The following is a 57671-nucleotide window of genomic DNA, read 5'->3' on the forward strand; positions in this document are numbered from 1 at the left end:
GTGTGATCCATCTGCTGCCGGGCAGTTTTCGCTATGTCCCGCGGCAGAACTGGGACGCGTTGGCCGGTGAACCGCCCCAGGTTCTGTGCCGCGTCCTTCTGAGTTAGAAGGATGAAACGTATGCCGAAGAGGATCGATCCGGAGTTGCGCGCCCGCTCGGTCCGGTTGGTGGTGGTGCACCGGGAGCCGTACGCAATGGAGACCGCTACGGTGGTCGCGGTGGCAAAGCAGATCGGGGTGTCGCAGGAATCGGTACGTCGTTGGTTGACGCAGGCGCAGGGCGGCGAGGCGGCCGGGGGTGACCACCCCGGAGCATGCCGAGATCACGAGGGTCCGCACCGAGAACCGCATGTTGCAGGAGAGAGTCGAGATCGTGCGTTCCGCAGCGGTTTTCTTCGCGGGGAACTCGACCCCTAGGGCCGCTGATCAGGGGTTCATGGACGCGATGGAGGCGAAGGCCGCACAGTCGAGTTGGTCTGCGCAGTCTTGACCGAACAGGTCTGCCGGATCGCTGCACGGACCTACCGGGCCCTCAAGGCCGGTTGCAGAGGGCACGTCGGCCCACACGGTCACCGACGCCGCTCTGCTGGATGCAGTGCGTACGGTGGCGTTCACCCTGGACCGTCACAGCCGGCGCACACGCAACCCGGGAGGGCTCTACGGTCGCCGCAGATGACCGCATACGTGCGGTCGGGCCCGACGCGAGGTCGTGAGGTAGCCGAAAGATCTTGCTACTTTATTTGCTACTTTATGACAGAAGTCAGCCACGCAGCCCAACAGGTGTCGCAAGAGCCTATCGCGCCTGACCTGCGGATATCTTCCAGTGATGCCCGTCCGCCACCAGGTTTGCTCGAATGAGAAGGTCTACGGTTCGATTCCGTAAAGGGGCTCGTTTCCGCAGGTCGGAGGCCCGCCACCAGCACGAGCGGTGGCGGGCCTCCGGCGTTTTCATCTTTTTCGGCTACTTTTCGACGGCACAGACCCCCCGGCCGTGGCGGCCACGGGGGCGCGGGACCGGGCGATCGCCTCGCGGTCCTAGGCTCGATGCATGGCTGAGCAACCACTGGCAGGGCGTCGGGCGATGGTCACCGGCGCGGGATCCGGCATCGGCGCGGCGATCGCCGCCCGTCTCGTCGCCGACGGCGCCGAGGTGACCTGCGTCGATGTCAACGCCGACGCGGTGCGGGCGGTCGCGGACCAGGTCGGCGGCACCCCGCTGGTGGTCGATCTGTCCGACCAGGCGGCGGTCGCGGACATGGCGATCGACACCGACATCCTGGTCAGCAACGCCGGCATCCAGCACGTCGCGCCGATCGACGAGTTCCCGCTGGACCGTTTCGACCTGATCATGCGGCTGATGGTGCACACGCCGTTCCAGCTGGTGCGTTCCGCACTACCGGGCATGTACGAGCGCGGGTTCGGTCGCGTCGTGCACATCTCGTCCGCGCACGGACTGCGGGCCTCGCTGCACAAGAGCGCCTACGTCATGGCCAAGCACGCCACCGAGGGGCTCTCCAAGGTCACCGCGCTCGAGGGCGCCGGCAGGGGCGTGACCAGCAACTGCGTCAACCCCGGCTACGTACGCACCCCGCTGGTGCAGAAGCAGGTGGTCGACCAGGCCGCGGCGCACGGGATGTCGGAGACCGAGGCCCTGGAGAAGGTCATTCTTGCCCGCGCCGCCATCAAGGAACTGATCGACCCGGAGGACATCGCCGCCGCGGTCGCCTTCGTCGTGTCGCCGAGCGCGTCGATGATGACCGGCGCCTCGCTCTCGCTGGACGGCGGCTGGACCGCGACCTGACCCGGCCGAGGGGTCCGGCGGGACCGTCGGTCAGCGGCTGTCGTAGGCCTTGCGCGCCGCGCAGACGGACGCCTTGTCGCAGACCTGCTTGGTCCCGTCGGCGGCGAGCTTGAGGACGACCTTGCCCCCCGGCACGGAGTGGCCGACGACCACACCGTCGCCCAACGGCGACTCGACCTTCTCCCCGATGGCCGGGGTGGTGGCCTTGAAGTCCTGGTAGAGCGGGTGCTCGTACTTCAGGCAGCACATCAGGCGGCCGCACGCGCCGGAGATGCGCATCGGGTTGGCCGGCAGGTCCTGGTCGCGCGCCATGGCCAGGGTGATCGGGTCGTAGTCCTTGAGGAACGTCGAGCAGCAGGTGTCCCGGCCGCAGGAGCCGATCGCCCCGGTGACCCGCACCGCGTCCCGGGCCCCCAGCTGCAGCAGCTCGACCCGGGTGTCGAGGGTGGCCGACAGGTCGCGCAGCAGCGATCGGAAGTCCACCGGCTCGGGCGACGTGTAGTAGATGACGGTCTTGCGCTCGGTCGGCTGCGGATCGACGGACAAGACCTTCATCGGCAGGTCGTGCTCGCGGATCAGCCGCCGGGTCGCGACCAGCGTCCGCGCCTTGAGCTTGCGGGTGTCCGCGACCGCCTGCAGATCGGCGTCGCCGGCCATACCGACCAACTTCGGGAACCCCTCGGTGTCCTCGGACGACCATTCCGCCGCCCACAGCACCCTCGCCGCGAGCGGACCCCGGGAGGACTCGACCAGCACGTGGTCGCCGACCTCCGGGCGAAGTTCACCCGGGTCCGCGTAGTGCAGCTGGCCGTTCTTGCTGAACGTCACCGCGCAGAGCATCCCCATCGCGCCACCCTACGACCCACTCGCCCGGGTTGCAGTCCCGCGGCCGGCTGGCCGCTGCGGATTCTGAACATCCGGTGGCCCTGAGCGGCAGTGGATGTTCAGAATCCGAGGGCTCCGGCCGCCGAGTACCCGTCACCGGGCCGGCAGTGCCGTAATGACGGTGTGAAGTCGGCACGCTACGGTGTGTCGGTCTGGCACAGCGCGCTCGCGCCGATCTAACGATTCCGATGGACGTCTGGACTCCCGAACTCGCCGCCACCGGTGTCCCGGTCGGCACGCTGATCGTGCTGTCCGTGCTGCTGGTCGCCGCCGGCGCCACCGCACTGCTGCTGATCCGCAACCGGAGAGCCGGGATCGCGACCCTGCTGCCGATCGTCGTCGCCCTCGTCGGTGCCTGGCTGATCCTCGGACCGCAGCCTGCGGCGTCGGCGGGTGGTGGTGGCGGCATCGACTGCCCGCCGGCCACCACCGCACCCGTGACGCCGACGTCCAGCAGCACCGATTCCACCGATTCGGACGTCGAGGGGGTCGGCTCGTCCGTGAGCAGCACCACCGAGAGCACCACGGAGGCGCCGACCTCGATGACGACCAGCACCACCGTCGCACCGACCACCAGCAGCAGCACCACGGAGTCGACCAGCACCAGCGAGACCCCGAGCACCACGACGCCGACCACCACGGAATCCACCACCACGTCGGTGACCTCGACGACGACGGAGACCACGAGCACGGTCACCACGTCCACGACGAGCGAGACCAGCAACACGGTCACCACGTCGACGACCACCGAGACGACCGAGACGACCACCACCGACACGGTGACCACGACCGAGACGTCGTTCATCCCGACCTGACGCACGGAGCCCAGCGCCGAAGGTCGATGACCGCAGGAATCCCCGGCAGCCGGAAGGCAGCCGGGGATCTGTGCGTGTGCGGTCGGATCAGCCGCGGTAGAGGGTCATCATCATCGCCTCGACGGCGATCAGCGGCTTGACGTTGAGCTCGATGGCCTCGCGACAGGCGAGCACGGCGTCGAGCCGGCGCAGCGCACCGACGGCGCCGAACCGGGAAGCGGCCACAGCCACCTCATCGGCGAGATCCGGGTTGGTGAGCGGCACCTCGGCGCCGAAGGCGACGGCGATGACGTCCCGGTAGAAGCCGGACAGGTCGATCAGCGCCCGGTCCAGGACGTCGCGTTCGGTGCGAGTGGCGCGGGACTTCTGCCGCCGTTCCAGCTCTTTCACCACCCCGGCGGTGCCGCGCGCGGCGCCGACCGCGCCCTTGCCGGTCCCGCCCGCGCCGAGGGCCGTCTTGAGCTCCTCGAGCTCTGCAGCGTCGCGTTTCTCCGACACCGTCTTCGCGGTGCCCTTCGCAAGCCCGATCAGTTCCTCGGCCTCGGCGAACACCGCCGACATGCTGCGGAGCGACCCGGGCAACGCCAGGATCCGGGCCCGCTCGTCACGCGCCTGCTCGTCCCGGGCCAGCCGGCGGGCCCGCCCGACGTGACCGCCGGACACCGCCGCCGCCCAGTCCGCCTGCTCCGAGTCGATGCCGTCGCGGCGCACCAACACGTCGGCGATGGCCTCGGCGGCGGGGGTGCGCAGGGCCAGCACCCGGCAGCGGGAACGGATGGTCACCGACACGTCGTCGGGGTGGGTCGACGGCGCACAGAGCAGGAAGACGGTGTGCGGCGGCGGCTCCTCGACAGCCTTGAGCAGCGCGTTGGACGCGCCTTCGGTGAGCCGGTCGGCGTCCTCGATGAGCACGATCTGCCAGCGGCCGGTGGCAGGGCGGCGGGCCGCCTGCTGCACCACTGCACGCATCTCCTTGACCGAGATGGTCAGGCCTTCCGGCACGACGGCCTTCAGGTCGGCGTGCGTGCCGTGCAAGACGGTCCGGCAATGGCTGCAGTGACCGCAGCCGCGGTCCGGGCACTCCAGCGCCGCGGCGAACGCCCGCGCCGCGACCGACCGGCCGGAACCGGGCGGTCCGGTGAACAGCCAGGCGTGGGTCATCGCCGAGGTGGGGACGTCGGCATCGCCGTGCGAGGCGGCGACCGCCAGTTCCAGCACCTCGACGGCGTCCGGCTGGCCGATCACGTCGTCGAACACCGGGCTGCTCACCGCGACACCTCCGTACCGCTCAACCGGGCACCGCGACACTCGTCCTGCAACCACCGTCGCCGTGTTCGACCGGAACCGATCCTGTCCCGCCGTCCGGCAGCATTCACGTCGACACCTCCGGCGATCACGTCGACACCTCCACCGGCTCGAGGACCTCGCCGGCCTGCTGCCGGCCGGTGCGCGGGGAGCGGGTGCGCAGCACGGACTCGATGCGCTGCAACGCTTCTGCGCCCAGATCGTCGTCGGCGGACGGCGGCACCACCAGGTAGCGCTCCGGTGCGGTGGACGCCCGCTCGCGGTAGGCCTGGGCGATGTCCTCAAGGGAGATCACCACGTCGCCCGTCGCATCGGGGGCCACGGGAGCGGGGGAGCCGCCGGGGCCGACGCCCTCGGATCCAGTTCCGGCCGCGGCGGAGCCCGGGCCGGCGGGATCCAGGTCCGGCGCCGCGGGCTCCAAGTCCGGCGCGGCGGGATCCAGGTCCGGCGCCGCGGGATCCCGGTGACCGGGATCGATGTCGATCACCACGGTCAGGTCAGGCATCAACCGGTCGACGGCCCAGGAGGCCATCTTCAGCACGGCGTCCTCACCGAGTCCGCCGATGGCGCCGAACCGCACCACCAGGTCGTCGATGTACCCGTTGACCAGCACCACGTTGCCGTCCTCCAGCGCCGCCCGGATGTCGCTGCCGACCAGATCGGAGAGCCCGGCGGCCGCGCGCAGCGCATCGGCCGGGGTGTCGCCCTGGTCCGGGATCGGTTCCCCGATGGCCGGTCTGACCACGAACCCGCGCTCCGCGAGCTCAGCGGCGAGCCGGTCCACCCGGGCGCGGACCAGCTGCTGGTCGGCGCCCTCGAGCACGATGAGCACGCCGGGGTGATCGCCCGGGTCGCTGAGCATGCCGCGCCGGCCGCGGGCCAACCGGCGCCACATCCCGCCGACCACGCCACCGACCTGCCGACCGGTGTAGATCGACACGCCGACCGCGATGACACCGCCGCAGGCCAGCACGATCCCGGCGCCGGACACGGTCCAGCTGAAGTCGCCGACCATCACGCTCTGCGCGCCGATCGCGCCGGCCACCACCGGCCCGGCCGCGATCGTCGCCAGCAGGGTGATCCGCACCGACGACATCACGAACGAGAACACCCGGCCGCGCAGCGAGTCCGAGACCTCGTGGCCGATCATGGTGAACCCGGTGATCCAGGCGATGCCGGCGAACAGGCCCATCACCACGGCGGCGACCACCGCGCCGATGAAGTCCTGCAGCACGCTCATCACCAGCAGCACCAGGCCGGCGGCGCCGATGGACGAGGTGAAGATCATCCGGCGCGGGATGGTGGGCAGCACCTTCGGGCCGATCAGCATGCCGACGGCGAGGCCGGTGAACACCGAGCCGAACAGGATGCTGTAGCCGGCCGTCCCGGCACCGAGCCCGTAGACGTAGGCCTGGGCGACCCCGGCGGTCAGCCCGCCGGCCAGGAACGCGCCGAGGATGCCGAGGTAGATCGACCGCATGATGCGGGAGTTCTTGATGAACCGGATGCCCTCGCCGATCAGCGAGAACACCGACTTCGACTCGCCGTGCCCTTCCACGAAGGCCGGGATCAGGTGTCGGGAGAACAGCACCGTGCCGGCGCACAGGAAGTAGGTCGCGGCGTCGACGATCAGCGCGATGTTGATGGCGAGTGCACTCGTCGGGCCGGTGGAGAACCCGCCACCGTCGTCGGCGAGCGCGGAAGCACCGAAGAACTGCGAGATGGTGGACAGCAGCGCGAACAGGCCGGCCGCGACCGGCACCATGCCGTAGATCGAGACGTAGTTGAGCTGGTTGGCCACCGCCAGCCGCTCCCGCGGCACGATGTTCACCCACATCGCCTGCTTGGCCGGGTTGCTGAACAGCCCGACGGCCTCCACCAGGAACTGCGCGACGAGCAGCCAGACCAGGTTGTTGGTGAGCGCGATCGAGAGGTACAGCAGACCGGCTGAGGTGTCGCCGATCACGGCGATGACCCGGCGATCGAACCGGTCGACCAGCGCGCCGGCCACCGGGCCGAGCACCAGATCGGGCAGCAGCCGGATGATCAGCACGCCGGAGATCGCCGCACCCTGGGCCAGTCCGGAGGACTCCTTGGTCAGGTACGCGGCCAGTGAGGTGGTCGCCAGCAGGCCGAGCCAGTCGCCCAGGCTGGACACCGAGATCGCCAGCCACAGCCGCCGGAACACCGGGATGCGCAGCAGCACCGAGAGCGAACCCGGTTCCTTGCGGCCGGCCTTGCCGGCGCCCTCGCTCACCGGCCCCCGAACAGCTCGGTGACCAGGTCGATCAGTCGGGTGCCCAGGCCGGAGGCGAAGAGCACGATCAGCACGATCACCAGGAACGCCCAGCCGCTGCCGGTCTTCTTCCGGCCGTCCGGGACCGGGGTGCCGACTCGGATGCGTTGCTGCGAATCGGGTCCGGAGACCGGCGGGGTCGGCGACTGCGGGGTCCGGACCTGCGGAGCGGGCGGGGGCGGAGGCTGCTGCGGAAAGGCCTGCGGGCCGCCGGGGTATCCGTGGACCGCGGGCATCCCGCCCGGCGCCGGCCAGCCGCCGGGCGGCGGTGGCGCGGGAACGGCGCGGGTCTGCCGGGCATACCGGTCGACGATCTGCTGCACCGCGGCCGGGGTGCCGGGTGGCAACCGGACTTGCGGCTGCGGATGTCCCTGCACCTGATGGCCCTGCACGGGACGGCCTGACTGCGGTCGGGACTGCTGCGATCTGGACTGCTGCGGCCGGGACTGCGGCGATCGCACCTGTGGCGCCTGACGAACGGGCGGCAGCGAGGCACCCGGCTCCTCGTCCAGGTCCGGCAGCGCCGGCAACGGCACGGGAGGCAGTCGCGCGGGCCGGTAGGCCTCCGGGGACGGGACCGCCGTCGGGTCCGCGAACACCTGGTCGGTCAGCGGGGGCGGCAGCGGGTCACCGGTGCCGTCGGCGCCGCTGAGCGCATCACGGAACGGCAGTTCGCCGTCCGCCCGCGCCGTCCCCGCCACCATGCCTCGATGGTAAACGGGAGCACCGACGTCTCCGGCCGGGATCGACACGACGGCCGGCGAGGCGGACGTCAGTCCGTCCCGGCGGCCTTGCGCGCGGTGGTGGTCCGCTTCGCCGGGGCCTTCTTCGCAGCCCCGGCCTTCGCGGCGCCGGCCTTGGCCGGGGCCTTCTTGGCCGCGGTGGCGCGGGTCTTCTTCGGTGCCGGGCCGCGGGCCCGCCGGTCGGCCAGCAGCTCGCCGGCCCGCTCGACGGTCAGCGTCTCCACCTCGTCGCCCTTCCGGAGCGAGGCGTTGGTCTCGCCGTCGGTGACGTACGGCCCGAACCGGCCGTCCTTGATCACCATCGGCTTGCCGGTGCCCGGATCGGCGCCGACCTCACGCAGCGGCGGCGCCGCGGCCGACTGCCGGCCCCGGGTCTTCGGCTGCGCGTACAGCGCCAGCGCCTGCTCCAGGGTGTAGGAGAACAGCTCGTCCTCGGTCGCCAGCGACCGGGAGTCGGTGCCCTTCTTCAGGTACGGGCCGTAGCGGCCGTTCTGCGCGGTGATCTCCTCGCCGGAGGCCGGGTCCGCGCCGACCACCCGCGGCAGCGACAGCAGCTTGATCGCGTCCTCGAGGCCGACGGTCTCGATGTTCATCGACTTGAACAGCGACCCGGTGCGCGGCTTGACCGCGTTCTTGCCGGTCGTCGGCACGCCCTCGGGCAGCACCTCGGTGACGTACGGGCCGTACCGGCCGTCCTTGACGACGATCGGGTACCCGGTGTCGGGGGCGGTGCCGAGCTCGCGGTCGCCGGCCTCCGCCTGGGCGAACAGCTGCTCGACGGCCTCGGCGGTGACCTCGTCCGGCGCCAGCTCCTCGGGCAGGTTGGCCCGCTCGGTGGTCGGCGTGCCGTCCTCGTTCTGCCCGACGACCCGCTCCAGGTACGGGCCGTACCGGCCGACCCGGACCACGATCTGCCGGCCCTCGCTGTCCTTGAGCAGCGGCAGCGAGTTGACCTCGCGGGCGTCGATGTCCTCCAGCCGCTCGCCGACCAGCTTCTTCAGCCCGCCGGAGTGGGCGACCGAGCCGGCCGCACCGTCCTCGGAGCCGAAGTAGAAGGAGGACAGCCAGTCGGTGCGACCCAGCCGGCCCTCGGCGATGGCGTCGAGCTCGTCCTCCATGGCCGCGGTGAAGTCGTAGTCCACCAGCCGGGAGAAGTGCTGCTCGAGCAGGCCGATCACGGCGAACGCGATCCAGGACGGGACCAGCGCCTGTCCCTTCTTCCACACGTACCCGCGCTCGGTGATGGTGCGGATGATCGAGGCGTAGGTGGACGGCCGGCCGATGCCCAGCTCCTCCAGCGCCTTGATCAGCGACGGCTCGGTGAACCGGGCCGGCGGCGAGGTGGTGTGGCTGCCCGGCCGGGTGTCGGTCGCGGTCAGCGGCTGCTGCACGGTCAGGTTCGGCAGCCGGCGCTCGGCGTCGTCCGCCTCCCCGCCCGCTTCGGCGTCGACGGTCTCGACGTACGCCCGCAGGAAGCCGGGGAAGGTGATCGTGCGGCCGGAGGCGCCGAACACCAGGGTGCTGGTGCTGCCGCCGGTGGCCGCCTGCGCCGAGATGCGGACGGTCAGCGTCTGGCCGCGCGCGTCCACCATCTGCGACGCGATGGTGCGCTGCCAGATCAGCTCGTAGAGCCGGAACTCGTCGGTCTGCAGCTGCGAGGCGACCTGGCCGGGGGTACGGAAGTGATCGCCGGACGGGCGGATCGCCTCGTGCGCCTCCTGTGCGTTCTTCACCTTGCGGGTGTACTGCCGCGGCTCGGCCGGCACGTACTCCGGGCCGTACAGCTCGCGGGCCTGGCTGCGGGCCGCGTCCAGCGCCGTCTTCGACAGCGTCGTCGAGTCGGTCCGCATATAGGTGATGTAGCCGTTCTCGTACAGGCGCTGCGCGGTGCGCATCGTCCGCTCCGAGGTGAAGCCGAGCTTGCGGCCGGCCTCCTGCTGAAGGGTGGAGGTCATGAACGGCGGGTAGGGGCGCCGGGTGTACGGCTTCTCCTCCACCGAGGTGACCGTCGCCGGGCCGCCCTCGACGGCGGCGGCCAGGGTGCGGGCGCCGTCCTCGTCCAGCAGCAGCACGTCGGCGGATGCCTTGACCTGGCCGGTCGCCTCGTCGAAGTCACGGCCGACCGCGAGCCGGCGGCCGTCGACGGACAGCAACGCGGCGCCGAACGACTCGGCGGCGGCGGTGGCGAACGTGGCGTCCAGGCCCCAGTAGGTGCCGGACCGGAACGCCATCCGGGCCCGCTCGCGCTCGACGACGATCCGGGTGGCCACCGACTGCACGCGGCCCGCCGACAGCTTCGGCATGACCTTCTTCCACAGCACCGGCGAGACCTCGTAGCCATACAGCCGGTCCAGGATACGGCGGGTCTCCTGGGCATCGACCAGGTCGTTGTCCAGCTCGCGGGGGGACTGCGCGGCGGCCCGGATCGCGGCCGGGGTGATCTCGTGGAAGACCATCCGCTTGACCGGGACCTTGGGCTTGAGGGTCTCCAGCAGATGCCAGGCGATGGCCTCGCCCTCGCGGTCCTCATCTGTCGCGAGGTAGAGCTCGTCGGCCTCCGCGAGCAACGACTTCAGCTTCGCGACCTGGGCCTTCTTCTCCGGGGAGACGACGTAGAGCGGCTCGAACCCGGAGTCGGTGTTCACCCCGAGGCGGGCCCACGGCTCACCCTTGTACTTCGCGGGCACGTCGGCGGCGCCGCGCGGCAGGTCACGGATGTGCCCGACCGAGGACTCGACGATGTAGCCGTCGCCGAGGTAGCCGGAGATCGTCTTCGCCTTGGACGGCGACTCGACGACCACCAGCCGCACGCCGGTGCCGGCACCGGCGGGTGCGGTCTTCCGTGTTGCCATCTTCGCGTCGTTCTCCTCTGCAGGACGCAGCGCCTCGTCGGGCCCGTCCGTCTCGGCCCCGATCGGGGCCGCTCCCCGCGGACAACGTCTGAGAGCCGTTCCCGCTTCCGGACTGCAGAATGCCACGAGTTGTCAAGTGCGTGCCGCCCACCCCGGGTGACCGCCGCGTGTCGGCGGGTGACGACGGGCTACCGCCGACCGTGTGACGGATCAGTAGTCGACGTCGGGGAATGCCCCGGCCGGCGCCTCCGGCGGCGGCGTCCCGATGAGCTCGGCGAGCCGGGTGCGCCGCCGGTGGCCGATGATCCGCAGGCCCGGCCCGCCCGCCCTGGGGCCGACCAGTACCCCGGCGACGCCGGCCCGCGCGAGCACCCCGGCGAGCGGCTCGTGGGTGTCCGGCGCGCGCGGATCCAGGCCGAGCACGTAGCCGCCCTCCTCCGGCCGGCCGGCGGCGATCAGCCAGCAGCGCAGCAGGCCCGGACCGGCGGACAGCCCGGCCGGCACCGACTTCACCGCTCCCCTGGTCCAGGTCGATGCGAGGTCCTCGAGATCGGTCAGCCGCTTGCTGCGCAGCAGCACCTCGCCACCCTCCGCCGCGGCCGGCGACTCGGTGTCGACGTCGCGCACCCGGAACTCCCGCTGCAGCGCGTGCGCCCGCCAGGGATGGTCGAGCAGGATCGACAGCCGGCAGCCCAGCTCCCCCCGGGCCAGCTGCCCGTGCGCGGCCAGCACCCCGCCGAGGTCCGCGCGCTGCGGCGGCGTCAGGTCGGCGCTGAAGAAGGACAGCTGGTGCACAGCAGGTGAGGCTAGACGCCCGGTGGCCTACCGGCAGGTTGCGGACACCCGACGATCAGAGGCCGAGACAGGAGGGCAGCTCGTCGATCGCAGCCTGCACCCCGTCCGGCAGCGGGTCCAGGTCGGCCACCGCCTGCGTCCCGGCCGCGCTGACCGAGGTCTCCACCTCGTTGACCAGGACCGAGAGCGCGTCCAGATCCGCCGGTGTCGCGGCGCCGACGCTCTCCGCGCCCGCCGCGTAGCCGTCGGCCAGCGCCTCGAACAACGCGATCCGGGCGGACTTCTGTGCGGCGCCGTCGGTGAGCGTGGGCGCCTGCAACGGGGTGAGCACCCGGACCGTCGCCGCCGCGCTCTCCGACAGACCGGTGTAGGCGGTGACGACGGCCTGCTGCTGCTGGGCGAGGGTGGTGCCGGTGGACGGCGAGGTGTAGCGCTGCAGGTCCTTCTGCCCGTCGCAGACCGCGCTGAACCACACCGTGCTGACGTCGTCGAGAGCGACCGGGCCGGCCGAGCTCGACACGCTGCTCGACGGGCCGGCGGACGTGGTGCCGCTGCCGGCCGCTTCCGTGGATGTCGCGATCCGCGCGCCGGAGGATGTCAGGGTGCCGGTCGTCGTCGGCTCGGACCGACCGGTGGTGCTGATCAGCACGACCACCGCGACCACCACCACCGCCGCGATCGCCGCGGCGATCCACCGCCACCGCCCGGTCGGGCGGGGAGCGCTGGGCAGGTGGCCGATCGGCCCGAGTTCGCGGGCCGGGGCGGTGGGCGTGGCGGGTGCGGGGCCGGCGGGCTTCTGTGCGTCCTCGGTGGGTGCCTTGGCCGGCGTCGTCGTTGGTGCGGGCTTCCTTGCGACGGGCTTTCCTGCGGTGGGTTCACCGGGACCGGGCTTCGCGGCAGCGTGCTCGTCTGCCGCATCCTTCTCGACCGCAGACTTCCCTGCTGCCTGATTCTGCTCTCCGGCGGACTTCTCGACAGTCGACTCCTGTGTCCCGGGCTTCTGCTCCGCGGGCTTCTGCTCCGCGGGCTTCTCCGGCGCCGGCTTCTCCGCTCCCGGTCTCTTCGCGGCCGGCTTCTTCGCAGCCGGCTCCCTCGGAGCCGGCTTCCCCGGAGCGGGTCTCTTCTCCGCCTGCCGGGCCGGGGGCTCGGCGGGCACCGGCTTCTCGGCCTTCCCGGTCACGTCGGCAGTGCTCTCCGCGGTGGCGTCGGCCGTGCTCTCCGCCTCGGGGTCGGCAGCAGTGCTGTCCCCGGCGGTATCGCCGGTGGTCGGCTCGTCGGCCGCCGGATCACCCGGCACATCGGGCACGGCCGGGTCAGCCGGGTTCTCCGGGTCTTCTGCACCGGACCGCACCGTTGACACCTCCACCCGGGAACGGCAACGCGCCGCTCCCCCGTCCAGACAGTAGGGGGAGCGGCGCGTGTGCGTGGTGAACCGCCAGGATCAGCCGGTCAGCACCGAGGCCCGGCGCTTGGAGACGACGATCGCCGCGATGATCACCAGCACGGCGACCAGCGAGATGATGATGCGCACGGCATCGTTGGCACCGTCGCCGACGGTGAGCGTGACGATCGCCGGGGCGATCAGCACCGACACCAGGTTCATCACCTTGATCAGCGGGTTGATGGCCGGGCCGGCGGTGTCCTTGAAGGGATCGCCGACGGTGTCGCCGATGACCGTCGCGGAGTGCGCCTCGGAGCCCTTGCCGCCGTAGTGGCCGTCCTCGACCAGCTTCTTGGCGTTGTCCCACGACCCACCGGAGTTCGCCAGGAACACGGCCATCAGGGTGCCGGTGCCGATCGCGCCGGCGAGATACCCGGCCAGCGGCCCGGTCCCGAGCCCGAAGCCGACCGCGATCGGCGCGAACACGGCGAGCAGACCGGGCGTGGCCAGCTCCCGCAGCGAGTCACGGGTGACGATGTCGACGACCTTGCCGTACTCCGGCTTGTTGGTGCCCTCCATGATCCCGGGGATGTCCCGGAACTGGCGCCGCACCTCGTTCACGACCGCGCCGGCCGCCCGGGACACCGCGTTGACGGCGAGTCCGGAGAAGAGGAACACCACTGCCGCACCGATCAGCACGCCGACCAGGGTGTTGGGCGAGACGATGTCGGAGATGAAGGAGCTCATCCCGGCTGCCGCGTCCAGCGCCGCGCCGCCGGCCGAGGCCAGTGCGTCGCCGATCGCGTTGGAGTAGGACCCGAAGAGCGCGGTCGCGGCGAGCACCGCGGTGGCGATGGCGATGCCCTTGGTGATGGCCTTGGTGGTGTTGCCGACGGCGTCCAGGTCGGTGAGGATCTGCGCGCCCTCCTCCGAGACCTCGCCGCTCATCTCGGCCACGCCCTGGGCGTTGTCCGAGATCGGGCCGAAGGTGTCCATCGCGACGATGACGCCGACGGTGGTGAGCAGGCCGCAGCCGGCCAGTGCGATGCAGAACAGCGCCACGAACAGCGATCCGGACAGCAGGAACGCGCCGTAGACGGCCGCGCCGATGACCAGGGCGGTGTAGACCGCGGACTCGAAACCGACGGAGATGCCGGACAGGATCACCGTGGCGGCACCGGTCAGCGAGGTCTTGGCGACCTCCTGCGTGGGCTTCTTGTTGGTGTCGGTGTAGTAGCCGGTCAGCCAGAGGATGACCGCGGCCAGCACGATGCCGATGATCACCGAGACGAAGGCGATGACCGCCGGGTTGCCGGGCAGGCCCTGCACCGCGGCGACGCCGAGGCCGTCGAAGGTGGTCGGCAGGTAGACGAACGCGGCGACGGCGCAGAGCACCGCGGAGATCAGCGCCGAGATGTAGAAGGAGCGGTTGATCGTCGCCAGGCCGCTCTCGCTCGCCCGGGCCCGGGTGATGTAGACGCCGATGATGGCGGTCAGCACACCGATCGCCGGGACGATGAGCGGGAAGATCAGACCCTTGGTGCCGAAGGCGGCACTGCCCAGGATCAGCGAGGCGACCAGGGTCACCGCGTAGGACTCGAACAGGTCCGCGGCCATGCCGGCGCAGTCACCGACGTTGTCGCCCACGTTGTCGGCGATGGTGGCGGCGTTGCGCGGGTCGTCCTCGGGGATGCCCTGCTCGACCTTGCCGACCAGGTCGGCACCGACGTCGGCGGCCTTGGTGAAGATGCCGCCGCCGACCCTCATGAACATGGCCAGCATGGCGGCGCCGAAACCGAAGCCCTCCAGCACCTTCGGGGCCTCGGCGACGTAGACCAGCACCACCACGGAGGCGCCGAGCAGGCCGAGGCCGGTGGTGGCCAGGCCGACGGAACCACCGGTGCGGAACGCGATCTGCATCGCCCGCTCCCGGCCCTCCCCGTTGGCCGCGGCGGCGACACGGACGTTCGCCCGGGTCGCCAGCCACATGCCGGTGTAGCCGATCGCCGCGGAGAAGCCCGCGCCCACCAGGAAGAAGATGCTGCGGCCGATGCGCTCACCGGTGGAGTTCGCCGGCAGCACGAACAGCAGCGCGAAGACGACGACCACGAAGATGCCGAGCGTCCGGAACTGCCGGCCGAGGTAGGCGGCGGCACCTTCCTGCACGGCCTCCGAGATCTCCTGCATCCGTGGGGATCCCTTGCCGGCGGCGAGGACGCCGGCCCTGAGGACGAAAGAGATGGCGAGGGCAACGAGGGCGACGACACCCACGATGACCACGATGGTCTTGTCACTTCCGGTGAAAGTGATCACCTGACCGGTGTCCATACAGCTCCTGCTCCAGTGCAGAGGGCACCGGCTCGCGGGACTCGCGACCGGCGCTGGTCGAGATCGCCACCGGCGGGGCCGGCGTGAGTCTGATCACTGTAAGGGAACGTCGGGAACTCACTGCGACCGCACCCGCTCACGCAGGGCCGCGGGATCGATTCAGGTGACCCGCATCACTTTCTTGATCGACTTCTCCCCCGACCCCGCCCGGTTCACCCGATGCGCTCACCTGCTTCACCGGAGCCCAATAGGAACGGCCGCACCATGGAGAGTGGGTACCGGACGGGTACCCCGAGCGCTGGAGTGTGGATGGAGATACCGGGCTACCGCCGACTGACCCCGTTGGGGCGCGGCGGTTATTCCGTCGTGTACCGCGCCGTGCAGGAGGGGGTGGAACGCGAGGTCGCCGTCAAGGTGCTCGTCGGGGGTCCCGTCGGGCAGGACGCCGGCGCCAAGTTCCGTCGTGAGGCCGCAACCAGCGGCCGGGTCGGCGCCCACCCCAACATCGTCACCATCTACGACTCCGGGTTCGCCGCCGACGGGTCGCCGTACCTGGCGATGCAGCTGTGCACCGGCGGGTCGCTGGCCGACACGGTGCGCCTGTCCGGCCCGATGTCGGTCGCGGACGTCCTGCGCATCGGCGTCCGGATCAGCGCCGCCCTGCAGTACGCGCACGGGGTCGGGGTGCTGCACCGGGACATCAAGCCGGAGAACATCCTGATGACCGACTTCGGCGAGCCGCAGCTCGCCGACTTCGGCATCGCCGCCCTCGAGGACCAGCGGATGTCGACCCACACCGCGGCCTCGTTCACCGTCGGGCACGCCGCGCCGGAGGCGTTGGCCGGTGCCCCGTCCTCACCCGCCTCCGACGTCTACAGCCTGTGCTCCACGCTGTTCACCGTCCTCGCCGGCCGCCCGCCGTTCCAGGCGCCGACCACCACCGCGGTCATCGCACTGGTGAACATGGTGCTGCACCAGCCGGCCCCGCCGACCGGTCGCGACGACGTCCCGGACTCCCTCGAGCAGCTGCTCGCCGCCGGACTGGGCAAGACCCCGCAGGAACGACCCGCCACTGCGGAGGAACTCGGCCGGGCACTGCAGGACATCCAGCGCGAGCTGGGGCTGCCGGTCACCGAGTTCCCCGCCGCGCCCTCCGTGCCCGGTCCGACGGCCCACGAGGCCGGGGCGACCACGGTGCTCGGCGGCGCGGTCCCGCTGGACATGCCGACCGGCGCGCTGCCGCCGACCGGCGCACTGCCCCCTGGCGTGGTGACCACCGCCGCAGCGGGCTCGCCGTGGGCGACGTACGCCGGTGGGGTCGGCGCCGACGGAGCCCGGGGTGCCGGCGGGGACGCGATGACCGGTGCCACCGAGCTCATCCCGACCGCTGGGGCGGCTCCCGCGCCTGTTCCTGCAACCCCCGATCCCGCCGATCCGGATCCGGCTGCCGCCGACGCCGGGTCCGCGTCGAAGAAGCCGTGGTGGTTGTGGGCCGGGATCGCCGCCACGGTGGCGGTGGTCGCGGTGGTGCTGATCCTGCTGCTCACCGGCGGCGACGAGGACTCCGGCACCCCGGTCGCAGGCCCGGACCCGTCGACGTCCTCGTCGGCGTCGTCCGTGTCGTCGCCCTCCTCGGCGACCTCGACCTCGTCAGCTCCGTCGTCGACCAGCTCGAGTGCCACGTCGTCCTCGACCTCCTCGTCGACCAGTTCCTCGACGAGCACCAGCTCCTCGACGAGCGCGGCGCCGGCGGCCGCGCGGGTGCTGTCCTTCGCCTCCGATGCCACCTCCGGCCAGGTCACCTGCACCGCCGGCGACGGCACGGTGCCGGTGAACCTGAGTTGGTCGTCCACCGGGGCGACGGCCGCGGCCATCGCGATCGACGGGGCCACCAACGATCCGTTCGTCTCCGGCCTGGACCCGACCGGCTCGACGGTGGTGGCCTACGACTGCGCCGCCGACGCGCACACGTACTCCCTGCTGCTGACCGGTGACGGCGAGCCGGCCACCTCCGAGCTGACGCTGACCACCGTCCGCCCGGATCCGACGACCACCGAGACCACGCCGACCACACCGACCACGGAGACCACTGAGACGACCGCGACGACGCCGACCACACCGGAGACGACGCCGACCACCCCCACCACCCCGTCCACCACCACGCCGACAACGCCGACGACGCCGACGACGCCGACCAGCGTGACCCCGTCGGCCGGGACCGGCGGGGCCGCGGCCGGCGAGGCGGGAGGGGCCGGCGACACCCCGGCGCCGTCCACGTCCACCGCCGGTTGACCGCACCCTGCACAATGGACAGGTGATCCAAACCAGCGGCACCATCTCCGGCGATCTGCTGGATGCCGCGCTCGGCGTCGTGGGCGGCCGCCCACCGGACGCGCTGCGCCACGTGGAGCGGATCCCGGCCCGGGACGGCCTGCCCGTGGACTGGCCCGCCTGGGTGGATCGGTCCGTGCGGGACGCGTTCGTCGCCCGCGGTATCCACCGCCCGTGGCGGCATCAGGCGGAGACCGCCTCGTCCGCGCACGCCGGCCGGCACACCGTGGTGAGTACCGGTACCGCGTCCGGGAAGTCGCTCGGGTACCAGCTGCCGGTGCTGTCCGACCTGACCACGCAACCGCGGGCGACCGCGCTCTACCTCTCCCCCACCAAGGCGCTGGCCGCCGACCAGCTGGGGACGCTCGACAGCCTCGGCCTGCCCGGCCTCCGACCCGCGGTCTACGACGGGGACACCCCGATCGCCGAGCGGGACTGGGCCCGGGACCACGGCCGGATCGTGCTGAGCAACCCGGACATGCTGCACCGCGGGATCCTGCCGCAGCACGCCCGCTGGCGCCGGTTCCTGCGCGGCCTGCAGTACGTGGTGATCGACGAGTGCCACAGCTACCGCGGCGTTTTCGGCTCCCACGTGGCGCTGGTGCTGCGTCGGTTGCGGCGGCTCGCCGCCCTCTACGGATCCGATCCGGTGTTCGTGCTGGCCTCCGCCACCGTCGCCGAACCGGCCCGGTCGGCGTCCCTGCTGATCGGCGCGCCGGTGGTTGCGGTGACCGAGGACTGCGCGCCGCGGCCGGGCGCCGACTTCGTGTTGTGGGAGCCGCCCGTGGTCTCCGACGGCCTGGGCGAGATGGGCGCGCCGCTCCGCCGTCCCGCCCCGGCGGAGACGGCGGAGATCCTGGCCCGGCTGGTGTCCTCCGGCGCCCGGACCCTCGCCTTCGTCCGGTCCCGGCACGGTGCCGAGCAGACCGCGCTCACCGCCCGGCGGCTGCTATCCGACACCGACCCGGCACTGGCGCACCGGGTCGAGGCCTACCGCGGCGGCTATCTGCCGGAGGAGAGACGCGCCCTGGAAAGGGATCTCGGCAGTGGTGACCTGCTCGGCCTGGCCACCACGAACGCACTGGAGCTCGGCATCGACATCGCCGGCCTGGACGCGGCGGTGCTGGCCGGTTACCCGGGCACCCTGGCGTCGATGTGGCAGCAGGCGGGCCGCGCCGGTCGCAGCGAGAAGCGGGCACTGGTGGTGTTCGTCGCCCGGGACGATCCGCTGGACTCCTACCTGGTGCATCATCCGGAGGCGGTGTTCGGCCGGCCCGTCGAGACGTCGGTGACCGATCCCGGCAACCCCCGGCTGCTCGCGGGGCACCTGCGCTGCGCCGCCGCGGAGCACCACCTGGACGCCGACGACGTCGAGCTGTTCGGCGGTGAAACCGCTGTGCTGCCGGTGATCTCGACCCTGCTCGCGGAGCGACAGCTGCGGGCGCGACCCACCGGCTGGTACCACACCGACCGGCAGCATCCGGCCGACGAGGTGGACCTGCGGGGCAGCGGCGATGCGCAGGTGGTCATCGTGGAGTCGGACACCGGACGACTGCTCGGCACCATCGACCACGGCCGGTCGATGTCCCAGGTGCACACCGGCGCCGTCCACCTGCACCGTGGGATCTCCTATCTGGTCGATGATCTCGACCTCGACGCCGGCGTGGCGATGGTGCACGCCGAGCGCCCGGAGTGGACCACCATGGCCCGGTCGGTGTCCCGGACCGACCTGCTGGAGCCGGAGGCGGCGGTGTCGCTGCCCGGCGGGGTGCGGGTCGGACTCGGAGCCGTGCGGGTCACCGATCAGGTGGTCGGGTACAGCCGGCGCCGGATCGGCGGCGAGATCATCGACACCATCCCGCTGGACATGCCCGAGCAGGTGCTCGAGACCCGCGGTGTCTGGTACTCGATCGAGCCGGACGCGCTCATCGCCGCCGGGCTGGACGAGATGGCGATCCCCGGCGCGCTGCACGCCGCGGAACACGCGGCCATCGCCCTGCTCCCGCTCTTCGCCGGTTGCGACCGGCGGGACATCGGCGGGCTCTCCATGCGCTGCCATCCGGACACCGGGCTGCCGACCGTGGTGGTGCACGACGGTCGGCCCGGCGGCTCCGGGTTCGCCGACCGCGGGCACGCCGTGCTCCGGAAATGGCTCACCGCGGTGCGGGATGCCGTGCGCGCCTGCGGGTGTCGCCGCGGCTGCCCGTCCTGCGTACAGTCACCCAGCTGCGGCAGCGGCAACCACCCGCTGCACAAGGACGGCGCGGTGCTGGTGCTCGATCACGTGCTGTCGGCGCTGCCGGCAGCGGTGTCGATCTTGTAGTGCAGCCGGGCCACACCGGACGGCCAGACGTCGGAGTCGAGCAGGCGCAGCTGCGCGCGGTGCTGCGGCGGGGCCACCGGGGTGCCGGCGCCCAGGGTGACCGGTGCGACGAAGAGCTCGATCTCGTCCAGCAGTCCTTCGGACCACAACGAGGTCATCAGGTGGAGTGATCCCCAGATCAATGTGGTGCCGGCGGCATCCCGCAGGTGCGCCGCGGCGTCGGGAACGACGGTGGCAGCGAGGAAGTCGCCCCACGGCGCCGCGTCGAGGGTGCCGGAGCACACGATCTTCGGCAGTTCGTTGACCCGGGCGGCCATCGGCTCGTCACCGGCCGTCGGCCAGTACTGCACGAAGGTCTCGTAGGTGCGCCGACCCAGCAACACCTCGTCCACCGTATCCAGCAGCCGCTGGTTGTGTCGCTCGCTGTCGCCGAAATCGTCGACCGCGGAGAAGATCTCGGATTCGTCCGTGAGGCCGGACGCGAACCCGTCCACCGACACCCATTGCTGCGCGATCACACGACGAGGCCCCATCCGGACATGATGCCGGACGGGGCCTGGTCGTGCTGTGGAGCGTGCGGGTGGATCAGACGTGCTCGGGCTGCCGGTCGGGCAGGGCATCGGCGGCCTCTGTAGCCTCTGTCGTCGACACCTCTGCCTTTTCGCGGCTCTCGAGGGTGCGCATCAGGCGCTCGCCCTCGATGTCCACGTGCGGCAGCACCTTGTCGAGCCAGCGCGGCAGGTACCAGCCGGCCTTGCCGAGCAGCGTCATGACAGCGGGCACCAGGGTCATCCGGACCAGGAAGGCGTCGGCCAGCACACCGACCCCGAGGGCGAACCCGATGGAGGCGATGACGGTGTCCGGCGAGAGCACGAACCCGGCGAAGACGCTGAACATGATGATCGCGGCGGCGGTGACCACCCGGCGGCCGGCGGTGAAGCCGGTCATCACGGCCTGCTTCGCGTCCTCGCCCTTGGCGTAGGCCTCCCGCATGCCGGAGACCATGAACACCTGGTAGTCCATCGCGAGGCCGAACAGCACGCCGATCATCAGCACCGGCAGGAAGGAGATGATCGGCTGCGGGTTGTCCCCGGACAGGAAGCCGAGCCAACCCCACTGATAGACCGCGACGGTCGCACCGAAGGCGACACCGATGGAGAGCAGGAAGCCGAGCGCGGCCTTGATCGGGACGACGATCGAGCGGAATACGAGCAGCAGCAGGATCACCGCGAGTCCGACGACCAGACCCAGGTACACCGGCAGCGCGCTGGCCAGCTTCTCCGAGACGTCCACCGCGATGGCGGTCTGGCCGGTCAGGCCGATGGTGGTGCCGGTGGCCGCCTCCCACTGCGGGGTGAGGTCGCGGATCTGGTTGACCAGGTCCTCGGTGCGGTCGTCCGAAGGACCGGTCTTCGGAATGACGGTCAGCGTCATCATCGTGCCGTCGCTGCTCGCCGCGCCGGGTGCCGCCAGCGGGCCGGCGGGCAGGGCGTCGATGTCCTTGGCCAGCACCTCGGCCGCCGCGGTCAGCTTCGCCGGCTCACCCGAGATCACCAGCAGCAGCGGGCCATTCAGGCCCGGGCCGAACCCGTCGGCGACCAGGTCGTAGGCCTTGTGCTGGGTGGAGTCGGCCGGGGCAGAGCCGTCGTCCGGCAGCGCGAGGTCCAGCTTCATGGCCGGGACGGCGAGCACGCCCATCAGCACGACCACCGCACCGATGACCCAGGCCGGACGCTTGTTGATCATGCGGATCCAGCGGCCGTGGGCGACCGCGGTGGCAGTGTGCGCGACCGGGGCCTTGCCACGGGCCTTGCGCGGCAGCACCTTGGTGCCGGCCAGCGAGAGCAGCGCGGGCACCAGGGTCAACGCGATGAGGACCGCGACCGCGACGGTGGCCGCGGCGCACAGACCCATCACCGACAGGAACGGGATGCCGACGACGCTGAGGCCGGCGAGCGCGATGACCACGGTGAGGCCGGCGAAGGTGACGGCGGAACCGGCGGTCGCGGTGGCCCGGGCGATCGATTCGCGGACCGGCATGCTGGTGGCGAGTTGACTGCGGTGCCGGGAGACCAGGAAGAGCGAGTAGTCGATCCCGACGGCCAGGCCGAGCATCAGGGCGAGGATCGGTGCGGTGCTGGTCATCTCGACGAAGCCGGAGGTGAGCAGGATGCCGGACATGCCGACGCCGACGCCGATCAGTGCGGTCAGCATGGTCATGCCGGCGGCGACGATCGAACCGAAGGTGATGAGCAGCACGACCAGCGCGATGACCACGCCGATGGCCTCGGTGGTGTCGCTGCCGGCCGGCTGCGGGGCGGCCGCGCCACCGAGTTCGATCTCCAGGCCGGATCCGGAGGCGGCGGTGGTGACCTTCGACAGCGCGTCGACGGCGGCGGTCGGGACGTCGGTGGCGGAACCGGTGAAGTTCACCGTGGCCAGCGCGACCCGGCCGTCCGGCGAGATCGACTTGGTGGTCACCGGATCGGTGACGGCGGCGATGCCCTGGATGGCACCGGCCTCCTTCACCACCTCGGCGATCTTCGCGGCCGTGGCCGGCTCGACGACGGTCTGCCCCTCCGGCACGGCGAAGACGATGCGACCGGACGCGCCGCCGGCGGCCGGGATCTTGGCCTCCAGCTCGTCCAGGGTCTGCAGCGCCGGGGTGCCGGGGATGCTGAAGGTGTTGGACAGGGTGCCCTTGAGCGCTCCGGCCGCACCGCCCAGTCCGACGAGCAGGACCAGCCAGACGGCGACGACCGCCCACCGGTGACGGGCGGAGAACGCGCCGAGTCGGTACAGCAGGGTTGCCATGGGCGTGACCTCTCGAAACTGAACGGGAACAGCCGGAAAGTAGCTGCGCGTGAGGTTACGGTCACGGAGTGTGCGTTACAACGGTTGGGGGACCCGCGCGGACCAAGATCAACCCAACGGATGGCCGGCGGTGGCTCGCGACCTCCCCGATCCGGTGGATCCGTTGCTGTCGGTGACCTTTCGCCACCTGTTCGAGGTGCTTCCGCCGGTGCATAACCTCCGGACCGGATCGAGTGGGAGGTTGTCCACCGTCGGGGCATCCTGACTACGCCGGGATGCCCACCTCGTACAGGCCGTCGTCATCCTTGACGGTCACGGTGACACTCTTCAGGAGTCCGTCCTGGAGGACCGAGCAGACGAAGGATGTGCCTGCAGCCACGGGCTGGTTCGTCGGGCATGACACCTTCTCGATACCGACCAGGCCGTAGCCGCCCGGAGCCTGATCGGTCAGAATCTTCATCACGCCGGACTCGAGTGCCACCTGATCGAAGATTCGCCCCACCGGTCGAACAGTCGAGGTGGTCACAGAGGTCTCCTGCACCTCAACAGCCGGGATGCCCACCTCGTAGGTACCGTTGTCATTCTTCACGCTGACGGTGACGTTCTTCCGGACTCCGTCCTGGGTGACCGCGCACAGGAAAGAAGTGCCCGCGTTCACCTCTTGATCGCTGGGACAAGCGACGTCTGAAACTCCGGACAAGGCATATCCGCGCGGAGCGGGTTCTGTCAGGATCTGCAGGACTCCGGACTCGAGCCGAACTCGGTTGAAAACCCTTGTCTCGTACACGCCTGCTTGGACGTCCTCTGCAGGGATGCCGACTTCGTACAGACCTTCGTCATCCTTGACGGTGACCGTTGCCTTCTTCCGACTGCCGTCTTGGGTCACCACACAGACGAATGACGAACCGGCCACCACTGGTTGGTCGTCGGGACAGGTCACATCCGAGATGCCCACCAGGGCATACCCGCTCGGCGCGGGCCCGGACAGTATCGCCAATACTCCGGCCTCGACTGCATCCTGATCGAAAAATCGCGGTCCGATCTGCCCACTCTGTCGACCGGAGACTTCGTTGGCCGACTGCGACGAAGTTGCCCCGGCTTGGCACCCAGACAGGAAAAGCACTACGACCAGCGTGCTGAATCCGACTCGCCTCCGCCCACCCATTCAGCGATGGTCGCACGGGATCGCGAGCCAATGGCCGTCCCGAACCAGATCAGCCTGCACCTCACCCATCAGTGGTCACCGGACCGGCACGGGCGCGGCCGTGCGCCGTGCCGGTGAGTGGATAGCCCACGGTGCACTCGGTCTCGACCAGGGCATCGAGCCCTTCGAACCGGCAAGAGGAGATCGCTGCACCGTTCTGCTCGGCGACGACCGCTGCCCGGGCGCAGGCGGTATCGGCCCCGCGCAGTGCCCAGGATGCGGCGGCCAACGCTGCCAGGTCGGCCGCAGCCTCCGCGCGCTGCCGGGTGAGCGCCGCGGCGCCCAGGTGCACCGCCAACCCCAGCACCGCCACCAGCGTCATGGCGATGACGCACACCTGGATCGTGGCGAACCCGCCGTCCTGGTCCCGTCGTCCGATCCGGGGCCGCTTCCCGTGCGTGGCACGGGCGTCGGTCCCGGATGCGACCGCCGGCCCAACGATCGAAGCGATCCGGCAGCGAAACCCGAACATCCGGGACCATTTCCATCGGAGGGCGAGGGTTTCCGTCCCCGATGTGCGGCCAGATCCGCCGGTCGCGATCCTCCGGCGGCGAAACCCGAACCTCCGGGACCGTTTCCATCGGCCGGCGAGGGTCTCCGTCCCCGATGCGCGGCCAGATCCGCCGGTCGCGATCCTCCGGCGGCGAAACCCGAACCTCCGGGACCGCTCCCATCGGCCGGCGACGGTATCCGTCCCCGATGCGCGGCCAGATCCGCTGATAGCGATCCTCCGGCGGCGAAACCTGAACTTCCGGGACCGTTTCCATCGGTGGGCGACGGAATCGGTCCCCGATTCCCCGACCCGGTCGTCTCCATGCCCGCTGCGAGCCTTCACGTGCCGCGACTCATCCACCGATCGACTCCTCACGATGCGCCACGGCCCGGGCATCGAGCCGGATGCCGGACAGCACGGACCCGGGTGACGCCCGCACCACTGCGACGACCAGGTCGCCGTCCACCCCGAGTTCCAGTGATGCGCCGGAGGGCGCCAGTGCGGCCACTGCCGCCTGCGCCCCGGACTCGTCGCCCCGACCGGCCAGCCGCGCCGCCTCCGCCGCCGCGTCGGAGATGCGCAGCTGCGCGATCACCGTCATCAGCCCGGCCAGGCAGAGGACGAGCACCACCATCAACGACGACAGCGCGAGGGCTGCCTCGACGGTGACACCTCCCCTGTCCGCACGCCGCGACCGGCCGGCCGGGGTCGCCGTCACAGCGAGGTGTTGAGCGCGGAGTTGACCAGGTCGGTCAGACCCGCGATCACCGAGTCACCGGTGACGATCTTGTACAGCACCGCCGCGAAGGCCGCCGCCACGATGGTGCCGACCGCGTACTCCACGGTCGACATGCCCGCATCCGACGGCACCTTCACCGCCGACTCCTCCACCGACGGTCCCGTGGCCGATGACGCCTTGACCATCGACACGGTCCCGTCGCCGAGCAGGAGGCAGTCCTCGGAACCGCGTCCGCAGGCGCACGTCTCGCCGTCACCGACCGGACGGTGCTCGCCGTCCGGGTCGAACCCCGGCTCATCGACCGGGATGTCCCACCCCGGCAGCAGTGTCGCTCGTCGTCCCATGTCCACTCCTTCCCGCGCCGGCCGGGTGCCGGCCGCATCACCACCATCCGCCGCATTCGCGCTTCGGATCGGCTGCCCCGAAAGGGATGTGGACAGCCGGAGGAGTGTGGACGGACCGGGTGGCACAGATCCGACGAGCACGGTCGGAGCGGATAAATCGGCCGGACCCGATCCTGCCGAGCCTGTGACCGACGCCGATCCAGTGTCCCGGCGGCGCCGACGACGGAGCCTGCACGTTGACGAACGTTCCAGCTGGAATCGACCTCTCGGACGCATGCGTTCCAGCTGGAACGCCGAGATTCGCCTCGGCACCGTCCCAGCAGCTCCGAGAACCGGACCGCCAAATCACGAACGTTCCAACTGGAAGGGCGTGATGCGACCCGCATGGCCCCGGCAGCGCCCACTTGATCACTCCGCTCCACTGCGTAACGTTCCAGCTGGAACGCCGACCCCCCGCCTCCGCACGTTCCAGCTGGGACGTCGGATGCGAGCCGCACTGTCCCAGCACTCCGACCACTCGACGCACTCGATCACGGATGTTCCAACGGAACGCCACAGTCCGGCCGCCCTGCTCCCCACGGTCATGCCCGGCGTCGCATCCGGTCCCGCTGGGACATGCCGCGCCCCGAAGGTGCACAGCGCCGCGCGGAGCCCAGCCAGGGACGCCGCGTCCCTGGATGAACCGGTCCTTCACCCGCCCTGCCGACGACAGCAGGCTGGTCCCATGACCACCACAGAGCCCACCACCGCAGAGACCACCACCGCCACCAGCCGGATCGCCCTCGTCACCGGCGGCAACCGGGGCCTGGGCCGCAGCGAGGTCCTTGCCCTCGCCGCCGCCGGCAACGACATCGTGCTGACCTACCGATCCGGCGAGGACCAGGCCGCACAGGTCGCGGACGCCGTGCGCGCCCTCGGCCGGCGCGCCGCGGTGCTGCAGCTGGACACCACCGCCACCGGCACCTTCGAGCAGTTCGCCACCGACCTCACCGCCGTGCTGCGCGAGCAGTGGCAGCGGAACACCCTCGACATCCTTGTCAACAACGCCGGTTTCGCCGCACCGACCCCGCTCGGCGGGATCACCGTCGACACCGTGAACAGCCTGGTCGCGGTGCACTTCACCGGCGTGGTCATGTTGACCCAGACCCTCGTCCCGCTGCTGGCCGACGGCGGCCGGATCATCAACACCTCCACCGGTCTGGCCCGCTTCGTCGGCGACTTCGGCCTGTCGGTCTACGCGTCGATCAAGGGTGCTGTCGAGGTGTGGACCCGCTATCTCGCACAGGAACTCGGCGCCCGGCGGATCACCGTCAACGCCGTCGCGCCCGGTGCCACCGCCACCGACTTCGGGGGCGGTTCGCTGCGGGACGACGAGCAGGTACGGTCCGGATTGGCCACGGTCATCGCGATGGGACACGTGGGCCTGCCGGACGACATCGGCGCCGCGGTCGCGGCCATCGCTTCGGAGAACATGTCCTGGGTGACCGGCCAGCGCATCGAGGCCTCCGGCGGCATGCGGCTCTGAGGGGGGCAGACTGATGACCGTGGACCGCGCCCAGCTCGCCGACTTCCTCCGCACCCGCCGGGAGAGCCTGTCCCCGGAGGACGTCGGCCTCCCCCGAGGCAGCCGGCGCCGGACCGGCGGCCTGCGCCGCGAGGAGGTGGCCGCGCTGTCCGGGATGTCGACGGACTACTACACCCGCATCGAGCAGCAGCGGGGCAGTCATCCGTCGGAGCAGATCCTGGCCGCGCTGGCCCGCGGGATGCACCTGTCGTTGGACGAACGCGACCACCTGTTCCGGCTGGCCGGTCATCCGGCGCCGGAACGGGTGCGCCGCAGCGACCACGTCGACGCCGGACTCATGCGGATCCTGGACCGGTTGTCCGACACCCCGGCAATGGTGATCGGTCCGCTCGGCGAGACGCTGCTGCAGACGCCGCCCGCCGTCGCGCTGTTCGGGAACGAGACCGAGTTCGAGGGACTGGAGAGGTACGCGCCGTTCCGGTTCTTCACCCGTAAGCAGAACCGGAACCTTTATCCCGAGGAGGACCGTTCGTTGCGGGGCCGCCAGTTCGCCGCGGACCTGCGCACGGCACTGGCCAGGGACGGCGCGGGATCGAGAGCACAGGAGGTCGTCGATGCCCTGCTGGCGCGGAGCGCGGAGTTCGCGGCCATCTGGGCCGAACACGAGGTGGGCCGCAAGCACAGTCAGCTCAAGCGACTGATCCACCCGGAGGTCGGCGAGCTCGAGGTGTACTGCCAGACCCTCTACGACATCGAGCAACTGCAGGGCCTGCTGGTCTTCACCGCCACCCCGGGCACGCCGAGTTACGAGAAGCTGCAACTGCTCTCGGTGATCGGCGCACAGATCCTGGGCAGCTGAGACGGCCCTTCAGAAGACCGACAGGCCGCGCAGCAACCCCAGCACCACCGGAGCCAGCCCGAGGCAGAGGAACGCCGGCAGGAAGCAGACCGTGAGCGGGCCGGTGATCAGCACCCCGGCCCGCCCGGCACTGCGCTCCAGGTCCTGGATTCCCCTGGCCCGCAACCGGTCCGCGTGCTCACGGACCGCCCCGGCCAGCGCGGCGCCGCCCAGCTCGGACCGGCACACCGCTGCCGCGAGCGGTGCCAGGTCGTCGTCGGATTCCGCGGCGCGCCACGCGATCTCGGCAGACGCACCCATGTCGGTGAGCGCGGCCACCGAGACCAGGGTGTCCAGCGGGCCCGTGACACCGGGCGCCCTGGGAGCCGCGCGACCGGCGAGCAGCCGCGCGACCACGCCGACGGCCCGCCCCATCGGCTGGCCCGCCGCGACACAGGCCGCGACCAGGTCCGAGCACTCCGCGAGAAGCCGCCGGTCGGACCGTTCCTGGGCCGGGGTGCGCCGAACCGGCCGCCGGTGCACCAGCACTCCGGCCAGGACCGCCGCCGGTACCGACCACCACACCTCCACGCCGAGCAGGAACCCGGTGGCCAGCATCCCGGCCGCCGCGACCACCACCTCCCGGAGTCTGGCACTGCCGGTGTGCCGACGGCCGTCCGCCGGACCCGGTCGTGGGGCGGGCCAGAGCGCCAGGGCCGCTGCGAGCAGCAGGGCCGCGATCGGCATCGGGTCGAGGGGCAAGGAATCGAGGGGCAAGGAGTCGAGGGGTAAGGGATCGAGTGCGTGCGGGCCGGCGGTCATCGCACGATCCGGGCGGTCCAGAGCAGACCGGCGCAGGTCAGCGCCACCCCGGTGAGCAGCAGGACAGCGCCCGCACCGCTGCCGGCCAGTACCGCCAGTGGGTCGGCCCCCATCCCGTAGCCGAGCAGGATCCCCAGTACCGGGAGGGCTGCCAGTACCCAGCCGGACAGCCTCGGACCGGCCAGTTGTCCGGCACGGGCCCGGCCGACGGCGGCCAGGTCGTCGAGATCCCGCGCCAGCGCCTCGAGCACGACGACCCACGGCAGTCCGAACCTCTCCGCCAGGACCCGGCCGTCGGTCAGCCGGCGGTGCACCTCGACGGCCTCCGCCGGGACCTCGGCGACCCGTAGCCCGGACTCCGGCGATGCCCCCGCGCGCAGTTCCCGGACCAACGTGCGGACCGCCGCTGCGGCCGCGTCGTCGAGTCGCCGTGCGGCCCGGGTCCGCAACTCTCCGCGGACCACCGCCACGCAACTGCCGGCCAGTAACGCGGATGCCACGGCGATCGGCACCGACCCGGCCAGCATTCCCGGTGCTGCCGCCGTGCCGGCGATCGCCGGCACGATCCACCGGCCACTGATCCGCCCGACGCCGATCGCGGCCGGCCCGGGCCCTCGGCCCGGGCGCAACGAGCGGCCGGGAGCTCGCGGACCGGGAGCCGGCCAGATCAGCAGCCCGGCGGCGACGACCAGCACCACAGTCAGCACGGCGGGTCGATCCCGCGGCCGGCCAACAGGTCCCGGAGCAGCGCCATGCCCTCGAGCACCGGCGCGCCGTCCGCGACCGCCGGGATCACTTCCACCGGGCCACCGCCGGTCCGGCGGGTGACGCCGACGGTGGACAGCACACGCCCGGTCGGGGTCCGCCGCATCTGCAGCACCACCTGCACGGCCCCGGCCAGCTGGGCGTGCAGCGCGGTCCGGTCCAACCCGGCCATCGCGGCCAACGCCTCCAACCTGGCCGGGACCTCGGCCGCAGTGTTCGCATGCAGGGTGCCGCCGCCACCCTCGTGGCCGGTGTTGAGCGCGGCGAGCAGTTCCACCACCTCAGGGCCACGCACCTCTCCCAGCACGATCCGGTCCGGGCGCATCCGCAACGCCTGCCGCACCAACTCCCGCAGCGGCACCGCGCCGGCACCCTCGACGTTGGCGATCCGGCCGACCAACCGCACAACGTGCGGGTGCGCGGGGCGTAGTTCCTCCGCGTCCTCGACGACCACCACCCGCTCTCCCTCCGGCACCGCGGCGAGCACGGCACCGAGCAGGGTCGTCTTGCCGGAACCGGTCCCACCGCCGATCAGGAAGGCCAGTCGGGCATCGATCACGGCGCGCAGCACCGGGGCGACCGCACCGGGTAGGGTGCCCGAACCGGCCAGCCGGTCCAGGTCGTGGCGGGACGGGCGGAGCACCCGGAGCGACAGGCAGGCGCCGGACACGGCGACAGGCGGGATCACCGCGTGCAGCCGGGTGCCGTCGGGCAGCCGCGCATCGACGTACGGCAGGGCCTCGTCGAGGCGGCGACCCGCGGCCGCGGCGAGCCTCCGGGCCAATCGCTGCACTGCCGCCTCATCGGGGAAGCGCACGTCGGTCGGTTCCCACCCGTCGCCGCGGTCCACCCGGACGTCGTCGGGTGCGTTCACCACGACGTCGGTGGTCCGCGGATCGGCCAGCAGTGGCTCGAGCACACCCGACCCGCGCAGCTCGTTCTCCATGATCCGCAGGAGCCGGAGCATCGCCGCATCGCTGACCGGTCCCGGCAGCTCGGCACGGAGAGCGGTGGCGATCGCGGCCCCTTCCGGCTCGGTGCGCGCGTCGGCGACCCTGCGCTGCACCGCCTCCACCAGCTCGTCGGTCACCGGCGGCAGCTCCGCCGGTGAGCCGCCCCTGGACACGCCTGCGGCCGTCATGCCACACGGTCGAGGACGCGGGCGGCCGCGACGGCCAGCGGACCGCGCCCACGGTGGCCGGGCGGGCGTCCGTGTTCCAGATCCCGGGCCAGTCCCGGCTCGGGGCGGTAGCCGGCCAGCAACTCGACCCCGAGCGCGGCGGCGATCTCCTCGGGTCCGACACCACCCGGCGCCGGACCACGCACGACCAGACCAGGTTCGGCACCGAGCGCCCGGATCCGTTCGACGGCACGCTCGGCGGCGAATCCACCGCGCACGTCCGACGTGGTGACCAGGACGACGAGATCGGCGACGCCGATCACCAGGTCCGACGCGGGCTCGGGATGCCCCGGCAGATCGGCGACGAACAGGTCACCGGCCCGCCGCACGGACCGGACCACCACCTCGACCGTCGCCGACGGAGCCGGCACCGGAGCGGTGCGGTCGTGACCCAGCACCGACACCCGTCCCCGTGCGACCGGGATCCCGGGCAGCGAGCGGTGCAGCGCCTGCGCCCCGAGGCTCCCGGTGGGCGCGTGCAACGCCTCCCAGCGTGCACCCTCCTGCTCCTCGACACCGAGCAGCAGGTCGAGCCCGGCACCCCACGGGTCGCCGTCCCCCAGCACCACCTGCCGGCCACGACCGGCCGCCACCAGTGCCAACGCCGCCGCGAACACGGAGGTGCCGACGCCACCGGCCGCTCCCGTGACCGCGACGACCCGGCCGCCCTCCGGCCCCGGTGCGGCCGCCTCGGTGAGCGCACCGACGAGGGCCGCGTCGTCGACATCGAGGTCGTGGACGGCCGACACGCCCAGCGCCAACAGCGAGGGCCAGTCGACCGGCGGACCGGAGCCGCGCCCGGGTCCGGTGACGGCGAGGACCCCGTCCCGGCGGGTCGGGGCCGACGCCAGCAGGCGGTCGGCGACGGCCGCATCCAGCAGCACCACCGGGGCGGTGCGCCAGGCCTGCCGGGACACCGGCAGCCGGCTGTGCAGCACCTCGACCTGGGCGGCCGCGGCGACACGGAGCAATTCGTCGAGGACGAGCTCGTCCTCGGTGATCAGCAGTGGCAGTCCCGACATGCCGTTCATACCAACCTGCCCCGGGCCGGCGGTGGGATCGGGCCGGCCGGCCCTGTGGACGGATCCGGGTCTGTGGACAGATCCGCACCGACAGATCGCCACGGCGCAGCGACGTCGCCGCACCCCCGGCCGCTCCGAGGAGTCCGGTCAGGCCGGGTCGCAGACCTGCCCGTCGAGGTGCCGACGGTTGGCCTCGATGACGCGGTCCAGCAGCACGCGGGTCCGCACCAACTCGTCGATCCGGGTGTCCAGCCCCTCGCGCTCCTGCACCAGGCGGTGCCAGGCCAGTTCGGTGTTCGCATCGCTCGGCGCATCGACGCATGGCAGCACCGCGGCGATGGTCCTGCTGGACAGCCCTGCGGCATAGAGGTTCTGGATGAAAGTGACCCGCTCGAGGTCCTCGTCGCCGTAGGTGCGCTGGCCCCCACTGCTGCGTGCGCTGGTCAGCAGCCCCTGCTCCTCGTAGTAGCGCAGGGACCGCACACTCACGCCGGCCCGTCCGGCGAGTTCGCCGATCCGCATCGCACCTCCCGATCGCACCTCGCACGCGAGATCCGTGACGGCGTCACGGTTCGGGCCGGCACCGGCGACGACATCCCTGTCACCGCGTGCGTTCAGAGCTTGACCCTGACGTCAATGGTAGCTCCGGAGCTTCGACCCCGGCGGGGACGAGGAACTGGGGAGTCAGGCACACCCTCCGCACGCCGGAGCGGGAGGCCAGGATCGGTGATGCCCGGAAATTGCCCGAATGAGCCGCCTGAGAATAGGGGCGGCCCCCGCCAGGGGGGGAGGCGGGGGCCGCGGGGGTTCAGCTCCGGGGGGTTGAGCTGAACCCGGGGTCGGTTCCGGGGGGGTGGGAACCGACCTCGCCAACTGTAGCGCGCGCAACCCTGTTCGGCACCCCTGTGCCATGACACAGCACCACTTTTTCTGCCCGGGAACCCGAAATCACCCGATCGGGTCTGCGTTGCTGAATCGATCCGGTGGATCCGAACAGTGTTCCGGGTTGCCGCATGCCTTCGACCGCGCTAAACCTGAATCACGGACCCCCGTTCGGCCAAGGTCTGTCGTGGAGGAGAAACGGCAGCCCACCCGTGCGGAGCTCCGGACCCGGGAGACCGGTACCCACTCACCGCTTGCACCGCGACAGGTACGTCGTGAGGTCCCACCGCGAGACTCGCGGAGTCCGATGAACGACGAGCGTGGTGAGCTTGGTAGCCGGTCAGAGCGGGTGGGAACGGCGTCGTCATGGAGTTCTCCGTGACGACGCCGTTCTTCTGTCCGGCGCGGCCGACGCCCCGGACCGCCGGCAGGCCACCCGGCGCCGTCCGTTCGGGAACGATCGGCCGGAGCCGGACGGCTGATCCCACAGCAACGCCGCAGGGCCCTTCGGGGACATGGCCACCGATCCGTGCGGCGGTCGATCGGCAACACGGACGGCACAGTGACCGGGGTGCCACCCACCCGGCCCTCCAACACACTGTCGGCCCACCGATCGGAGCGTCGCCATAACGCTGTGTTGATCTTGCCATCGGCGTGCGCAGCGCAATCCATGCTGCTGCATACAGTTGCGGGCGGCTGCGGACAACTAACCCGCGGCCGCGTCGGCGATCGTCCGGCCCTCCCGCGCACCCAGCTCGACGGCCTCGGCCACCGCAATCATCCAACCGGCGAGTCCCGCGGCCGTGCCCTCGGCATATCCGGCAGCTGCGGACGCATAGGCCGCACCGGCCCGCAGATGCCCGACTTCGGGGACGGTCAGGCCGCGTGGGTCGAGTCCGGTCGACATCATCGTCAGTCGCGCGGCCGCCCGGGCCACCACGCCGTCGGCGGTGCCGAAGGGCCGGAGGGTCAGCAGTTCCCCGTGCACCACGGCGACCAGCACGATCGGATCCCACGGGCGCCGGACGACCAGGTCCGCCACGGCGGCCAGCCGGGCCCCGATCCCCGGCTCGGACACCCGGGGGCGGCCGAGTTCGGCGCCGGGCAGGTCGGCAGCGGCCAGGGTGTGCAGCCGGGCCAGCACCTGCAGCGGTGCCCGGGACCAGGTCTCGACCGATTCCGGGAGTGCCGCTCCGACCCGGAGCGCGCCGGCGAGCACCGGGTCGTCGACGACCCCGGCATCGGCGAGGTCGGGTCCGCCGGGCAGCACCATCGACCCGCCGTCCAGTCCTGCGGAGGCGCGCGCAGCACGAACGGTGGCCACCGCGGCGGTCTTCGCAAAGCCGCGCTGGTTGGTCGGATGGCGGTGCAGCGCACGGGCTGCCGTCGTCGCACGGCCGGCGGCGTCGGCGACTCCGGGCAGGAGCAGCGGATCGGCCGGGCCCGGGCGGTCGGGCATGGACTGAGAACCTTCGGGCACGTTCGTACCGTAGCGATCGACCGCCCATCGCTCCGCCGGCACCGTCCGTCGGAACAGGACGCCCCGCAGCGCCGCTGCAGCGCGGGGAGCGGTAGTTTCGGCTGCAGGTCCTGGTGTCGCCGACGCCGGGACGTGCACAGCGCCCGACGTCGCCGCGCTGACGCCGCCGGTGGTGTCCGGCGGCGCTCACCGTAGGCAGCCAGAAGAAGGAGCCCGGTGATGGCACCCGAAACCCCTGCGTCCGCGAACACCCTGGACAACCTGTTGGTGGAGGACCGGACGTTCGCGCCGCCGGAGGCGTTGGCGGCGCACGCGAACGTGTCGGAGGAGGCCTACGCGCGGGCGGAGGCGGACCCGGAGGCGTTCTGGGCGGAGCAGGCCCGCCGGTTGCAGTGGGAGACACCGTTCACGCAGGTGCTGGACTTCTCGGATGCGCCGCACGCGACGTGGTTCGCCGACGGCACCCTGAACGTGGCGGTGAACTGCGCGGACCGGCATGTGGCGGCCGGGAACGGTGACAAGGTCGCGATCCACTGGGAGGGCGAGCCGGGCGATGCGAAGGACATCACCTACGCCGAGCTGACCGCGCAGGTGTCGAAGGCGGCGAACGCGCTGACCGAGTTGGGGTTGCGGGCCGGGGACCGGGCGGCGATCTACCTGCCGATGATCCCGGAGGCGATCTACTCGATGCTGGCCTGCGCCCGGTTGGGGGTGGCCCATTCGGTGATCTTCGGCGGGTTCTCCGCCGAGGCGCTGCGCACCCGCATCGGGGACGCCTCGGCGAAGCTGGTGATCACCTCGGACGGGCAGTTCCGCCGCGGCTCGGCCGTCCCGCTCAAGGCCGCCGTCGACGACGCGGTCGCGACGCCGGACAGCCCGGTGGAGCACGTGCTGGTGGTGCGGCGCACCGGGATCGACGTCACGTGGACCGGGCGGGACGTGTGGTGGGACGAGCTGGTGGACCGGCAGGAGCCGGTGCACCAGGCGCAGGCGTTCCCCGCCGAGCAGCCGCTGTTCATCCTCTACACCTCGGGTACCACCGGGAAACCCAAAGGGATCCTGCACACCTCGGGCGGCTACCTCACCCAGGCCTCCTGGACCCATTGGGCCGTTTTCGATCTCAAGCCCGGGTCGGATGTGTTCTGGTGCACGGCGGACATCGGCTGGGTGACCGGTCACTCGTACATCGTGTACGGGCCGCTGTCCAACGGCGCCACCCAGGTGGTCTACGAGGGCACCCCGAACAGCCCGCACGAGGGCCGGCACTGGGAGATCATCGACAAGTACAAGGTGTCGATCTACTACACCGCACCGACTCTCATCCGCACGTTCATGAAGTGGGGCCGCCAGATCCCGGAGCGCTACGACCTGTCCAGCCTGCGGGTGCTCGGCTCGGTCGGCGAACCCATCAACCCCGAGGCCTGGATGTGGTACCGCGAGGTCATCGGCAAGAACCGCTGCCCGATCGTGGACACCTGGTGGCAGACCGAGACCGGCGCGATGATGATCTCCCCGCTGCCCGGGGTCACTGCCACCAAACCCGGATCGGCGATGCGCCCGCTGCCCGGGATCTCGGCGATCGTGGTCAACGACGAGGGCGAACCGGTCGGCAACGGCGGCGGCGGCTACTTGGTGCTGGACAAGCCGTGGCCGTCGATGCTGCGCACCATCTGGGGCGACGACGAACGGTTCAAGGACACCTACTGGTCGCGGTTCGCCGCGCAGGGCTGGTACTTCGCCGGCGACGGCGCGAAGTACGACACCGACGGCGCCCTGTGGCTGCTCGGCCGGGTCGACGACGTCATGAACGTCTCCGGCCACCGCATCTCCACCACCGAGGTCGAATCGGCCCTGGTCGCGCACCCCAAGGTCGCCGAGGCCGCCGTCGTCGGCGCCAACGACGCGATGACCGGCCAGGGCATCGTCGCCTTCGTGATCCTGCGCTCCGAGGCCGCGTCGGCCACCACCGAGGACCCGGCCGCCGGCGAGGCCCTGATCGCCGAACTCCGGGGGCACGTGGGCACCCAGATCGGCCCGATCGCCCGCCCCCGCCAGGTGATGATCGTGCCCGAGCTGCCCAAGACCCGCTCCGGCAAGATCATGCGCCGACTGCTCCGCGACGTCGCCGAGAACCGTGACCTGGGCGATGTCACCACCCTGCAGGACTCCTCCGTCATGAACCTCATCACCGCAGGTCTGAGCACCGGCAAGAACGAGGACTGACCAGGGTTCGCCTGGATCGGGGAATTCGTCGCGGCCGCCGGGAACAAACCCGGCGGCCGCGGCGCTGTACCTCTTCGCCGGCCCCGGATGCGTTGGTTCCGACCTGCAGACGGTGCCTACGGGCACGGCAGTCGAGCATGGGCGATGCGGGAGGTTCGACTCCTCCCGACGGCACACACGATGCCCCGTCGGAGACGACGGGGCATCACTCGTTCTCGGACCTCCCGGACTCCACCGGCCCGCCCAACCAGTCCAGCAGTTGCAGCCAGAGCGGGGCGTAGCCGGCCCAGTCGAGGAAGGCCGGCGGGGCCCAGTGCGGCGCCAGGTCGGAGGTGAAGGCGGCGCTGCGCCCGCTGCCGTATTCGCCGAGCACCAGCAGCGGATGCCCCGCGCAGGTGGCCAGGGTGGTCGCGCCGTCCTTCGCCACCACCTCGTTGAGACCCAGCAGGGCCGGCCACTCCAGGTCCAGACCGGCGACCACCGGGTGCTCGGCAACCACCTGCGGCGCCGCGCCGCCGGGCAGTTCCACCCGGTCGTCCCGGTCGAACAGGGTCACCGGCAACGCCGGGGCCAGCGGGGACCGTCCCCAGCGGGCCTTCGCGTCGATCCCGCTGAAGGTCAGATAGCCGCCGACCATCAACAGCCCGCCACCGCCCGCCACGTAGTCGGCCACCCGGGCGGACTTGTCCGCGGTCGGGATGGAGTGGACGAACGTCTCCGGCGCCAACTGGAACGAGTTCGCCCCGACGTCGCTGATCACCACGGCCTCGTAGGACGCCAGCCCGTCGTCGGTGGCCGGGAAGCGGGTGGCGATCTCGTGCGACGGGATGTAGGTGACCTCGTGCCCGGCATCCCGCAGCACCTGCAGGAACACCCCTGCGCCCTCGGTGTAGTCGGAGGTGTAGAAGGCGTCGAAACCCTTCTGGTGCACGGTGTAGGTGAACCAGGACTCGCCGATCACCAGGATCTTGGACAACGCTCGCTCCTCTTCCTCAACAGGCCGCCGGTCCTAGTCTGGTCCGGGAGCGAAGGAGGCCGGCATGCGGGTGGTCCGTGGTGGCGATGTGCTGGACGTCCCGGTCGACGGCCCGGTGACGGTGCTGCCGGCCCGCGACGTCTGGATCGACGGGGACCGGATCGAGGCGGTGCTGCCGACCGGCGAGCGCCCGGCCGACGGTCACGAGGTCGTCGAGGCCGCCGGCCTGCTGGTGATGCCGGGGCTGGTGAACGGCCACACCCACTCCCCCATGGTGCTGATGCGCGGTGCGGCCGAGGACGTCTCGGTCGAGGACTGGTTCAACAAGCGGGTCTGGCCGATGGAGGTCAACCTGAACCGGGAGCGGGTGCGCACCGGGGCGCTGCTCGCCGCGACCGAGATGCTGCTGGGCGGGGTGACCACCTTCGCCGACCACTACTTCCACGCCGACGCCATCGCCGAAGCAGCGGTGCAGGCCGGCATCCGGGCGGTCATCGCACCCACCTTCTTCTCCGAGGGCGGCCCCACCCCGATGCCCGAGGCGATCGAAACGGCCCGCGCCATCAACGGTCTCGGCGGATTGATCACCGGCAACCTGGGTCCGCACTCGGCGTACACCGTCTCCGAGTCGGACCTGACGGCCACCGCGGCGATCGCTGCCGCGGAGGGCCTGCGCATCCATCTGCACGCCTCGGAGAACATCCAGCAGACCCGGTCCAGTCTCGACCGGCTCGGTGTCACCCCGATCGAGGTGCTGCGCCGGACCGGGGTCCTCGATGCCGGAGCGCTCATCGCGCACGGCTGCGGCATCGTGCCGGAGGACGCGGAGGCGCTGGCCGCACACGCGTCCCGGACCGGCGTCGCCAGCTGCCCGAAGGTGTATCTCAAGCACGCACTCGCCCCGGTGACCCCGATCCCGTTGCTCCAACGGTGCGGGGTGGCCGTCGGCGCCGGTACCGACGGCGCCGCCGGCCACACCACCCTCGACGTGTGGGAGTCGCTGCGCCTGGTGGCGATGACGCAGAAGTACCAGGAGGCGGACGGCACCTACCTCACCTGCGGCGAGACGCTCCGGTTGGCCACCCGGGGCGGCGCGACGGCGGTCGGCCTCGGCCACGAGATCGGTGCGATCGAGCCGGGCCTCAAGGCCGACCTGGCCCTGGTGGACCTCACCGGACTGCACCTGCAACCGGTGCACGACCCGCTCGCAGCGTTGGTCTACGCGGTCGGGCCGCGGGACGTGCACACGGTGATCGTGAACGGCCGGACCGTGGTCGCCGACCACCGGCCGGTCACCGTCGACACCGACCGGCTGCGCTCCGACGTCGCCGCCGTGGCCACGGCTCTCGTCGACACCTCGCACGGCCGTTCGGTCCAGCACTACGCGCCCTGAGCCGCCGGGTCACGCTCCCTGGGGCACCATGCCCGCCCGGTACGCGGCACCCGGATGACCGGAGCCGAGCCAGCGCTGACCGGCGCCGAACAGGTGCTCGCGCAGGGTGTCGCCCTGGTACTCGGTCCGCGCCAACCCCCGCTCCCGCATGACCGGGAGGACGAGATCGATGAAGTCGTCGTAGGTCCCGGGCGTCAGGTGCGGTTCCAGCAGGAACCCGTCGACGCCGGTGCGGGCCACGTAGTCCTGCATCTCGTCGACCACCTCGGACGGTGCGCCGGCCATGATCCCGCCGCGCAGCCCGCGCTTGCGGATCTCGTCCAGGATCGCGCCGACCGTCGGCTCGGCGCGGCCGTCGGCCCCGCGGAACCGGTCGATGTTGCTCTGCCCCTGCTCACCGGAGACCTCGATCTGGGACAGCCCGCGGGTCGGGTCCAGCTCCAGCAGGTTGATCCCGGTGTTGCCCGCGTAGACCGCCGCGGCGCCCTCGGCCGAGGACATCGCCCACATCTCCGCACGCTTGGCGATCGCCTCGTCGTGGGTCGGTGCGGTCAGCACGGTCATCCCGACCAGGATCTTGATGCCGTCCGGATCGCGACCGAAACCGACGGCCTGGCTGCGGATGTCGGCGACCGTCGCAGCGACGGCCTCCACCGTGGTGCCCTGGACGAACACGCACTCGGCGTTGCGGGCGGCGTAGGTACGCCCGCGTCCGGAGCTGCCGGCCTGGAACAGCACCGGGCTGCGCTGCGGCGACGGCTCGACCACGTGCATTCCGGTCGATCGGTGGTAGGGGCCCTGGTGGACCAGCGGGTGGACCCGGGCCGGGTCGACGTAGACACCGGCCTCCTTGTCGGCCCGGACGGCACCCGGCTCCCAGGTCGATTCCCACAACTTCAGACTGAGATCCAGGTAGTCGTCCGCCCTGTCGTACCGGTCGTCGTGCGCGATCATCTCCCGGCCGAACAGCTCCGCGGCCGCGGCCTGCGAGCTGCCGGTGACGATGTTCCAGCCGATCCGACCGCCGGTGAAGTGGTCCAGGGTGCTGAAGCGGCGGGCGTTCGCCACCGGCTCTTCGAAGACCGTCGACGCGGTGACCGCGAACCCGAGCTTCTCGGTCGCGGCGGCCAGTGCCGTGATCACCAGCATCGGGTCGGCGTTCGGGAAGTTCATCGCGTCCCGGAACGCGACGTCCGGGATCCGGCCGTCCACCGTCGGGTAGCCGTAGGAATCCGCGAAGAACAGGAAGTCCAGCTTCGCGTCCTCGAACTTGCGGGCCAGGCCCAGCCAGTGGTCCAGGGTCAGGTAGTCGACCCCGCGGTTGTCCGGGTGTTTCCACGACTGACCGCTGAACCCGTTGGGCAGCATGTACTGGAAGACGCCGAGCACCAGCGGGGACATCAGGCGGCCAGCCAGTTCTCGACGGCGAGCAGGGCAGAGTCCTTGGCGGCCGTCGGCATCGCGGAGAACTCGATCGAGGTGCGGGCGATCAGCGCCAGCGTCGTGTCGTCGAACCCGAGCACCTCGCGGGCCAGCACGTACTCCCCCAGGATGGTCGCGTCGAACAGCAGTGGATCGTCGGCGTTCAGGGTGACCGGCACCCCGGCCGCCATCAGCTCCCGGATCGGGTGGGCGGTGGTGTCCGGCACCACCCCGAGCAGCCGGTTGGAGGTCGGGCAGATGTCCAGGCAGATGCGCTGCGCGGCCAGCCGTTCGACCAGTCCGGGCACCTCCCCGGCGCGCACCCCGTGGGCCACCCGCACCGCGCCGAGCTGCTCGACCGCGTCCAGCACGTGCCGGCCCTCGTCGAGTTCCCCGGCGTGCGGCACCGAGCGCAGCCCACCGGCCCGGGCGATGGCGAAGGCCTCGACGAAATCCGTCGGCGGGTGGTCGATCTCGTCGTTGTGCAGGCCGATCCCGACGACACCGAGCGGTGCCAGCTCGACGGCCAGCCGGGCCACCTCCGCCGCGGCGTCGGCGTCGTCGATCACCCGGTCGATGGCCGAGACGAACCCGATCCCGACGCCGTGCCGGGCGGCCGCCTCGGTGAACACCTCGATGACAGTGGTCCACACGTCGCGGTCGGTGCCGAAGTGGTCGCGGTAGCGGGCCGCCCAGAAGGCCGGCTCGATGTGCACGCACCCCTCGGCGGCGGCGTCGGTCAGCATCTCGTCGGCCAGCCGCTCCCAGTCCGCCCGGGTCTGCAGCACCTCGGTGGCCAGCTCGTACGTCCCGGCGAACGCGGTGAAGTTGCCGTAGCCGCCGATCACCGGCACCTCCAGCCCCTTCTGTGCGGCGAGGTCCACCAGGGTGGAGTGGCGCATCCCGGCCTCGAGGTGCAGGTGCAGGTGGGCCTTGGGCAGGGTGCCCAGGTCACGCATGGACGCCTCCGTTCAGCAGTGCGGTCAGATGGTCGACGAGCTCGTGGAAGTCGGGCGTGCGCAGCAGGTCCGCGCTGCGCGGGCGGTCGAAGGTGACCGGCACGTCGGCGATCACCCGGCCCGGTCGGCCGGACATCACCACGACCCGGTCGGCGAGCAGTACCGCCTCGTCGACGGAGTGGGTGACCAGCAGGGTGGTCGGTGCCTGCTCCGCCCAGATGCGCAGCAGCTCGAGATTCAGCCGGCGGCGGGTCATGTCGTCCAGCGCGCCGAACGGCTCGTCCAGCAGCAGCACCCGCGGGTTGCCGACCAGCGCCCGCGCGATGGCGCAGCGCTGCCGCATCCCGCCGGAGAGCTGTGCCGGGCGCGCCTTCTCGAACCCGCCGAGGCCGACCAGGTCGATCAGTGCGGCCACCCGGGCCGGGATGTCGCTGCCGCCCATCACCTCGAGCGGGAGCCGGATGTTCTGCTCGACGGTGCGCCAGGGCAGCAGCGCCGGATCCTGGAAGGCGATGCCCAGTCGGTGCGCCGCCCGGGCCTCGGCCGGCGACCCGCCGAGCACCTCGACGGTGCCGGAGGTCGGCGACTCGAACCCGCCGAGCATCCGCAGCACGGTGGACTTCCCGCAGCCGGACGGCCCGAGCACGGCCACGAAGGCGCCCTCCGCGACGTCCAGGTCGAAGTCCTCCAGCGCGACCACCGGGCGGCGGCGGACGGTGAACTCCTTGGCCACACCGGTGAGCCGGAGGCCGTGGGCTGGTTGCTGGGTGTTCACGAGGGCGTGTCTCTCAATCCCGGATCGTCGCGAGCGACGTCCTGTTGGGCCGGCGGCAAGGCGGTCGAGGAGCTGGGAATCCTGGTTGGCTTTCCGACCTGGCAAACATCTGTCAAACGAATCCGACTGTTTTCAGGGCGGTGCGCAGCAGATTCGGGGTTGGGAGACACGCCCTACGCTCCGAATCGGCGGCGGGTGAAGCGTTCCACGAGCCCGACGGCCGAGTACGCGAGGACGGACAGCAGGGTGACGACGGCGGCGACCGACCAGAGCAGGCTGAACTCCAGCTTGCCGCGGGCCTGCAGGATCAGCTCGCCGACACCGGTGCCCAGCGCCAGGTACTCGGCGAGGATGACACCGAGCAGTGCCCGCGGGATCGCCAGCCGGGCGGACTCGACCAGGTGCGGGATCGCCCCCGGCGCGGCCACCTTCCACAGCACGGTCCACCGGGACGCGGCGTAGACGTCGAGCACCTCGGTGGCCGCACGCGGCGTCGCGCGCAGGCCCTGCGCGACGGTGACGAAGCTGGGGAAGAACGTCACCGAGGTGGTGATGGCCAGCACGGTGAGGTCCCCGCGGCCGAGCACGATCACCAGCAGCGGGGTCAGCGCGACCAGGGGCATGGACTGCGAGACCAGCGCGACCGGCAGCAGCGCCGAGGACAGCGCCCGCGACATGCTGAGCACCACGGCCAGGCCGAACGCCAGGGCCAGCCCGCAGACCAGGCCGAGCGCGGTCCGCGGCAGCGTCACGGCCAGCGCGTCGAGGAACATCTCCCGGTGGTCGGCGGCCTTCGGGCCGTCGACCAGGTACCGCCAGACGTCGTCCGGTCCCTTGGCGAAGGTGGGCGGCAGGTCGGTGGCCCACAGGTAGCCGATCCAGGCGCCGAGCACCACCAGTACGGACAGCGCCGACCAGACCGGCTCCGGGAGCCCGCCGACCCGTTCGTCCGCGGGGACCGCACCGACCCCGACCGTCGGGTCCTGCTGGCGCGCCGCGACCAGGCGGCCGATCAGCGCCAGCACGCCGTAGCAGGCGGCGGCGATCGCGGTGGCGAACAGCCCGACCGCCCAGAGCCGTTCCGGGAACGCCTGCGGCATGGTGGCCACCAGCAGCACGCCGAGACCCTTGCTGCCGCCGAGGAACTCGCCGAGCATCGCACCGAGCACCGCCGCCGGCGCGGCGACCCGCATGCCGGCCAGCAGGTCCGGGACGCAGGCCCGCAGCTGCACCTTGCGCAGCACCGTCCAGCGGTTGCCGCCCATGCCGCGCACCACGTCCTGCTGGATGCCCTGGGCGGACCGCAGGCCGATGGTGGTGCTGATGTATGTCGGGAAGACCACCGCGAGGGAGGCCAGGACCACCTTGGGGGTGTCACCGCCGAAGGAGACGCCGATGATCGGTGCGAGGACGATCAGCGGCAGGCAGTAGATGGTGACCAGCAGTCCGCGGGAGAGCCGGCCCAGTACCGGCACCAGATTGAACAGCACCGCGAGCAGGACCGCCGCGGCGTTGCCGTAGACGAAGCCGAGCGCCGCGTTCTCCAGGGTCAGGGAGGCGTTGGACAGCAACAGGTCCCGGTCCCGCCAGGCCTGGGCGGCGATGGCGGTGGGCGCCGGGAACACACCGTCCGAGGACGGCAGCCGACCGATGATCTCCCAGATCGCCAGCAGGCCGAGCAGTGCGAGCGCGGACATCCGGTGGGTGGCGACCGCGGCCACCCAGGGCCGTCGCCGACCACCGCCGCACGGCCCGGCGACCGTGGTCACCGGGTCCGTGCGCGGCGAGGTCGACGACGGCAGGGTCACCGGATCAGATCTCCTCGAGCAGCGAGGTGTCGAACAGCGACGCGTCGACCTGGATGCCGAAGCGCTGCAGCGTCTCGATGTTCGCGTCGATGTCATCGGCGGTCATCGCGTAGACGCCGTCCGGGTGCTCGATCAGGTCCTGCTGCGCCTTGTTGAAGTACTCCTCGTTCGCGGCCGACCGGCCGGTGTCCTTGCCGAAACCTTCCTTCAGCAGCGGGATGTAGGCGGTGGTGTCCTTGAAGTTCTCGTCCCAGCCCTGCCGGCTGGCGCGCAGGAACGACACCAGCTCGGCGCGGTGCTCGGCCAGGTACTCCTCCTGGACCACCACGGCGTCGTTGTAGAGCTTCAGCCCGTAGTCGTAGAGCAGGAACGACGTCGGGTCGCCGCCCTTCTCCTGGATGGTGAACGGCACGTTGGTGACGAAGTCGCCGGAGGCGTCGATCTCGCCCTCCAGCAGCGGCGTCGGGTCGTAGGCGTAGGGCACGATCGTGACGTCGGCGATGTCCAGGTTGTTGGCCGCGAACAGCGCCTCAAAGGTGATCTGACCGACCGGTGCGATGGCCAGGGTGCGGCCGATCAGGTCCTTCGGCTCGGTGATGTTGTTGGCCTTCAGCGACACCACGCCGGCCGGGTTCTTCTGGTACTGGGTGCCGATGATCTTGAGCTTGGCACCCTCGTCGGCGACCAGCTTCGCCACGCCCTCGACCGTGGTCAGCGCCACCTCGGCCTGGCCGGCCAGCAGCGTGGTCTCCGGGATGACGTCCGGACCGCCGGGCAGGTAGGTGTAGTCGAGGCCGGCGGCGGAGTAGTAGCCCTTGTCGAGAGCGATGTAGTAGCCCATGAACTCGGCGTCACTGACCCACGCGGACTGCATGCGCAGCGGGGTCAGCGTGGCCGGGGCGGACCCGCTGGTCGCGCTGCCCGTACCGGAGGCAGCGGGGGTGGCGGCCTCGTCCGAACCGCAGGCCGCGAGCAGGCCGGCAGGCCCCAGCATGGCCAGTGCGCCGGCACCCATCCCGGTGCGGCGCAGGAACTGTCGACGATCGATCACGGGCGTGGTCCTTCTTGGCTGGGAGGGAACTGCGGGGGTTCGGGGCGGCCGGGCCGCTGCGGAGGTGGCTTGTCAGGCGGGCGGTGAGTCGGGTGCGGGGTCAGGACATGGCGCCGGCGCGCAGCAGGGCCAGTTCGACGACCGGCGGCATACCGGCGGCCCTGGCCACGGTGAGCAGCGGCCAGAGCACCCTGCCCGGTGACCGGTGAACCGCGACCTGCTCGACGCCGGTCGGCGTCACCACCAGGTCCAGCGGCACGTCGTGCTCGGCCACCGGGACCCGGACCGCCAGCCGCTGGCAGTCGTGCACCACGCCGACGACCACGGGATCATCGGCCAGGGCACCGATCTCGGAGAGCATCGCCCACTCCAGGTCGAAGTAGCCGTGGCCCTTGCCGAGCCGGACACCACCGTCGGCGACCGCGCCGGCCCCGGTGACCAGCAGCGAGACACCTGCGCCCGCGAGCTCCGCGAGCCGGACCACCGGCGCCACCTCGTGCAACCAGTCCATGGTCGCGGCCTGCTCGGCACCACCGTCCGGCAGTTGGTCCGGCCGGACCCGGCGGAATCCGGTGGAGATGCCGAAACTGGTCACCACCAGCGTCTTCCCGTCCTCCAGGACCCGTTGGCGGAGCAGCCCGGTGCTCTCGTCCGGGGTGACGAAGACGGTGTGCGCGGCCCGGTAGGCGGGCAGCTCGCGGATCAGCTCCGCGGTCGTCCCGGATCCCTCGAAGTCGGCGATGAAGTTGTCGAAGTCGAAGCCCAGCAACGGATGTGGCCGGGCGACCTGGCGCAGTGCAGGCCACACCCTGGTGCGCAGCGCATCCTGGGCGGCCTTCGCCTCGGCGACCGATCCGACCGATCCGTCGGACGCCGGGCGGGCCGGCGAGGTAGCGTCGGTCAGGGAAGTCATACGTATGACCATAGGACCCGTCCGGTGCCGTTCGGTTTCCGTGAGGTAAAACCGGAGTGCCGTCCCCGTCACACCGGACGGGTCCGGCCACAGCGAGCGGGGGAACGCGTGACAGGGAGTCCCGACCGGGGCGGCGGAAGTGCACGTCGGACCACCAGCGTCGACGTGGCGCGGGATCTCGGGGTGTCGCAGAGCACGGTGTCCCTGGCACTGTCCGGGTCGAACCGTGTGTCCGAGGCCACCCGGCAACGGGTGCTGGAGGCATGCGCCCGGCTCGACTACCGCCCGAACGCCGCCGGCCGCGGGCTGCGCACCGGGCGGTCGCACACCGTCGGGCTGTTCGTCCCGCAGCTGGGCTACGAGGTGTTCGACCGGATCCTCATGGGGGTGCGGACCGGACTGGCGCTGGCCGACCCGGACAACCGGTGGAGTGTGCTGGTCGGCTCGACCGACAACGACGCCTCCCAGCAGGAATCACTGACCGCGGCCATCGGCGCACACGACTTCGACGGGCTGATCCTGGCCGCGGTGGGCGAACCTGGTCCTGGCGTGGTGTTCGGCGGCCCGATCGTCGGCATCGAGACCGCACCGGACGGCGTCCCCGTGCGCTCCTACGACCTCGACCAGGTCGCCGCCACCGCGCTGCGGGTGCTGACGGACAACGGCCACCGGTGCATCGCGCACCTGAGCGCACTGCCGGACAAGACCAGCTTCGCGCAGCAGCGCCGGGCATTGGAACGTGCGGCCGCCGGGCTGGTCGTCAGGGGTCCGCGCCTGCAGCCCTTCCGTCGCCACGACGCGGCCGACGTCACGACGGACTCCGGACTGCTCGCGATCCGGCCGATGTTCGACCTCCCCGTCCGCACCCGGCCGACCGCCGTCATCTGTGACGACAGTCGGCTGGCCGCGGCCGTCTACGTCGCGGCCGACGAGGCCGGACTCTCCGTCCCACAGGACCTCTCGGTCTTCACCACCCACCTCGACGACGTCGGCCGCACCCTCCGTCCGGCCCTGGACGGCATGCTGCGCCCGGCCGAGCGGGCCGGCGAACTCGCCGCGCGGGCGTTGCTCGACGCGCTGGCCGGGCGGTCTGTCCCTGACGAGATCCTGCTGCCCAGTGAGCATCTCCCCGGGGCGTCAGTGGCGCGGAGGGGTAGGGGGTAGGGGTCGTCGCCCCTTCTGTACGAGTGGGATCGGCGGCTGGTGGACTGATGGCTCTCGATCGGAGAAGCGCAGGGAGGACAGGGCTGTCGCCCGTGGCCGCCGCGCGGATCCCGGACCGTCTCGCCGACCGAGCGGGACACGACCCGACGTCGGGCCCGAAAGTGGCTCTACGGTAGGGAATCTACGAATCGGGGACCGAATCCTTCGGCTCGCGATGGAATCGGTCCCCGATTCGGGACGGCCCGACCGACGGTCGGCGCTGTCGGGCTCACCGCACCGATCAGCCGATGGTGTCGAGCTCGGCGACGGCGTCGGCGGGGAGGTCGAGGGCGGCGCCGGCGACGTTCTCCCGGAGGTGGTCGATCGACGAGGTGCCGGGGATCAGCAGGATGTTGGGCGAGCGCTGCAGCAGCCAGGCCAGCGCCACGGCCATCGGGGTCGCACCCAGCCGCTCCGCCACGCCGGACAGGGTCGCGGACTGCAGCGGGCTGAACCCGCCGAGCGGGAAGTAGGGCACGTAGGCGATACCCTGCGCGGCCAGCGCGTCGATCAACGCGTCGTCGCCGCGATGCGCGAGGTTGTACTGGTTCTGCACGCACACCACCGGCGCGACGGTCTGCGCCTCGGCGATCTGCTCCGCCGTCACCTCGCTGATGCCCAGGTGCCTGATCAGGCCCTCCTGCTGCAGCCCGGCGACCACCTCGAACAGCGCGGCGATCGACCCGGCGCCCTCCATGATCCGGAGGTTCACCACCGGCAGGACGTCCAGCCCGAGGTGCTCGAGGTTGTCGTGCACCGCCTGCTTCAGTTGGTCAGCGCCGAGGGCGGGCAGCCAGGCACCCTGCTCGTCGCGCAGCGCACCGATCTTGGTGACCAGGGTCAGCTGCTCCGGGTACGGGTGCAGCGCCTCCTTGATGATCTCGTTGGTGACGTGCGGGCCGTAGAAGTCGCTGGTGTCGATGTGGTCGATGCCCAGTGCGAGGGCCTCGCGCAGCACGGCGATCGCCGCGTCGCGGTCCTTCGGCGGGCCGAAGACGTGCGGGCCGGCCAGCTGCATGGCGCCGTAGCCGACGCGGCCGATGGTGCGGTCACCCAGGGTCCAGGTGCCGCCGGGACGTGTTCCGGTGGTTGTGCTCACGGATCCAGCCTGCGCCGCTGCGGGACCGGCAACCAGAGACCAGTAGTCCCCCCTTGAGCCCGGCTCAGTCCGGCCAGAGCCGCCGGACCCGGCGGGCCAGCTCGGCGTGCAGGGTGCGGATGTCCGCACCGACCAGCGCTCCGTCGCGGACGACGTACTCGCCGCCGACGAACACGTGCCGCGCGGTCCGCTCCGGTCCCAGCACCAGCGCGGCCACCGGGTCGAGCACGTCGGCGACGTCCTCGCCCGGCCAGACCACCAGGTCGGCCCGCAGGCCCACCTGGACCGCGCCGATGTCGTCCCGGCCCAGGCAGCGCGCGCCACCGGTGGTGGCCAGCGACAGCGCGTCGACGGGCAGGAAGGCGGTCGGGTCCATGTCCCGCTGCCGGGCCAGGAACAGCGCCTGCCGCATCTCCGGCATCAGCGTGCCGATCTCGTTGGACGCCACCCCGTCGACTCCCAGGCCGACCGGGGCACCGGCCGTGACCAGGTCCTTCACCCGGGCGATGCCGGATCCGAGACGGCAGTTGGACGACGGGCAGTGGGCGATCCCGGTGCCGGTCTCGGCCAGCCGGATCACCTCGGCGTCGTCGAAGTGGATGCCGTGCGCGACCCAGACGTCAGGGGCGATCCAGCCGATGTCGTCCAGCAGCTGCAGCGGTCGGCGGCCGAACCGGGCCAGGCTGTCGCGTTCCTCGTCGAGGGTCTCGGCGAGATGTGTGTGCATCCGGATGCCGAGGCCGCGGGCCAGCTCGGCGGTCGCCGTCATCAGCTCGGTGGTGACGCTGAACGGGCTGCACGGCGCCGCGGTGACGAAGATCTTCTCGCCGTCGTGCAGCCGGGCGTGCACGGCGCTGGTGGAGGCCAGGATGTCGTCGAGATCCTCGACGACGGAGTCCGGCGGCAGTCCTCCACGGCTCTGGCCCAGGTCCATCGACCCGCGGGCGATGTGCGTCCGGATCCCGATCGTCCTGGCCGCGGCGGCGATCGCGTCGAACACGCTGTCGTCCCCGCCCGGCACCAGGTAGTGGTGGTCGGCCGCGGTGGTGCAGCCCGAGAGCGCCAACTCCCCCAGCGCGACGGCCGCCGCGGCCTGCACGTCCTCGGGCGTCAGCCGGGCCCACACCGGGTAGAGCGTCGACAACCAGCCGAACAGCGAGCAGTCGAAGGCCCAGCCGCGGGTCATCCACTGGTAGAAGTGGTGATGGGTGTTCACCAGACCGGCGGTGAGGATGTCGCCGTCGCAACGGATCTCGACATCACCCGGCTCGGCCGGCACGCTGCCCACGGCGACGATCCGGCCGTCCTCCACGGCCACCTCGCCGGGGTACCGGAGTCCACGCAGCACGGTGCGCGCCATCCGCGCCCACCCCTCTCGTCCGGCGGCGCCGTGCCCGGCACCGGAGGAACCGACGGTATCGGGCAGCCGCATCCCGGCAGGTGTCCGGCATGTGAAGGCCCGGTCACGCGTGCGGCGGCCGGATCCGGGGAACGGACCGGACGCAGGATCAACACGGGCGGGCATCGACACGGGCGAGCACCGGGCGAGCTCAGCCGAAGACCGACGAGGTGCGGACCCGCGTCGCCCGCATGGCACGATGAGCACGATCCCGGACCCACCCGGGGCGACCACGGAAGGACGAATCCATGTCCGGCTTCCCGCTGCGACCGCACTCGTCGACCTCGGCGTCCCGTCGGCCGGACATCCCGCTGACCGTCGAGCCCGAGGTGGACACCTCGTCGATCGGGTCGCTGGTCAAGGACGCCACCGTGCACATGTCCACCCTGGTCCGCTCGGAGATCGAGCTGGCCAAGATGGAGATCACCCAGTCGGTGAAGACCGGCCTGCGCGGTGCGATCTTCTTCATCGCCGCCGCCCTGATCGGCGTCGTGGCGCTGGTCTTCGGCTGGTTCGTGCTGGCCGAGATCCTGAACATCTGGCTGCCGCGCTGGGCCGCCTTCCTCATCGTGCTCGGGATCATGTTCCTGGCGATGGGTGGCCTGGTCTTCCTCGGCATCAAGAAGATCAAGCAGGTGAAGAAGCCGGAGCGGACCATCCAGACCCTGTCCGACACCGCGCAGACGCTGAAGGCCGCCGCCACCCACAGCCCCGCTACCACTCCCGGGAACTGACCCGAGCGGGCCCGGGAACGCCTTGATCCACGAACCGCCCGGACCCACCGTGGTCCCGTCGGCCGCGGTCTCCCCGCTCGCCGCCGATCGGCAGGCGCACGTCGACCCGCATCCCGCGATGGCGCTCACCGGCCCGTTCGACCACGACGGCGCCCCTGCCGTTGCCGCCTTTCCTGCACATGCGGTCGACGAGACCCTCCGGCACCGGACGGTGTCCGCGAACGGCATCCGCTTCCACGTGGTGGAGTCCGGCACCGGGCCGCTGGTGCTGCTGCTGCACGGTTTCGGGCAGTACTGGCTGAACTGGCGCCATCAGCTGCCCGCCCTCGCCGCTGCCGGGTTCCGGGCCGTGGCAGTGGACCTGCGCGGGTCCGGCGGCAGCGACAAGCCACCGCGCGGCTACGACGCGTTCACGCTCTCCGCCGACATCGCCGGCCTGGTCCGGGCGCTCGGCGAGCGGAAGGCCACGCTGATCGGCCAGGGCTACGGCGGGGTGCTCGCCTTCGACACCGCGATCATCCATCCGACGGTGGTGGAGAAGGTGGTGGCGATCGCCGCCCCGTCGCCGATGCGGACCGCCAAGGTGCACCGGGTGCGGACCGATCCGTACCGCCGGCTGCTGCACTTCGCCGCCATGCCGTTCGTGCCGGACCGCCGGCTGGCCCGGGCCGACGGGTCGATGCTGGAGCGCATCGTGCGATCACAGGCCGGGGCGGCCTGGAAGGCCTCCGCCGACTTCCGGGAGACCATCGCGGCGATGCGCCGGGCGATCGTGGTGCCCGGGGCGGCGAAGGGCGCGATCGAGAAGCTGCGCTGGGTGGCCCGGTCCCCGTGGCGGGCGGACGGCCTGCGGCACCGGGAAGCGCTGGAACAGCCGGTGCAGGCGCCGGTGCTGCACATCGCCGGGGACGCCGACCGGTTCACCCCGACCGCCGCGCTCGCCGATGCGGCCGGCCACTGCGCCGGTGGTTACCGGCGCGAGGTGGTGCCCGGCGTCGGCCACTACCCGGCCGAGGAGGCCCCGGAAGTGGTCAACGCCCTGATCGTCGACTTCCTGCGGTCCTGATCCGGCGGGCGTCCGCCCGCCCGTCCGACGTCGGGGGTCGGGCGGTGCTGCATGCGGTGGGATCGCAGCCGATCAGCTGCGCCGAGCAGCCGACCGTCAGTCCGCGGTGCAGACCCCGGTTGCTGCGGCGGTGGTGTCGGTGAGCCCGGCCTCCAGCGTGCTCGCCGCTTCCTCCGCGGTGAGCACGAACCCGACGTCCGGCTGGTCCAGCGACGCCCCGAAGACCACACCGAGCACGGCCCCGTCGGTGCCGACCAGCGGGCCTCCGGAGTTACCGGAGCGGATCTGGCCGCGGACGGTGTAGACGTCGCGGGTGACGGTGCTGCTGTTGTAGATGTTCGGCCCGCGCAGCGGGAACTCGGCGCTGATCCGGGCCGCGGTGAGGGTCAAGGGACCGTCCAGCGGGTAGCCGATGGCGACCGCATCGGCCCCCGTGTCCGCCGTCGCAGTGTCCCAGTCCAGCACCGGCCGGTCGAGGTCCGGCACGTCGAGCACGGCCAGGTCGCGATCGGAGTCGTAGAGCACCACGGTGGCGTCGATCAGCTCGCCGCCCTGCTCCACCTGCACCGTCTGGGTGCCGGCCACGACATGGGCATTGGTCATCAGCTTCTGCGGCCCGATCACGAACCCGCTGCCCTCGATCGCCCGGGAGCAGCTCGGCGCCCGGCCGCGGACCTTCAGCACCGACTCGGCGGCGGTCCGGACCGCAGGCAGCGCCGCGACGCCGGTGTCCGGCGCGTCCACCGCGACATCCGGCGTCGGGGTGAGCGGGTCCAGGATCGCCGGGAAACCCGAGTCGTCGAACAGCTGGCGCATCCGGTCCGACACGTCGCGCAGGCCGCTCGGCATGACGTCGTCGACGGCGCCGAGCACCGCCGAGGACCGGACCGCGGAGGCCAGCCAGGGATACGGCGTGGAGGCCACCGGGATGGCGATCATCCAGGTCACGATCAGCACGGCGAGGGTGTGTCCGACCAGTCCGAGGCCCCGGTCCAGGACCCGCGCCGGCTGCCAGGTGAACCGGTCGGCGATGGCCCGGCCGACCGTCGACCCGGCCAGCTCGCCGATGCCGACACCCAGGATCACGCAGGCGATCCCGATCGCGACCTTCGCGGCGGACACGTCCGCCCACTCCATCGCCAGCGGCGCGAGCCGGATCGCCAGCACCGCGCCGCCGACCGCGCCCACCAGCGACACGGTGCTGGCCACGAACCCACGCCGGAACCCGGACCAGGCCGCACCGAGCAGCAGCGCGATGACCAGCGCGTCGACCCAGGTCACCCGCGGCCGGCCCCGTCGACGATCTCGCGGACCTCGGGATCGGCCAGCGCGGCGCCCAACGGTGGCAGCTCGACCCGACGGGAGGTGTCCCAGGGCCGCTCCCAGCCGCCGATCCGGAGCAGCATGTCGACCAGCCCGGCGGTGAAGCCCCAGACCACCAGGCCGGCCACCTCGAAGGCCGGGCCGATGTATCCGGACCGGTGCACCACCCGGCCGCGCCGGGACGGATCCGCCAGATCGGTCACCGGAACCCGTGCCACCACCGCGGTCTCGGCCGGGTCCACGGCCGACACCGCGACCGGATCGGGCCACCAGGCCAGCACCGGGGTGACCAGCGACGAGGACGGCGGCAGGTAGAGATCGGGCAGTTCGGCGGCGGGCACGACGCCCGCCGGGTCCAGGCCGGTCTCCTCCATGGCCTCGCGCAGGGCGGTGCCCACGGCGGTCTCCCCCGGCTCGGCCCGGCCGCCGGGGAAGGCAGGCTGGCCGGCATGCGAGCGCAAGGTGGCGGCGCGACCGGTGAGCAGCAGGTCCGGTCCGTTGTCACCGTCGGCGAAGAGCATCAGCACCGCCGACCGCCGCAGGCCTCGGGTGCCGGGCGGCGGGGCATCCGCGGACAGCCGCGGCTGCAGTTGGCCGGTCGTCGCCCCGTCGATGGCGTCGACCATCGGCGTGAACCATGCCGGCAGCACACCCGCGCCGGACAGCCGTCGGCCGCGGTCCTGCCACGCGGGCGCCGCGCTCACGCCTCCAGCCCGACCATGGCCAGCAGGTGCGGCCGCTCGGCCCCGGTGATCAGCTTCGCGGCGGCCTCCGGGTCCAGCGGGCCGGCGCCACGGGACGGGCAGAGATCGGCCAGGTAGCAGGCGCCGCAGGCGGGCTTCTTCGCATGGCAGACCCGGCGCCCGTGGTAGATCGTGCGGTGCGAGAACATCGTCCAGTCCTTCGCCGGCAGCATGGCCGCCAGCTGCAGCTCGACCTTGACCGGGTCGGTGTCCTCGGTGAGGCCCCAGCGCCGGACCAACCGGCCGAGGTGGGTGTCCACCGTGATGCCCGGGGTGCCGAAGGCGTTGCCCAGCACCACGTTCGCCGTCTTGCGCCCGAACCCGGGGAGCGTGATCAGCTCCTCCATGGTGTGCGGCAGCACGCCGTCGAACCGCTCCACCAGCGCCTGGCCCAGCCCGATGATCGAGGCCGCCTTGTTCCGGAAGAAGCCGGTGCTGCGGACGTACTCCTCCAGCTCCGCCCGGTCGGCCGCGGCGTAGTCGGCGGCGGTCCGGTACCGGGCGAACAGCGCCGGGGTGACCATGTTGACCCGCACGTCGGTGGACTGGGCGGACAGGATGGTGGCCACCGCCAGGTCCAGCGGGGTGCCGAAGTCGAGCTCGATCACGGCGCCGGGGAACCCCTCGGCGAGGCGGGCGTTGATCTTCCGCACCCGGCGCGTGCGGGCCAGCGGGGTGGCGGGGGCGGCGGTCCGGGGCACCCGATCAGGTTGCCACAGCAGCCCGACAGCGCGGGTGCTGTCCAGGGGAGCCGGTGATGGGCCATGATGGCCGCACCATGACTGCCTTCCTCGTGCTGCTCTTTCCGGTGCTGCTGATGGTGTTCGCGCTGCTCATGTCCAAGGTCGAGGAGCGGCTCAAGCCCGCCGCGGTCACCGAGGACGAAGTGGAGGAGTTCCTGGAGCAGGCCCGGCCGGACGAGGTCAACACCTTCATCCGGGAGGGCTGGACCGGCGCGCTCGCCCGGTTCCGGCTGCGTCGCAAGCCGCGGCCGCGCAGGATCCGCAAGGGCGGCTGACCCGAGCCCGGGCCAGGGGCGGTCCGGCCCGCCACCCCGGGTGCCGGGGCGATCACCGCGGTCCCTTCCGGAGCCGCGACACGTGCTCTGACATGGCCGGATCGTGGCTGTTCCGGGACCCGGACTCCCCCGTTCGGCTCCCGGAGTGCGCTGCGGGCGCCGTCACGTGATGGAATGTGACCCAGCAGACGCTGGCAGTAGGAGGAATGGTGGAGGAAACCCTCGCCCGGGCAGGCATCTTCCAGGGAGTCGACCCCGACTCGGCGCTGGCCCTCGGGTCGCAGCTGGAATCGGTCGACTACCCCAGGGGCAGTGCCATCTTCTCCGTGGGCGAGCTCGGTGACCGGCTCTACATCATCCTGTCCGGCAAGGTGAAGCTCGGCCGCAACTCCCCGGACGGCCGGGAGAACCTGCTGGCGATCATGGGACCGTCCGACATGTTCGGCGAGCTGTCCGTCTTCGACCCGGGCCCGCGCACCTCGACGGCCACCGCCGTCACCGACGTCCGGCTGGCCACCATGGACCGCGCCGCGCTGCGCGAGTGGATCGGCAAGCGCCCGGAGATCGCCGAGCAGCTGCTCCGCGTGCTGGCCCGGCGCCTGCGCCGCACCAACAACAACCTGGCCGACCTGATCTTCACCGACGTCCCCGGCCGGGTCGCGAAGGCGCTGCTGCAGCTGGCCCGCCAGTTCGGCCAGCAGGAGGGCGCGCACCTGCGGGTGACCCACGACCTCACCCAGGAGGAGCTCGCCCAGCTGGTCGGCGCCTCCCGGGAGACCGTGAACAAGGCGCTGGCCGACTTCGGCCACCGCGGCTGGCTCCGCCTCGAGGGCAAGAGCGTCGTCATCCTGGACGCCGAGCGGCTCTCCCGCCGCGCCCGCTGACCCACCGGTGGCGCTCCGGGGGGAGGACCACCGCATCGAGCCGGACACGGTCCGGCTCGACCTTCCGGGCGGTGCGACCAACAGCGGTGCAGCCGACGGCGCTGACAGCGGTGCAGCCGACGACGGTGACAAGGGTGCAGCCGACGACGGTGACAAGGGTGCAGCCGACGGCGTTGACAGGGGTGCGGCCGGCGCCGGGGCGGTCGGTGCCGACGATCCGACGGTGCCCGGATCATCGCGGGTCGGCAGCGGGACCGCCGCGCCCACCGGGACGGTCCGGGCATCCCTGAGCCGCCGCGACCAGCGGTCACGCCGGCTCCTGCGCACCGGTCTGGTCGCCGCGATGATCGCCGGGTTCGTGCTGTCACTGCTGACCCTGATGGCGGTGAACCCGTTCCGGCCGGCCGACGAGAACGCTCACGTCGGCTACGTGCAGAGCCTGGTCGAGGACGGCCGGTTCCCGGAGGTCGGTGAGCAGGTGCTGCACCGGTTCGACGCCCAACCGCTCAAGGGCGTGCAGCACACCGCGAACCACCCGCCGCTGTTCTACCTCCTGCAGGCGCCGATCTGGTGGGTCGGTGACCAACTGGACGACCCGCTGGCCGCGTTCTACGCGGGCCGGGTGTTGTCCGCGCTGGTCGGTGCCCTGTGCGTGCTGCTGGTCGGGCTGATCGCCTTCGGGCTGACCGGCCGCCGACGACCCGAGGTGGGGATCGGCGCCGCGTTGTACCTCGCCACGTTCGCGCCGTTCGTCACCGTGTCCGGCTTCTTCCAGAACGACTCGGTCGGCACCGCCACCGCGGCGTTGGCGCTGCTCGGGCTGGTCGGCCTCGCGCTGCGTCCGGACCGGCCGCGCTGGCCCCTGGTGCTGGTGGTCGCCGGCTGCGTGCTGGCCCCGCTGGCCCGCGCGCAGAACGTCGGCGTGGTCGCGGTCTGCTGCCTGGGCGTCCTGCTCTTCCCGCTGCTGCGGGCCGAGACCCGCACCCGGGCGGCGGTGCTGCGGTCGGTGCTGACCGTGCTGGTGATCGGCGCCGGCTGCGCGGTCACCTCCGGCATCTTCTACCTGCGCAACCTGAACCTGTACGGCGATGCCACCGGAGGCGCGGCGGTGACGGCGCTGGTCCGGCTCAAGCCGCGGGGCGAGTCGGTGTTGGACGACCTGCTCGAGCCCGGCACCTGGTACACGCTCTTCATCAACCAGCCGGTCTGGGTCGGGGTCTGGCAGGGCCCGCGCCCCGGTGGGCGCCTCTGGGTCAGCATGGCCTGTCTCGGCGTCATCGCCGTCGGCATCCTGAGCTGGCTCGCGCGCGAGTTCGTGATGCGCCGGAGGGCGCAACTCCCGGGGCCGAGAACGGCCGGCCGGACATTGATGGCTGTGCGCTTCCTCGCTGCCGGTCTCGTCCTGCTGCACGCGGTGGAGGCCGCGATTCACGTGGCCGGCGGCGGAAACCTGCACGGGCGCTACATGTTCGGTGCCATCGCGGCGGTGGCCACCGTCGCTGCGGTCGGGCTGCTCGCCCTGCCCCTGGGCCGCCGCGGACCATTTCTGGCCGTGGTGGTCGCGGTCGACGCGCTGGTGGCGGTGACCTACATCGGGTTCCTCGCAACGTCCCGGACGGCCGTGCTGCCGGGACCGGACGTGGGCTGGGTCCGGCGGATCCTGGACGGTCTGCGGAACAACGGGGTGCCGTTCGCGGTGCCGCTCTTCTGGATCCTGATGACTGTTCTTGTCGCCGCGATCGGCAGTGCGCTGCTGGCGATCTGGCGGATCACCGGGATGCGGCACCCGGCCACTCCCGCCGGTGCGACGGGCCCGGCGGACACGCCGACCGTCGCCCAGGACAGCCTCGGCAGCGCCCGGGCGGCGGTCAGCCCGAGCGCCGGAACCTGATCGCGGTCACCGCGGCGGTCGCGGAGACCGGGTCGGGCAGTGCGGCGACACGCTCGGCGATCTCCGCCGGCGACAGGTGCCGGGCGGCCGGCCCCATCCGCACCAGCGCGGACGATGCGGCCGGGTCGAGCGCGAGCGGGAACCGCACCGGTACCCGCTCCACCTCCACCAGGGCGCCGGGAACGGCCGCCGCCAGTCGGTCCACCTTGCCCTCGTCCACCTCGAGCAGCCCCAGCGGACCGCGCAGCTCCGCAAGGTGGGCCGGGTCCGGCAGCACGGCGATCAGCGAGCCGCCGGGAGCCAGCACCCGGGCGATCTCGGCCGGCACCCGGGGCGCGAACACGCTGGTGACCACGTCCACCGAGGCGTCCCGGACCGGCAACGGCGCCCAGGCATCCGCCACCACGCTGCACACCCGCGGATCCGCGGCCGCCCGCTTCGCGGCGGGCTTGGAGGCGTCCAGGGCGATCCCCACGGCACCCGGGACCGCGTCGAGCGCGGCCGAGAGATAGTGCCCGGTACCGGATCCGATCTCCAGGATCAGCCCGGGACCGGACAGGTGCCAGGCCAGTGCGCCGGACACCAGGTCGGCCAGCACCCCGGCGATCGGCGCGTAGCCGCCGGCGGCGAGGAAGTCGACGCGGGCCTGCACCATGTCGACCGAGTCACCGGTGTCGGTACGCGACCGCGGACCCAGCAGGCTGACGTACCCCTGCCGGGCGAGGTCGAACCGGTGGCCCTGCGGACAGCCGAGCGCACCGGCGTTCTCGACCTCGGCGAGCGGTTCGCCGCAGTGCGGACAGGCCAGTGCCGCGAGCGCCCGCGGCG

At 71.8% G+C, this 57671-nt stretch carries 47 protein-coding genes (1 of these 47 running past the window's edge); 14 read left to right on the forward strand and 33 right to left on the reverse strand.

Annotation, left to right across the window (positions count from 1 at the left end; translation table 11 throughout):
- Positions 1–1048 precede the first annotated feature (1048 nt).
- Positions 1049–1801 (forward strand): SDR family oxidoreductase, encoded by a 753-nt coding sequence (locus GIS00_RS24075; RefSeq protein WP_154771027.1) that lies wholly within the window; start codon positions 1049–1051, stop codon positions 1799–1801.
- Between the two features lie 30 nt (positions 1802–1831).
- On the opposite strand, the gene GIS00_RS24080 is transcribed toward GIS00_RS24075, so the two are convergent.
- A complete protein-coding gene (locus tag GIS00_RS24080) occupies positions 1832–2647 on the reverse strand; it encodes a PSP1 domain-containing protein (RefSeq protein ID WP_154771028.1) in 816 nt (271 codons plus the stop codon).
- A 227-nt stretch (positions 2648–2874) separates the two neighbouring features.
- Here GIS00_RS24080 and GIS00_RS24085 point away from each other — a divergent pair, with 227 nt between their 5' ends.
- Entirely contained in the window at positions 2875–3501 is a 627-nt protein-coding gene (locus tag GIS00_RS24085) for a hypothetical protein (protein WP_154771029.1), read from the forward strand.
- Positions 3502–3588: 87 nt separating this feature from the next.
- Here the strand turns inward: GIS00_RS24085 and GIS00_RS24090 are convergent, their stop codons facing one another.
- From GIS00_RS24090 to GIS00_RS24120, 7 genes are all read right to left on the reverse strand, one after another.
- Positions 3589–4770 (reverse strand): DNA polymerase III subunit delta', encoded by a 1182-nt coding sequence (locus GIS00_RS24090; RefSeq protein WP_322098382.1) that lies wholly within the window; start codon positions 4768–4770, stop codon positions 3589–3591.
- Between the two features lie 124 nt (positions 4771–4894).
- Positions 4895–7063: an MFS transporter gene (locus GIS00_RS29170; protein WP_154771031.1), complete on the reverse strand. Its 2169-nt coding sequence runs from the start codon at positions 7061–7063 to the stop codon at positions 4895–4897.
- Positions 7060–7806 (reverse strand): hypothetical protein, encoded by a 747-nt coding sequence (locus tag GIS00_RS24100; RefSeq protein WP_154771032.1) that lies wholly within the window; start codon positions 7804–7806, stop codon positions 7060–7062. The genes GIS00_RS29170 and GIS00_RS24100 overlap by 4 nt, the downstream gene beginning before the upstream one ends.
- Before the next feature lie 68 nt (positions 7807–7874).
- Positions 7875–10697 carry a type I DNA topoisomerase gene (topA, locus tag GIS00_RS24105; protein WP_154771033.1) on the reverse strand — a complete coding sequence of 941 codons (2823 nt, stop codon included), beginning with the start codon at positions 10695–10697 and terminating at the stop codon, positions 7875–7877.
- Positions 10698–10907: 210 nt separating this feature from the next.
- Positions 10908–11492 (reverse strand): hypothetical protein, encoded by a 585-nt coding sequence (locus GIS00_RS24110; protein WP_230314092.1) that lies wholly within the window; start codon positions 11490–11492, stop codon positions 10908–10910.
- A 55-nt stretch (positions 11493–11547) separates the two neighbouring features.
- Positions 11548–12843, reverse strand: a complete 1296-nt coding sequence (locus GIS00_RS24115) for a hypothetical protein (RefSeq protein ID WP_154771034.1) — start codon at positions 12841–12843, stop codon at positions 11548–11550.
- Positions 12844–12933: 90 nt separating this feature from the next.
- The gene (locus GIS00_RS24120; RefSeq protein WP_154771035.1) at positions 12934–15201 is read right to left on the reverse strand and encodes a sodium-translocating pyrophosphatase; all 2268 of its coding nucleotides are present in this window, start codon (positions 15199–15201) and stop codon (positions 12934–12936) included.
- A 309-nt stretch (positions 15202–15510) separates the two neighbouring features.
- Here GIS00_RS24120 and GIS00_RS24125 point away from each other — a divergent pair, with 309 nt between their 5' ends.
- Positions 15511–17493, forward strand: a complete 1983-nt coding sequence (locus GIS00_RS24125) for a serine/threonine-protein kinase (RefSeq protein WP_196073434.1) — start codon at positions 15511–15513, stop codon at positions 17491–17493.
- A 22-nt stretch (positions 17494–17515) separates the two neighbouring features.
- Complete coding sequence (locus tag GIS00_RS24130; RefSeq protein ID WP_322098383.1) at positions 17516–19855, forward strand: DEAD/DEAH box helicase; 2340 nt, start codon at positions 17516–17518, stop codon at positions 19853–19855.
- Here the strand turns inward: GIS00_RS24130 and GIS00_RS24135 are convergent.
- The 6 genes from GIS00_RS24135 to GIS00_RS29455 form a co-directional block, all read right to left on the reverse strand.
- Positions 19813–20388, reverse strand: a complete 576-nt coding sequence (locus tag GIS00_RS24135) for a dihydrofolate reductase family protein (RefSeq protein ID WP_196073435.1) — start codon at positions 20386–20388, stop codon at positions 19813–19815. The two genes, GIS00_RS24130 and GIS00_RS24135, sit on opposite strands and share 43 nt — an antisense overlap.
- A gap of 52 nt (positions 20389–20440) precedes the next feature.
- Positions 20441–22669 carry an MMPL family transporter gene (locus GIS00_RS24140; protein WP_154771038.1) on the reverse strand — a complete coding sequence of 743 codons (2229 nt, stop codon included), beginning with the start codon at positions 22667–22669 and terminating at the stop codon, positions 20441–20443.
- A gap of 265 nt (positions 22670–22934) precedes the next feature.
- Positions 22935–23792, reverse strand: a complete 858-nt coding sequence (locus GIS00_RS24145) for a DUF4333 domain-containing protein (protein ID WP_196073436.1) — start codon at positions 23790–23792, stop codon at positions 22935–22937.
- A gap of 103 nt (positions 23793–23895) precedes the next feature.
- Positions 23896–24762 (reverse strand): Rv3654c family TadE-like protein, encoded by an 867-nt coding sequence (locus GIS00_RS29175; protein ID WP_322098384.1) that lies wholly within the window; start codon positions 24760–24762, stop codon positions 23896–23898.
- Complete coding sequence (locus GIS00_RS24155) at positions 24719–25084, reverse strand: TadE family type IV pilus minor pilin (RefSeq protein WP_322098385.1); 366 nt, start codon at positions 25082–25084, stop codon at positions 24719–24721. Before GIS00_RS24155 ends, GIS00_RS29175 begins: the two co-directional genes overlap by 44 nt.
- On the reverse strand, positions 25081–25290 hold the full coding sequence (locus GIS00_RS29455; RefSeq protein WP_154771116.1) for a DUF4244 domain-containing protein: 210 nt from the start codon (positions 25288–25290) through the stop codon (positions 25081–25083). The genes GIS00_RS24155 and GIS00_RS29455 overlap by 4 nt, the downstream gene beginning before the upstream one ends.
- 883 nt (positions 25291–26173) lie before the next feature.
- On the opposite strand from GIS00_RS29455, the gene GIS00_RS24165 reads away from it, so the two are divergent.
- Together GIS00_RS24165 and GIS00_RS24170 are read left to right on the forward strand one after the other, a co-directional pair.
- The gene (locus GIS00_RS24165; protein WP_154771041.1) at positions 26174–26974 is read left to right on the forward strand and encodes an SDR family NAD(P)-dependent oxidoreductase; all 801 of its coding nucleotides are present in this window, start codon (positions 26174–26176) and stop codon (positions 26972–26974) included.
- Positions 26975–26993: 19 nt separating this feature from the next.
- Positions 26994–27833 carry a helix-turn-helix transcriptional regulator gene (locus tag GIS00_RS24170; RefSeq protein ID WP_407666921.1) on the forward strand — a complete coding sequence of 280 codons (840 nt, stop codon included), beginning with the start codon at positions 26994–26996 and terminating at the stop codon, positions 27831–27833.
- 9 nt (positions 27834–27842) lie between these two features.
- On the opposite strand, the gene GIS00_RS24175 is transcribed toward GIS00_RS24170, so the two are convergent.
- The 6 genes from GIS00_RS24175 to GIS00_RS24200 form a co-directional block, all read right to left on the reverse strand.
- The gene (locus tag GIS00_RS24175) at positions 27843–28559 is read right to left on the reverse strand and encodes a type II secretion system F family protein (protein WP_196073437.1); all 717 of its coding nucleotides are present in this window, start codon (positions 28557–28559) and stop codon (positions 27843–27845) included.
- 71 nt (positions 28560–28630) lie between these two features.
- A complete protein-coding gene (locus GIS00_RS24180; protein WP_154771044.1) occupies positions 28631–29341 on the reverse strand; it encodes a type II secretion system F family protein in 711 nt (236 codons plus the stop codon).
- A complete protein-coding gene (locus tag GIS00_RS24185; protein ID WP_154771045.1) occupies positions 29335–30540 on the reverse strand; it encodes a TadA family conjugal transfer-associated ATPase in 1206 nt (401 codons plus the stop codon). The genes GIS00_RS24180 and GIS00_RS24185 overlap by 7 nt, the downstream gene beginning before the upstream one ends.
- Complete coding sequence (gene ssd, locus GIS00_RS24190) at positions 30537–31601, reverse strand: septum site-determining protein Ssd (protein ID WP_196073438.1); 1065 nt, start codon at positions 31599–31601, stop codon at positions 30537–30539. Before ssd ends, GIS00_RS24185 begins: the two co-directional genes overlap by 4 nt.
- Before the next feature lie 147 nt (positions 31602–31748).
- Positions 31749–32123, reverse strand: coding sequence for a MerR family transcriptional regulator (locus tag GIS00_RS24195; protein WP_154771047.1), 375 nt, complete (start codon positions 32121–32123; stop codon positions 31749–31751).
- Between the two features lie 1066 nt (positions 32124–33189).
- A complete protein-coding gene (locus GIS00_RS24200) occupies positions 33190–33942 on the reverse strand; it encodes a Fic family protein (RefSeq protein ID WP_154771048.1) in 753 nt (250 codons plus the stop codon).
- Between the two features lie 240 nt (positions 33943–34182).
- Here GIS00_RS24200 and acs point away from each other — a divergent pair, with 240 nt between their 5' ends.
- Positions 34183–36186, forward strand: coding sequence for an acetate--CoA ligase (acs, locus tag GIS00_RS24205; RefSeq protein WP_154771049.1), 2004 nt, complete (start codon positions 34183–34185; stop codon positions 36184–36186).
- Between the two features lie 205 nt (positions 36187–36391).
- Here acs and GIS00_RS24210 read toward each other — a convergent pair whose 3' ends face one another.
- Positions 36392–37162, reverse strand: a complete 771-nt coding sequence (locus GIS00_RS24210; protein ID WP_154771050.1) for a glutamine amidotransferase — start codon at positions 37160–37162, stop codon at positions 36392–36394.
- Between the two features lie 64 nt (positions 37163–37226).
- Between GIS00_RS24210 and GIS00_RS24215 the strand changes: the two genes are divergently transcribed.
- Positions 37227–38555 (forward strand): amidohydrolase family protein, encoded by a 1329-nt coding sequence (locus tag GIS00_RS24215; RefSeq protein WP_154771051.1) that lies wholly within the window; start codon positions 37227–37229, stop codon positions 38553–38555.
- A 9-nt stretch (positions 38556–38564) separates the two neighbouring features.
- On the opposite strand, the gene GIS00_RS24220 is transcribed toward GIS00_RS24215, so the two are convergent.
- From GIS00_RS24220 to GIS00_RS24245, 6 genes are all read right to left on the reverse strand, one after another.
- The gene (locus GIS00_RS24220) at positions 38565–39956 is read right to left on the reverse strand and encodes an NtaA/DmoA family FMN-dependent monooxygenase (protein ID WP_154771052.1); all 1392 of its coding nucleotides are present in this window, start codon (positions 39954–39956) and stop codon (positions 38565–38567) included.
- A complete protein-coding gene (gene add / locus GIS00_RS24225) occupies positions 39956–40936 on the reverse strand; it encodes an adenosine deaminase (RefSeq protein WP_154771053.1) in 981 nt (326 codons plus the stop codon). Before add ends, GIS00_RS24220 begins: the two co-directional genes overlap by 1 nt.
- Positions 40929–41711 (reverse strand): ABC transporter ATP-binding protein, encoded by a 783-nt coding sequence (locus GIS00_RS24230; protein WP_322098386.1) that lies wholly within the window; start codon positions 41709–41711, stop codon positions 40929–40931. Before GIS00_RS24230 ends, add begins: the two co-directional genes overlap by 8 nt.
- Positions 41712–41884: 173 nt before the next feature.
- Entirely contained in the window at positions 41885–43519 is a 1635-nt protein-coding gene (locus GIS00_RS24235) for an ABC transporter permease (RefSeq protein WP_196073439.1), read from the reverse strand.
- Positions 43520–43523: 4 nt separating this feature from the next.
- On the reverse strand, positions 43524–44570 hold the full coding sequence (locus GIS00_RS24240) for an ABC transporter substrate-binding protein (RefSeq protein WP_154771056.1): 1047 nt from the start codon (positions 44568–44570) through the stop codon (positions 43524–43526).
- 100 nt (positions 44571–44670) lie between these two features.
- On the reverse strand, positions 44671–45483 hold the full coding sequence (locus GIS00_RS24245; RefSeq protein ID WP_196073440.1) for a 5-formyltetrahydrofolate cyclo-ligase: 813 nt from the start codon (positions 45481–45483) through the stop codon (positions 44671–44673).
- Positions 45484–45648: 165 nt separating this feature from the next.
- Here GIS00_RS24245 and GIS00_RS24250 point away from each other — a divergent pair, with 165 nt between their 5' ends.
- The gene (locus GIS00_RS24250) at positions 45649–46647 is read left to right on the forward strand and encodes a LacI family DNA-binding transcriptional regulator (protein ID WP_322098388.1); all 999 of its coding nucleotides are present in this window, start codon (positions 45649–45651) and stop codon (positions 46645–46647) included.
- A gap of 280 nt (positions 46648–46927) precedes the next feature.
- Here GIS00_RS24250 and GIS00_RS24255 read toward each other — a convergent pair whose 3' ends face one another.
- Complete coding sequence (locus tag GIS00_RS24255) at positions 46928–47785, reverse strand: aldo/keto reductase family oxidoreductase (protein ID WP_322098389.1); 858 nt, start codon at positions 47783–47785, stop codon at positions 46928–46930.
- Positions 47786–47849: 64 nt separating this feature from the next.
- Positions 47850–49145, reverse strand: coding sequence for an 8-oxoguanine deaminase (locus GIS00_RS24260; RefSeq protein WP_196073442.1), 1296 nt, complete (start codon positions 49143–49145; stop codon positions 47850–47852).
- Between the two features lie 287 nt (positions 49146–49432).
- On the opposite strand from GIS00_RS24260, the gene GIS00_RS24265 reads away from it, so the two are divergent.
- Together GIS00_RS24265 and GIS00_RS24270 are read left to right on the forward strand one after the other, a co-directional pair.
- On the forward strand, positions 49433–49918 hold the full coding sequence (locus tag GIS00_RS24265) for a phage holin family protein (protein WP_154771060.1): 486 nt from the start codon (positions 49433–49435) through the stop codon (positions 49916–49918).
- 22 nt (positions 49919–49940) lie between these two features.
- Positions 49941–50984 (forward strand): alpha/beta fold hydrolase, encoded by a 1044-nt coding sequence (locus tag GIS00_RS24270; protein ID WP_230314095.1) that lies wholly within the window; start codon positions 49941–49943, stop codon positions 50982–50984.
- Positions 50985–51080: 96 nt separating this feature from the next.
- Here the strand turns inward: GIS00_RS24270 and GIS00_RS24275 are convergent, their stop codons facing one another.
- The 3 genes from GIS00_RS24275 to nth are packed head-to-tail and all read right to left on the reverse strand — an operon-like array spanning position 51081 to position 53751.
- Entirely contained in the window at positions 51081–52265 is a 1185-nt protein-coding gene (locus GIS00_RS24275) for a MarP family serine protease (RefSeq protein WP_322098390.1), read from the reverse strand.
- Complete coding sequence (locus GIS00_RS24280) at positions 52262–53011, reverse strand: NUDIX hydrolase (protein ID WP_322098391.1); 750 nt, start codon at positions 53009–53011, stop codon at positions 52262–52264. Before GIS00_RS24280 ends, GIS00_RS24275 begins: the two co-directional genes overlap by 4 nt.
- Positions 53008–53751 carry an endonuclease III gene (nth, locus tag GIS00_RS24285; protein ID WP_322098392.1) on the reverse strand — a complete coding sequence of 248 codons (744 nt, stop codon included), beginning with the start codon at positions 53749–53751 and terminating at the stop codon, positions 53008–53010. The genes GIS00_RS24280 and nth overlap by 4 nt, the downstream gene beginning before the upstream one ends.
- 77 nt (positions 53752–53828) lie before the next feature.
- On the opposite strand from nth, the gene GIS00_RS24290 reads away from it, so the two are divergent.
- The 3 genes from GIS00_RS24290 (at position 53829) to GIS00_RS24300 (ending at position 56843) form a co-directional block, all read left to right on the forward strand.
- Positions 53829–54068, forward strand: coding sequence for a hypothetical protein (locus tag GIS00_RS24290; RefSeq protein WP_154771062.1), 240 nt, complete (start codon positions 53829–53831; stop codon positions 54066–54068).
- A 209-nt stretch (positions 54069–54277) separates the two neighbouring features.
- The gene (locus GIS00_RS24295; RefSeq protein WP_322098393.1) at positions 54278–54952 is read left to right on the forward strand and encodes a Crp/Fnr family transcriptional regulator; all 675 of its coding nucleotides are present in this window, start codon (positions 54278–54280) and stop codon (positions 54950–54952) included.
- Between the two features lie 223 nt (positions 54953–55175).
- Positions 55176–56843 (forward strand): hypothetical protein, encoded by a 1668-nt coding sequence (locus tag GIS00_RS24300; protein ID WP_154771064.1) that lies wholly within the window; start codon positions 55176–55178, stop codon positions 56841–56843.
- Here GIS00_RS24300 and GIS00_RS24305 read toward each other — a convergent pair.
- A protein-coding gene (locus GIS00_RS24305) for a putative RNA methyltransferase (RefSeq protein ID WP_322098394.1) crosses the window boundary here: on the reverse strand, positions 56821–57671 show its 3' portion. Its footprint extends 16 nt past the window's final position; only the last 851 of its 867 coding nucleotides appear in the window; its start codon lies off the right edge, out of view — the gene reads right to left on this strand; the stop codon is at positions 56821–56823. The two genes, GIS00_RS24300 and GIS00_RS24305, sit on opposite strands and share 23 nt — an antisense overlap.

Origin of the sequence: Nakamurella alba (assembly GCF_009707545.1) — a bacterium.
Classification (GTDB): domain Bacteria; phylum Actinomycetota; class Actinomycetes; order Mycobacteriales; family Nakamurellaceae; genus Nakamurella; species Nakamurella alba.

What these genes read in the sequence shown, in the direction of transcription:
- GIS00_RS24075 (WP_154771027.1), top strand. Translation starts at nt 1,049, where the DNA reads ATGGCTGAGCAACCACTGGCAGGGCGTCGGGCGATGGTCACCGGCGCG.
- GIS00_RS24080 (WP_154771028.1), bottom strand. Translation starts at nt 2,647, where the DNA reads ATGGGGATGCTCTGCGCGGTGACGTTCAGCAAGAACGGCCAGCTGCAC.
- GIS00_RS24085 (WP_154771029.1), top strand. Translation starts at nt 2,875, where the DNA reads ATGGACGTCTGGACTCCCGAACTCGCCGCCACCGGTGTCCCGGTCGGC.
- GIS00_RS24100 (WP_154771032.1), bottom strand. Translation starts at nt 7,806, where the DNA reads ATGGTGGCGGGGACGGCGCGGGCGGACGGCGAACTGCCGTTCCGTGAT.
- topA (WP_154771033.1), bottom strand. Translation starts at nt 10,697, where the DNA reads ATGGCAACACGGAAGACCGCACCCGCCGGTGCCGGCACCGGCGTGCGG.
- GIS00_RS24120 (WP_154771035.1), bottom strand. Translation starts at nt 15,201, where the DNA reads ATGGACACCGGTCAGGTGATCACTTTCACCGGAAGTGACAAGACCATC.
- GIS00_RS24125 (WP_196073434.1), top strand. Translation starts at nt 15,511, where the DNA reads ATGGAGATACCGGGCTACCGCCGACTGACCCCGTTGGGGCGCGGCGGT.
- GIS00_RS24135 (WP_196073435.1), bottom strand. Translation starts at nt 20,388, where the DNA reads ATGGGGCCTCGTCGTGTGATCGCGCAGCAATGGGTGTCGGTGGACGGG.
- GIS00_RS24140 (WP_154771038.1), bottom strand. Translation starts at nt 22,669, where the DNA reads ATGGCAACCCTGCTGTACCGACTCGGCGCGTTCTCCGCCCGTCACCGG.
- GIS00_RS29175 (WP_322098384.1), bottom strand. Translation starts at nt 24,762, where the DNA reads ATGCCCGGGCCGTGGCGCATCGTGAGGAGTCGATCGGTGGATGAGTCG.
- GIS00_RS29455 (WP_154771116.1), bottom strand. Translation starts at nt 25,290, where the DNA reads ATGGTCAAGGCGTCATCGGCCACGGGACCGTCGGTGGAGGAGTCGGCG.
- GIS00_RS24165 (WP_154771041.1), top strand. Translation starts at nt 26,174, where the DNA reads ATGACCACCACAGAGCCCACCACCGCAGAGACCACCACCGCCACCAGC.
- GIS00_RS24175 (WP_196073437.1), bottom strand. Translation starts at nt 28,559, where the DNA reads ATGCCGATCGCGGCCCTGCTGCTCGCAGCGGCCCTGGCGCTCTGGCCC.
- GIS00_RS24185 (WP_154771045.1), bottom strand. Translation starts at nt 30,540, where the DNA reads ATGACGGCCGCAGGCGTGTCCAGGGGCGGCTCACCGGCGGAGCTGCCG.
- ssd (WP_196073438.1), bottom strand. Translation starts at nt 31,601, where the DNA reads ATGTCGGGACTGCCACTGCTGATCACCGAGGACGAGCTCGTCCTCGAC.
- GIS00_RS24195 (WP_154771047.1), bottom strand. Translation starts at nt 32,123, where the DNA reads ATGCGGATCGGCGAACTCGCCGGACGGGCCGGCGTGAGTGTGCGGTCC.
- GIS00_RS24200 (WP_154771048.1), bottom strand. Translation starts at nt 33,942, where the DNA reads ATGCCCGACCGCCCGGGCCCGGCCGATCCGCTGCTCCTGCCCGGAGTC.
- acs (WP_154771049.1), top strand. Translation starts at nt 34,183, where the DNA reads ATGGCACCCGAAACCCCTGCGTCCGCGAACACCCTGGACAACCTGTTG.
- GIS00_RS24215 (WP_154771051.1), top strand. Translation starts at nt 37,227, where the DNA reads ATGCGGGTGGTCCGTGGTGGCGATGTGCTGGACGTCCCGGTCGACGGC.
- GIS00_RS24220 (WP_154771052.1), bottom strand. Translation starts at nt 39,956, where the DNA reads ATGTCCCCGCTGGTGCTCGGCGTCTTCCAGTACATGCTGCCCAACGGG.
- add (WP_154771053.1), bottom strand. Translation starts at nt 40,936, where the DNA reads ATGCGTGACCTGGGCACCCTGCCCAAGGCCCACCTGCACCTGCACCTC.
- GIS00_RS24245 (WP_196073440.1), bottom strand. Translation starts at nt 45,483, where the DNA reads ATGACTTCCCTGACCGACGCTACCTCGCCGGCCCGCCCGGCGTCCGAC.
- GIS00_RS24260 (WP_196073442.1), bottom strand. Translation starts at nt 49,145, where the DNA reads ATGGCGCGCACCGTGCTGCGTGGACTCCGGTACCCCGGCGAGGTGGCC.
- GIS00_RS24265 (WP_154771060.1), top strand. Translation starts at nt 49,433, where the DNA reads ATGTCCGGCTTCCCGCTGCGACCGCACTCGTCGACCTCGGCGTCCCGT.
- GIS00_RS24290 (WP_154771062.1), top strand. Translation starts at nt 53,829, where the DNA reads ATGACTGCCTTCCTCGTGCTGCTCTTTCCGGTGCTGCTGATGGTGTTC.